Annotated in this window: 47 protein-coding genes, 2 tRNA genes, 2 rRNA genes and 2 riboswitches (2 of these 53 running past the window's edge); of the genes, 9 read left to right on the top strand and 42 right to left on the bottom strand. The window is 41.4% G+C overall.

Features of this window, described 5'->3' with window-relative positions; translation table 11 throughout:
• Both ACO1D1_RS27130 and ACO1D1_RS27125 read right to left on the bottom strand, forming a co-directional pair.
• On the bottom strand, window positions 1-186 hold the 5' portion of the coding sequence (locus ACO1D1_RS27130) for a KGG domain-containing protein (protein ID WP_149868283.1). Its footprint begins 120 nt before the window's first position; 186 of the gene's 306 nt are visible here — the first part of the coding sequence; it begins with the start codon at window positions 184-186; the stop codon falls past the left edge of the window.
• Between the two features lie 175 nt (window positions 187-361).
• On the bottom strand, window positions 362-778 hold the full coding sequence (locus ACO1D1_RS27125; protein ID WP_149868282.1) for a hypothetical protein: 417 nt from the start codon (window positions 776-778) through the stop codon (window positions 362-364).
• Between the two features lie 235 nt (window positions 779-1,013).
• On the opposite strand from ACO1D1_RS27125, the gene ACO1D1_RS27120 reads away from it, so the two are divergent.
• Window positions 1,014-2,474 carry an alpha-amylase gene (locus ACO1D1_RS27120; protein ID WP_423337699.1) on the top strand — a complete coding sequence of 487 codons (1,461 nt, stop codon included), beginning with the start codon at window positions 1,014-1,016 and terminating at the stop codon, window positions 2,472-2,474.
• Between the two features lie 143 nt (window positions 2,475-2,617).
• Here the strand turns inward: ACO1D1_RS27120 and ACO1D1_RS27115 are convergent, their stop codons facing one another.
• The 4 genes from ACO1D1_RS27115 to ACO1D1_RS27100 form a co-directional block, all read right to left on the bottom strand.
• Window positions 2,618-3,403 (bottom strand): SDR family oxidoreductase, encoded by a 786-nt coding sequence (locus tag ACO1D1_RS27115; protein WP_149868280.1) that lies wholly within the window; start codon window positions 3,401-3,403, stop codon window positions 2,618-2,620.
• 132 nt (window positions 3,404-3,535) lie between these two features.
• Window positions 3,536-5,827 carry a 5-methyltetrahydropteroyltriglutamate--homocysteine S-methyltransferase gene (metE, locus tag ACO1D1_RS27110; RefSeq protein ID WP_423337698.1) on the bottom strand — a complete coding sequence of 764 codons (2,292 nt, stop codon included), beginning with the start codon at window positions 5,825-5,827 and terminating at the stop codon, window positions 3,536-3,538.
• A 155-nt stretch (window positions 5,828-5,982) separates the two neighbouring features.
• A riboswitch (cobalamin riboswitch) is annotated at window positions 5,983-6,175 on the bottom strand.
• 96 nt (window positions 6,176-6,271) lie between these two features.
• Window positions 6,272-6,381: riboswitch (SAM riboswitch) on the bottom strand.
• 104 nt (window positions 6,382-6,485) lie between these two features.
• Complete coding sequence (locus ACO1D1_RS27105) at window positions 6,486-7,172, bottom strand: response regulator transcription factor (protein ID WP_423337697.1); 687 nt, start codon at window positions 7,170-7,172, stop codon at window positions 6,486-6,488.
• A 117-nt stretch (window positions 7,173-7,289) separates the two neighbouring features.
• Window positions 7,290-8,234 carry a c-type cytochrome gene (locus ACO1D1_RS27100; RefSeq protein ID WP_423337696.1) on the bottom strand — a complete coding sequence of 315 codons (945 nt, stop codon included), beginning with the start codon at window positions 8,232-8,234 and terminating at the stop codon, window positions 7,290-7,292.
• Window positions 8,235-8,540: 306 nt separating this feature from the next.
• Between ACO1D1_RS27100 and ACO1D1_RS27095 the strand changes: the two genes are divergently transcribed.
• Together ACO1D1_RS27095 and ACO1D1_RS27090 are read left to right on the top strand one after the other, a co-directional pair.
• Window positions 8,541-9,302, top strand: a complete 762-nt coding sequence (locus ACO1D1_RS27095) for a DeoR/GlpR family DNA-binding transcription regulator (RefSeq protein ID WP_149868276.1) — start codon at window positions 8,541-8,543, stop codon at window positions 9,300-9,302.
• A gap of 21 nt (window positions 9,303-9,323) precedes the next feature.
• Entirely contained in the window at window positions 9,324-10,718 is a 1,395-nt protein-coding gene (locus tag ACO1D1_RS27090) for a M24 family metallopeptidase (protein WP_149868275.1), read from the top strand.
• Between the two features lie 55 nt (window positions 10,719-10,773).
• Here ACO1D1_RS27090 and ACO1D1_RS27085 read toward each other — a convergent pair whose 3' ends face one another.
• The 17 genes from ACO1D1_RS27085 to ACO1D1_RS27005 form a co-directional block, all read right to left on the bottom strand.
• Window positions 10,774-11,790, bottom strand: a complete 1,017-nt coding sequence (locus ACO1D1_RS27085) for an oxidoreductase (protein ID WP_149868274.1) — start codon at window positions 11,788-11,790, stop codon at window positions 10,774-10,776.
• A 77-nt stretch (window positions 11,791-11,867) separates the two neighbouring features.
• Complete coding sequence (locus tag ACO1D1_RS27080) at window positions 11,868-12,779, bottom strand: PTS system mannose/fructose/sorbose family transporter subunit IID (RefSeq protein WP_149868273.1); 912 nt, start codon at window positions 12,777-12,779, stop codon at window positions 11,868-11,870.
• A gap of 19 nt (window positions 12,780-12,798) precedes the next feature.
• Window positions 12,799-13,605, bottom strand: coding sequence for a PTS mannose/fructose/sorbose transporter subunit IIC (locus tag ACO1D1_RS27075; RefSeq protein ID WP_149868272.1), 807 nt, complete (start codon window positions 13,603-13,605; stop codon window positions 12,799-12,801).
• Between the two features lie 27 nt (window positions 13,606-13,632).
• Entirely contained in the window at window positions 13,633-14,607 is a 975-nt protein-coding gene (locus ACO1D1_RS27070) for a mannose/fructose/sorbose PTS transporter subunit IIA (RefSeq protein WP_423337695.1), read from the bottom strand.
• Between the two features lie 422 nt (window positions 14,608-15,029).
• Window positions 15,030-15,401 (bottom strand): DUF956 family protein, encoded by a 372-nt coding sequence (locus ACO1D1_RS27065; protein ID WP_423337694.1) that lies wholly within the window; start codon window positions 15,399-15,401, stop codon window positions 15,030-15,032.
• A 241-nt stretch (window positions 15,402-15,642) separates the two neighbouring features.
• Window positions 15,643-16,887 (bottom strand): anaerobic sulfatase maturase, encoded by a 1,245-nt coding sequence (locus ACO1D1_RS27060; protein WP_149868269.1) that lies wholly within the window; start codon window positions 16,885-16,887, stop codon window positions 15,643-15,645.
• 67 nt (window positions 16,888-16,954) lie between these two features.
• Window positions 16,955-18,334, bottom strand: a complete 1,380-nt coding sequence (locus ACO1D1_RS27055; RefSeq protein WP_423337693.1) for a sulfatase — start codon at window positions 18,332-18,334, stop codon at window positions 16,955-16,957.
• A gap of 107 nt (window positions 18,335-18,441) precedes the next feature.
• Window positions 18,442-19,266 carry a carbohydrate ABC transporter permease gene (locus ACO1D1_RS27050; RefSeq protein WP_149868267.1) on the bottom strand — a complete coding sequence of 275 codons (825 nt, stop codon included), beginning with the start codon at window positions 19,264-19,266 and terminating at the stop codon, window positions 18,442-18,444.
• A complete protein-coding gene (locus tag ACO1D1_RS27045) occupies window positions 19,263-20,231 on the bottom strand; it encodes a carbohydrate ABC transporter permease (protein WP_423337692.1) in 969 nt (322 codons plus the stop codon). The genes ACO1D1_RS27050 and ACO1D1_RS27045 overlap by 4 nt, the downstream gene beginning before the upstream one ends.
• Window positions 20,232-20,242: 11 nt before the next feature.
• The gene (locus ACO1D1_RS27040) at window positions 20,243-21,733 is read right to left on the bottom strand and encodes an ABC transporter substrate-binding protein (RefSeq protein WP_149868265.1); all 1,491 of its coding nucleotides are present in this window, start codon (window positions 21,731-21,733) and stop codon (window positions 20,243-20,245) included.
• A gap of 266 nt (window positions 21,734-21,999) precedes the next feature.
• Window positions 22,000-23,889: a family 20 glycosylhydrolase gene (locus tag ACO1D1_RS27035; RefSeq protein ID WP_149868264.1), complete on the bottom strand. Its 1,890-nt coding sequence runs from the start codon at window positions 23,887-23,889 to the stop codon at window positions 22,000-22,002.
• 69 nt (window positions 23,890-23,958) lie between these two features.
• Complete coding sequence (locus tag ACO1D1_RS27030; RefSeq protein ID WP_423337691.1) at window positions 23,959-27,297, bottom strand: OmpL47-type beta-barrel domain-containing protein; 3,339 nt, start codon at window positions 27,295-27,297, stop codon at window positions 23,959-23,961.
• Window positions 27,298-27,613: 316 nt separating this feature from the next.
• The gene (locus ACO1D1_RS27025; protein ID WP_423337690.1) at window positions 27,614-28,459 is read right to left on the bottom strand and encodes a helix-turn-helix domain-containing protein; all 846 of its coding nucleotides are present in this window, start codon (window positions 28,457-28,459) and stop codon (window positions 27,614-27,616) included.
• A gap of 209 nt (window positions 28,460-28,668) precedes the next feature.
• A complete protein-coding gene (locus ACO1D1_RS27020) occupies window positions 28,669-29,496 on the bottom strand; it encodes an alpha/beta fold hydrolase (protein ID WP_423337689.1) in 828 nt (275 codons plus the stop codon).
• A gap of 52 nt (window positions 29,497-29,548) precedes the next feature.
• A complete protein-coding gene (locus ACO1D1_RS27015) occupies window positions 29,549-30,517 on the bottom strand; it encodes an ABC transporter permease (RefSeq protein WP_149868260.1) in 969 nt (322 codons plus the stop codon).
• Window positions 30,514-31,371, bottom strand: coding sequence for an ABC transporter permease subunit (locus ACO1D1_RS27010; protein WP_190284785.1), 858 nt, complete (start codon window positions 31,369-31,371; stop codon window positions 30,514-30,516). Before ACO1D1_RS27010 ends, ACO1D1_RS27015 begins: the two co-directional genes overlap by 4 nt.
• A gap of 120 nt (window positions 31,372-31,491) precedes the next feature.
• Window positions 31,492-32,016: a hypothetical protein gene (locus ACO1D1_RS27005; RefSeq protein ID WP_149868258.1), complete on the bottom strand. Its 525-nt coding sequence runs from the start codon at window positions 32,014-32,016 to the stop codon at window positions 31,492-31,494.
• A 375-nt stretch (window positions 32,017-32,391) separates the two neighbouring features.
• On the opposite strand from ACO1D1_RS27005, the gene ACO1D1_RS27000 reads away from it, so the two are divergent.
• From ACO1D1_RS27000 to ACO1D1_RS26990, 3 genes are all read left to right on the top strand, one after another.
• On the top strand, window positions 32,392-33,786 hold the full coding sequence (locus tag ACO1D1_RS27000) for a DUF4910 domain-containing protein (RefSeq protein ID WP_223820863.1): 1,395 nt from the start codon (window positions 32,392-32,394) through the stop codon (window positions 33,784-33,786).
• A 551-nt stretch (window positions 33,787-34,337) separates the two neighbouring features.
• Window positions 34,338-35,387, top strand: coding sequence for an ATP-grasp domain-containing protein (locus tag ACO1D1_RS26995; protein WP_149868257.1), 1,050 nt, complete (start codon window positions 34,338-34,340; stop codon window positions 35,385-35,387).
• A gap of 51 nt (window positions 35,388-35,438) precedes the next feature.
• A complete protein-coding gene (locus tag ACO1D1_RS26990; RefSeq protein WP_423337688.1) occupies window positions 35,439-36,524 on the top strand; it encodes a M20 family metallopeptidase in 1,086 nt (361 codons plus the stop codon).
• Between the two features lie 282 nt (window positions 36,525-36,806).
• Here the strand turns inward: ACO1D1_RS26990 and ACO1D1_RS26985 are convergent, their stop codons facing one another.
• From ACO1D1_RS26985 to groES, 6 genes are all read right to left on the bottom strand, one after another.
• The gene (locus tag ACO1D1_RS26985; RefSeq protein WP_423337687.1) at window positions 36,807-38,357 is read right to left on the bottom strand and encodes a hydantoinase/oxoprolinase N-terminal domain-containing protein; all 1,551 of its coding nucleotides are present in this window, start codon (window positions 38,355-38,357) and stop codon (window positions 36,807-36,809) included.
• The gene (locus ACO1D1_RS26980) at window positions 38,350-39,453 is read right to left on the bottom strand and encodes a DUF917 domain-containing protein (RefSeq protein WP_423337686.1); all 1,104 of its coding nucleotides are present in this window, start codon (window positions 39,451-39,453) and stop codon (window positions 38,350-38,352) included. Before ACO1D1_RS26980 ends, ACO1D1_RS26985 begins: the two co-directional genes overlap by 8 nt.
• Window positions 39,450-40,718, bottom strand: a complete 1,269-nt coding sequence (locus ACO1D1_RS26975) for a cytosine permease (protein WP_423337685.1) — start codon at window positions 40,716-40,718, stop codon at window positions 39,450-39,452. Before ACO1D1_RS26975 ends, ACO1D1_RS26980 begins: the two co-directional genes overlap by 4 nt.
• Before the next feature lie 124 nt (window positions 40,719-40,842).
• The gene (locus tag ACO1D1_RS26970) at window positions 40,843-42,444 is read right to left on the bottom strand and encodes a PucR family transcriptional regulator (RefSeq protein WP_423337684.1); all 1,602 of its coding nucleotides are present in this window, start codon (window positions 42,442-42,444) and stop codon (window positions 40,843-40,845) included.
• A gap of 187 nt (window positions 42,445-42,631) precedes the next feature.
• Window positions 42,632-44,266 carry a chaperonin GroEL gene (groL, locus tag ACO1D1_RS26965; RefSeq protein ID WP_423337683.1) on the bottom strand — a complete coding sequence of 545 codons (1,635 nt, stop codon included), beginning with the start codon at window positions 44,264-44,266 and terminating at the stop codon, window positions 42,632-42,634.
• A 212-nt stretch (window positions 44,267-44,478) separates the two neighbouring features.
• The gene (groES, locus tag ACO1D1_RS26960; protein ID WP_149868251.1) at window positions 44,479-44,763 is read right to left on the bottom strand and encodes a co-chaperone GroES; all 285 of its coding nucleotides are present in this window, start codon (window positions 44,761-44,763) and stop codon (window positions 44,479-44,481) included.
• Between the two features lie 315 nt (window positions 44,764-45,078).
• Here groES and ACO1D1_RS26955 point away from each other — a divergent pair, with 315 nt between their 5' ends.
• Both ACO1D1_RS26955 and ACO1D1_RS26950 read left to right on the top strand, forming a co-directional pair.
• On the top strand, window positions 45,079-45,804 hold the full coding sequence (locus tag ACO1D1_RS26955; protein ID WP_423337682.1) for a lysostaphin resistance A-like protein: 726 nt from the start codon (window positions 45,079-45,081) through the stop codon (window positions 45,802-45,804).
• Window positions 45,801-46,001 carry a YdiK family protein gene (locus ACO1D1_RS26950; protein WP_423337681.1) on the top strand — a complete coding sequence of 67 codons (201 nt, stop codon included), beginning with the start codon at window positions 45,801-45,803 and terminating at the stop codon, window positions 45,999-46,001. The genes ACO1D1_RS26955 and ACO1D1_RS26950 overlap by 4 nt, the downstream gene beginning before the upstream one ends.
• Window positions 46,002-46,257: 256 nt before the next feature.
• On the opposite strand, the gene ACO1D1_RS26945 is transcribed toward ACO1D1_RS26950, so the two are convergent.
• The 5 genes from ACO1D1_RS26945 to moaC all read right to left on the bottom strand — a co-directional run bounded on the left by ACO1D1_RS26945 (window position 46,258) and on the right by moaC (window position 49,620).
• Window positions 46,258-46,965 (bottom strand): cytoplasmic protein, encoded by a 708-nt coding sequence (locus ACO1D1_RS26945; RefSeq protein WP_423337680.1) that lies wholly within the window; start codon window positions 46,963-46,965, stop codon window positions 46,258-46,260.
• A gap of 14 nt (window positions 46,966-46,979) precedes the next feature.
• On the bottom strand, window positions 46,980-47,696 hold the full coding sequence (locus ACO1D1_RS26940; protein WP_423337679.1) for a polymer-forming cytoskeletal protein: 717 nt from the start codon (window positions 47,694-47,696) through the stop codon (window positions 46,980-46,982).
• A 12-nt stretch (window positions 47,697-47,708) separates the two neighbouring features.
• Complete coding sequence (locus ACO1D1_RS26935) at window positions 47,709-48,332, bottom strand: YhbD family protein (RefSeq protein WP_423337678.1); 624 nt, start codon at window positions 48,330-48,332, stop codon at window positions 47,709-47,711.
• 105 nt (window positions 48,333-48,437) lie between these two features.
• Window positions 48,438-49,091, bottom strand: a complete 654-nt coding sequence (locus tag ACO1D1_RS26930) for a redox-sensing transcriptional repressor Rex (protein ID WP_149868245.1) — start codon at window positions 49,089-49,091, stop codon at window positions 48,438-48,440.
• Window positions 49,092-49,122: 31 nt separating this feature from the next.
• Window positions 49,123-49,620: a cyclic pyranopterin monophosphate synthase MoaC gene (moaC, locus tag ACO1D1_RS26925; RefSeq protein WP_423337677.1), complete on the bottom strand. Its 498-nt coding sequence runs from the start codon at window positions 49,618-49,620 to the stop codon at window positions 49,123-49,125.
• 145 nt (window positions 49,621-49,765) lie between these two features.
• On the opposite strand from moaC, the gene ACO1D1_RS26920 reads away from it, so the two are divergent.
• Complete coding sequence (locus ACO1D1_RS26920) at window positions 49,766-51,685, top strand: ABC-F family ATP-binding cassette domain-containing protein (RefSeq protein WP_423337676.1); 1,920 nt, start codon at window positions 49,766-49,768, stop codon at window positions 51,683-51,685.
• Window positions 51,686-52,323: 638 nt separating this feature from the next.
• On the opposite strand, the gene tsaD is transcribed toward ACO1D1_RS26920, so the two are convergent.
• The 8 genes from tsaD to ACO1D1_RS26880 all read right to left on the bottom strand — a co-directional run.
• The gene (gene tsaD / locus ACO1D1_RS26915; RefSeq protein ID WP_423337675.1) at window positions 52,324-53,349 is read right to left on the bottom strand and encodes a tRNA (adenosine(37)-N6)-threonylcarbamoyltransferase complex transferase subunit TsaD; all 1,026 of its coding nucleotides are present in this window, start codon (window positions 53,347-53,349) and stop codon (window positions 52,324-52,326) included.
• Window positions 53,346-53,795: a ribosomal protein S18-alanine N-acetyltransferase gene (rimI, locus tag ACO1D1_RS26910; protein WP_149868241.1), complete on the bottom strand. Its 450-nt coding sequence runs from the start codon at window positions 53,793-53,795 to the stop codon at window positions 53,346-53,348. Before rimI ends, tsaD begins: the two co-directional genes overlap by 4 nt.
• An 11-nt stretch (window positions 53,796-53,806) precedes the next feature.
• Complete coding sequence (gene tsaB / locus ACO1D1_RS26905; RefSeq protein ID WP_423337674.1) at window positions 53,807-54,514, bottom strand: tRNA (adenosine(37)-N6)-threonylcarbamoyltransferase complex dimerization subunit type 1 TsaB; 708 nt, start codon at window positions 54,512-54,514, stop codon at window positions 53,807-53,809.
• Complete coding sequence (tsaE, locus tag ACO1D1_RS26900) at window positions 54,511-54,966, bottom strand: tRNA (adenosine(37)-N6)-threonylcarbamoyltransferase complex ATPase subunit type 1 TsaE (RefSeq protein ID WP_423337709.1); 456 nt, start codon at window positions 54,964-54,966, stop codon at window positions 54,511-54,513. Before tsaE ends, tsaB begins: the two co-directional genes overlap by 4 nt.
• A 355-nt stretch (window positions 54,967-55,321) precedes the next feature.
• Window positions 55,322-55,398, bottom strand: a tRNA-Asp gene (locus ACO1D1_RS26895).
• 3 nt (window positions 55,399-55,401) lie between these two features.
• Window positions 55,402-55,475, bottom strand: a tRNA-Met gene (locus ACO1D1_RS26890).
• Between the two features lie 20 nt (window positions 55,476-55,495).
• Window positions 55,496-55,612 (bottom strand): 5S ribosomal RNA (gene rrf / locus ACO1D1_RS26885).
• A gap of 81 nt (window positions 55,613-55,693) precedes the next feature.
• Window positions 55,694-57,671, bottom strand: a 23S ribosomal RNA gene (locus ACO1D1_RS26880); it runs 960 nt beyond the window's last position.

Here is a 57,671-nt window from a genome sequence, read left to right as displayed (position 1 = left end):
CTTTTGGCCAATTTCCTCATAAAATTCTCTGTCATGATTTTTAGATGTTGCTTCGCCGCCTTTACGGCCGATTTCTTCATAGAACTCTCTATCATGGGTTTTAGCTGTTGCTTCGCCGCCTTTGCGGCCTGCTTCTTCTACCGTCATCTGTCCGTTATCATTGTTATTGCGATTTTTGTCAGCCATTAAAAATTCCTCCCATTTTTTTGAATTCCCTTACACTCTTTATGTTCCCGCTTTCTACTAAATTAAACATATTTCTATTAATCTAAATATGTCTTTCCACGTAAATTAGAAATGAAAAACGAGGCATCCCGTAAGTTTGCATAACACTTGGAATAACCTCATCTTTTATATTTCTTTACTTTTCTTTGGAAATGGCATTATAATTTTTAAACTTTGAAAACGGCTTTTTCTTTTTTACATACTTTTCATTAAGGACAACTACTTTCCTGTTCTCGGTGGGTATGTATTTTCGATAAACTGATTTATATTTCTCAAATGCAAAGTGCCCTAAAGTATAAACTGGTAAGATCATGCACAGAAGGATTAAAACTGGTAGTATCACATCGAATTCATTCCCAATGATATACCTAGTCATTACAGCATAAGCCCCAAAAGAAACCATTAAGGTAATAACTACATTACATATATGAAAAGGGAACACACTTTTATTTTCTCCAAACATCCGCTCTAGTTCATTCTTGAAAACAAGTGTAATAAATACTGAAATCACAATGACAATAAGGGAAACAAAATATGTCAGAACTATATTCATCTTTTTACACCCCCGCACAACATTTATATGCCCATTATATCCAATTATAGTGGCGAGGCAAATGTTTCTTCCTATTGGAATGATTATATGTAAAACACCTATGCCTGAAATACCCCCTAAAACGACGATTCTGAGAAAATCATACCTTTGTCTATTTGTTTTTCACAGGATTCCTTTGATGTAAAAACGGGTAAATATTCATATACCTTTAGATTGATATACTGGGAGGATAAACATGGATAGAAATACCACGATCATGCAATTTTTCGAATGGCATCTGGAGCCGGATGGAAGCCATTGGGGACAGCTGAAGAAGATGGCACCAGAATTAATAGAAAAAGGAATTACCTCCGTCTGGATACCACCAGTCACAAAAGCAATCTCGCCTGAGGATAATGGCTATGCCACATATGATGTATATGATCTGGGTGAATTTCATCAAAAAGGAGCTAGCCGGACAAAGTACGGAACTAAACAAGAACTAATAGAGGCAATAGCTGCATGTCAAAATGCCGGCATGAAAGTCTATGTAGATGTAGTAATGAACCATAAAGGAGGGGCTGACGAGACGGAATTAATTAACGTTATTGAAGTGAATCAGGAGGACAGGACAGAAGAAATAGCTGAACCCTTTGAAATAAAAGCTTGGACAAAGTTTACATTTCCAGGGCGTGAGGGAAAGTATTCTTCTTTTGAATGGAGGCAGGAGCATTTTACCGGAACGGATTATGATGAAAAGACGGGAAAATCGGGAATCTTTAAAATCCTTGGAGATGACAAGGATTGGAGTAAACATGTGGATGATGAAAACGGAAATTATGACTATCTCATGCTTGCCGATATTGACTATGAACATCCTGAAGTAAAAAAAGAAATGATCGAATGGGGAAAATGGCTTAGCGATACCCTTAATTGCGATGGATACCGCCTTGATGCAATTAAGCATATTAATCACTATTTCATCAGTGAGTTTGTAGAGAAGCTGCGTAAACACCGAGGTGATGATTTTTATTTTGTTGGAGAAGTTTGGAAGCCCCATCTTCCTGCCTGCCAGAAATACCTTGATTATGTCGATTATCAGATCGATTTGTTTGATGTCCCCTTGCATTATAAACTGCATCAAGCCTCCCATGATGGCAGTAAGTTTGATTTAACCAGCATTTTCGAGGATACCCTTGTAAACGCCCACCCAAATAATGCTGTTACCTTCGTTGATAATCACGATACTCAGCCTCAAGAGTCCCTTGAATCGTGGGTTCAAGACTGGTTTAAGCCAAGTGCATATGCCCTGATTCTCCTTAGAAGGGATGGAAATCCATGCCTTTTTTATGGGGATTACTACGGAATAGGAGGCCCTGAGCCGGCAGAAGGAAAAAAGGAAATCCTAGATCGCCTCCTCTTTGCCAGATATGAGAAAGCATACGGTGAACAGCATGATTACTTCGACCATCCAAATACCATTGGATGGGTTCGGTTGGGTGTTAAAGAACTTCAGCACTCAGGCTGTGCAGTCGTCATTTCCAACGGAGAAGACGGTGTGAAACGAATGTACGTAGGTGAACGGAAGGCTGGAGAAACATGGGTAGACCTAACCAACTCAAGGGATGACCAAATTACAATCGAAGAAGATGGATATGCCACTTTCCCCGTTAACGGCGGCAGTGTATCCGTTTGGGCTTACCATCCTAAAGAATAAAATTAATATGTATCGGCCAGTTTAGCAATTTTGCTATCACACACCAAAATGTCCACTGGAGGTGGACATTTTGGCTGTAGTGTCTTTTTGTGGTGTCAGGCACCATTTATAGTATTGTGGTATTGTTTAATTCAATTGTTTATTTATAATAGGGATTCCGCCCCGTCAATGTAGATTTCGCTTCCGGTTATGTGGTTGGATTGGCTGGAAGCAAGGAAGAGTACTAGGTCGGCGACTTGGTCGGCTTTTCCGGGTTTGTGTTCCAATGGTTGGTTTCCTTCTGGGTATTCAATAGGAATTTCTACTTTTTTTAGATTTTTATTTTCTTTCCATGTGTTTTCATTGATATTTGTTTCAATTGCACCTGGACAGATCATGTTGACTCTAATACCGTAGTTGGCAAGCTCTAGAGCGGCCATTTTCCCAAATCCCATCTGGCCAATTTTCGATGTACTATAGGCAGACATTCCAATATTTTTATAGATCCTGTTCCCGTTTATTGAACTTGTAATAATGATACTCCCCCCATTTGTCTTCAAATGCGGAATCGCATATTTAACCGTCAAAAAGGTACTCGTTAAGTTATTGGAGATGGTTAGGTCCCAATCCTTCGGCTCCAAGTCTTCTATCGGCGCAACTTCCCCATTAATCCCGGCGTTAGCAAAGACAACATCTAGTCTTCCCCACTTGTCGATGGTGCTTTTGTAACAGTCCTCTACTTCCTTCGGTTGAGAAACGTTGGCTTCTAAGACAAGTGCTTCACTCCCTATTTCTTCGATTTGATTTTTCACCTCTTCCACGTTTTCTTTATGCAAATCTACTAAAGCAATCTTTCCGCCATTTTGAGCAAGCTTTAGCGCAGCAGCCCTTCCAATCCCTGAGCCAGCCCCTGTAACAAAAGCAATCTGATTTTGAAGTACATTCCCCACGTTAAAAAACCCCCTTTATTATGATGATAGTACTATATCCAACATAGAGATTTTAAAACATAAAGATTTTATCGAAATGCTAAGGAGATACTATTCTTTATCATTCATCCTTTATCAGACTTACTTTGCTCCCTATTTGACGAGCAGCTCTTCTCTCGTTTGTTCTGCAGCTATCACCATCACCTGAAGTGCCGCAACAGTTTCCTCCATACCCCTAGTTTTTAAGCCACAATCGGGATTAATCCAGAACAGCTTGGGATCAAGGACTTGAAGCGCACGATGAATGTTTCTGATCAATTCTTCAAGCAATGGTACTCGCGGGCTATGGATGTCATATACGCCAAGACCGATTCCCATATCATACGTATTTTCTTCAAAGGCATGAATTAATTCACCATGGCTTTTTGATGTTTCAATAGAAATAACATCCGCATCGAGTGCTTTAATTGCATGAATAATATTCTTAAAGTCCGAATAACACATATGGGTATGAATTTGCGTCTCATTTTGAACAGAGGATGTCGCCAACTTAAACGAATAAACGGCAGCATCTAGATAACCTGCCCATTTTTCACGTTTTAACGGCAGGCCTTCCCGAAGGGCAGGCTCATCCACTTGAATCATGCGGATTCCATTTTCCTCTAGTGCTTCCACCTCTTTACGAAGGGCAAGCGCAATTTGATTTGCCACCTCGTAGCGTGAAATATCATTACGGACAAATGACCAATTTAAAATCGTAATCGGACCTGTCAGCATTCCTTTTACCGGTTTGTTTGTTAACGATTGGGCATATACAGTTTCTGCAACTGTCATTGGCTCCTTAAAGGCGACATCCCCATAAATGAGCGGGGGCTTCACACATCTGGAACCATATGACTGAACCCAGCCGTATTTTGTAAATTGAAATCCGGCTAATTTTTCGCCAAAGTATTCAACCATATCTGTCCGTTCAAATTCCCCATGTACGAACACATCCAGACCAAGATTTTCTTGGATTTCAATCCACTTTTTTATTTCTGCCTTAATATAGGCTCCATACTCACTGTCAGTTAATTCGCCTTTCCGCCATTTTAAACGCTGTTTTCTTACTTCTTTCGTTTGCGGGAAGCTGCCAATAGTTGTCGTCGGCAGAAGTGGTAATTGAAACGCCTTTTCTTGAAGCCCTCTGCGTACTGTAAATGGCGCTTTCCGCTCTGCTTGATCCTTCTGTAAACTGCGAATGGCTTCTCGAACTTGAGTATTATTTCGAATTGACGACTGATTTAATCCTTGAATTGCTTTTGTGCTTTCATCGATCTCTTTTTTTATCACTTGCTTTCCATTATTCAAGCCATTTGTAAGAGCGCTAATTTCAACTAATTTTTCATCCGCAAATGCCAGTGCATTTCTTAATATCTCATCGAGCAATTCTTCATTTTTTACTGTCACAGGAACATGCAATAGGCTTGATGATGGCTGAACAATTAGTCTTGTTTTTAAAACAACCGCTTCAATCTCGGTCAGAAGTGAAAATGTCCCTTCGAGATCCGCCCGCCAAATATTTCGTCCGTCAATGACTCCAGCTGCAAGTACTTTATTCTTAGGAAAGCCATACTTCTTCAAAGCAGCAAGATTCTGACCGTTATCATGGACAAAATCAAGTCCAATTCCCTGAACAGGAAGTGAAATGACCTCTTCATAATGCTCGATACTTTCAAAATATGTTTGCAATATCACCTTAAGGTTTGGTGCTGCATCCTGTAATGCCTGATAGACTTCGCTAAATATAGCAATCTCTTCTTTTGAAATACTAGCAGCTAAAATCGGTTCATCTATTTGAACCCATTCTGCCCCCTCCGCCTCTAGTTCGCGTAATATTTCCGCATAAAGAGGGATAAATTGTTCAACAACTGCTTTGAACGCACTTTCGGTATAACCTTTTGATAGCTTTACAAATGTAATCGGTCCTAAAATAACTGGTTTACCATGTATACCAAGTTTTTGCTTCGCCTCTTGAAAAAATTGAAGCGGGCGGTTTTCAACAAGAGCAGGAGCTGTTTCTTCAAGCTCTGGAACGATATAGTGGTAGTTTGTATTAAACCATTTTGTCATTTCAGAAGCAACTGCCTCTTTCGTTCCTCGCGCCATAGCAAAATAGGTTTCAAGCGGCACCTTCCCGCCGCTGTAGTTAAATCGTTTCGGTACTAAACCGAACATAACAGCCGTATCCAGGACATGATCATACAAGCTAAAGTCCCCGACAGGGATTAAATCAATTCCGTGCTCCTTTTGCTTCTTAAGATGCTCCAGGCGAATCACTTCTATTTTCTTTAAGAATGCCTCTTTTTCTAACTTACCTGCCCAAAACTGTTCCAAGGCTTGTTTCCATTCACGTTTTTCCCCAATTCTTGGGTATCCTAGATTCGAGCTTATCACTTTTACCATAATGGGTTACCTCTCCTTTTACATCTTAGTGTGTCAAACATAAAAAAATCTCCCTTTTCAAAAATGGAAAAGAGAGATTGATACGTTTAATTAACTTGAGTCCGAACCTTTTCGTTTACTCAACACGTTCTCACCTCCTCTATCTCCTCGTAGAGTACTAGCGCATACAACAGGCAGGTTTCCTGACTAAGGTTCATCGCTCCTTATCCCTTCCCATTTCCCTATGAAACAGTGGCTATTCGATAAGTTGCTCCCCAATACAGTGGCGGGACCGTGCCGGCATTTCACCGGTCTTCCCTTTTAAGCCGTGCAGATTATCTACACAGCACCTGAAGCTTTTGATATGAAGTTTTTAAAAACCGATTTGGATCTGCATTTTTTCTCTTATAAACAAAAACAGCCTCTCTAGTCAACATAGAGAGGCTGGCGGATCCTTTTTCATCCCTCTCATTTGCCAAAGCAATATGCCTTGCTGGAATTAGCACCTTTTTAACAAGTTGTTAAATGGTTGCTGGGCTTCATAGGGCCAGTCCCTCCGCCTCTCTTCATAAGAGTATTAAAATTTTTAATGTTTTGAATTTAATTGCAATGATAGCATTTTGGACAGAGGTTGTCAAAGATTATTAAATTATTGCAAAGTTCACTTAAATATTCTCTCTCAACCTTCCGTTGTAAACTTATATCCAATCCCTCTTAACGTCACGATAAAAGGATAATCTGTATACTTTGCAATCTTTTCTCTTAGATTTTTGATATGGACATCTACTGTTCGTTCGTTGATTACTTTTTCATTCTTTTTATAAATGGTATTGATGATTTGTTCTCTTGAAAGAAGTTGATCTGGATGGGTCATAAATAGATAGAGCAATCTGTACTCGAAATGAGTTAAATCAAGTACTTCATCTTGGAATTTTACGATTCCTTTTAATGGTTTAATCGTTAACCCTTTATAGCTTAGTTTACTGCATCGATTGGCGGTTCGTCGTAAGACCGTTTCAATTCTAACCGACAATTCTTCTAAATTATATGGTTTACCGATATAGTCATCGGCTCCTCGTTTCAGCCCTTCAATTCGATCCTGTTCCGAATTATTTGAAGATACAATGATTATTGGTACGTTACTGTCTAGTTCGTAACGCATCCAGAAGCATACCTCAAGTCCATCCATATCAGGAAGAGCTGTTTCTAGAAGCACAAAACAAGGATCGTGTTTTAAGTACATTTCACGAGCAGTTTGTCCATCAGCAGCCTCTAATATTTCGAAACCTTTCCTCGTCAGATGAAATCTTAACACAGCTCTGTTTTCACTATTACTATCTATAATTAAAATGGTTTTACCTCTCAATTTTTTATCTTCCAACTTCTTCAACCCCCTGCCACTATTATAGTGATAAAAAGAGTTTCACAAAAGGTTGTGTTATATATATAGAAAAACGACCCGCTGTTAACGGGTCATTGCCTATTATTTATTTTCCGTAACCTTTTTCCCTGCAAGTGTTTCATAGGCTGCATCATCCGGTGCATCGCCTTTCGGCCAGTCATTCATTTTATCAGGAAAATCAGGTCTAGCCATAGAGTTAATATATGCTGCGATATTCATCGCCTCTTCATCGGTGAAGGAACCTGCTTCATATCCACCCATCGGTGATTTAGGCATATATTTTTTGATAAAGCCTCCTGCCGTTCTTACACGAGCCATACCCGCTCCAATATTGTAGGATTGGTCTCCCCAAAGCGGAAGTCCTGTGGCACCGCCGTCTCCGCCTTCTCCATGGCAGGCAATGCAAGCTTTATTGTAAAGTTCTTTTCCGGCATCCACATTTATCTTAGTTAGTTCACCCTCAGCTTTTGGCATTTTTGCCCACGGTCTTTCTTTCGTCCCATCAGGAACATTGGTTGAAATATAATTATAATAAGCTACCATTGCTTTCATTTCCTTGCTGTCTAACGAAAGCGGTTTTCCATTCATACTTCTTTTAAAACAGCCATTAATACGTTCTTCAATCGTAACCTCTTTTCCTGCACGTGGATTGTATTGTGGATAGGTTTTTGAAATACCTGCCAGGTCAAGGGAAGAACCTACACCACCATCCGCATGACAGCTGGCACAACTCAGTTTGTTTCCAACATACCCATCCAAAACCGTGCTTGTTTCATTATGTTCTTTTAACCCTAATTTGATTAATTCCCCTTCTTCCCCTTCTGGAATATCGTCCATACTTGGAGGTAAATAAGGATGTTCTGGTTTGGCTTCTGTTTGTTCTCCAGTCGTTGATGATGGTGCGGATGCTGCAGAACTTACCGCCGGCTGCCCCTTTGAATCTAGTACAAATAAGTAAAATACAGTAAACCCAAGCGCGATCGTGGCAACAATTGCTGCAACGGATGAAACAAATAATTTATTCATGTTTAAGCTCCTCTCCATATCAGGGGACTTCTCATAAAAGAAGATTTTCCGAATCGTTTTTACAAGCTCATTATCTAAAACCATTGTTAAGATTCGGTTAAGTAAAATTGAGGGTTTCGTGAACATGGTGTATATGAGAGGAGAGTTCACCAAATGTACAAAAGTAAAAGAATTTGGTAACAAAATCTACACTAAACATACATCACATTGCAATATTTTGCGGTATACTTTGTAAATATAAAGAAACATTGCAAATGATTGCATTTTATTGCAAAGTAGATTAATCTATACACAAGGAGATGTTTTATGCTAATTGAAGAAAGACTTGAAAAAGTACGGAAAATCATTGAAGAAAATAAGAGTGTGACAATAGAAAATCTTGCTGAATCGTTAGAAGTTTCAAAAGATACGATAAGAAGAGACTTAATTAAACTGGAAAAAAAGAATCTAATAAGAAGAATCCATGGGGGAGCAGCGTTAGCTAGTAAAGAGGCTCTTATTTTAAATTACTCAGAACGAGCAAATCAGGAAAACACGATTAAGGAAAAAATTGCAGAGAAGACTGCTGAATTAGTCAATGATCATTCATCCGTTATTTTTGATTCGTCTACAACGGTGGAAGCTGTTATTCCTAAATTAAACGGGAAGTGTTTGAAAGGGATTACCAACTCTCTTACTCATGCCATTCTTCTTTCTAAGAATGAAAGGACAAGTGTTTCCGTTCTTCCTGGCAAGCTTAATAGTGAACAGTTGTTTTTATATGGGGCAGATACAGTGGATAAAATTAGACAATATAATGTTGACTATACATTGTTAGGGGTTTTTGCCATTTCTGAAATGGGCTTGTTTATTCATACGGAGGAGGAAGGGCTGGTTAAACGGGCAATGGTTCAGAAAGGGAACAAGATCATCGCTTTAGCCGATCATACAAAAATTAATACAAGTGGGTATTTCAAAATATGTTCTCTTGATGAAATTGATATATTGGTAACTGATAAGATGCCTGACCTAAAGTTTGTGGAGTGTTTAGCTCAAAATAATGTAGATCTAGTCGTTACTGAAGAATGAAAAGAAGAGGAGAATTCGTTTATGAACATTCAGAAACAAGTACTATTAAAGGAAATAGAGCAGCCTGAGATTTATGAACATGTTGCTCCAGTTTACTTAACTGATGAAACGATCAACGAAAGAAAAGAAAAACTTCTTCAATTGATGGAAAAAGAAGAGTATGATGCTTTGGTCATATACGCAGATAAAGAACATGGAAGTAATTTTGAATATTTGACGGGTTTTATTCCAAGATTTGAAGAAGCTCTTTTTGTAATGAAAAACAATGGAGAATGTTCCTATATTTTGGGGAATGAAAATCTAAAAATGGCAAAACATGCTCGTTTAGCGGGTACTGTCTATCCTTTTTCACTTTTTTCTTTGCCTAATCAACCGATGAACGATGATCAGCCCTTAGAAATGATATTAGATCAAATTAATTTCTCAACGAGTAAAAAGATTGGTCTTGTTGGCTGGAAAATGTTCACAACAAAAACACAAGATAATGATACGTTATTTGATATTCCTTATTTTATTGTTGAGGCATTTAGAAAGGCAAAGCATGATCATGCAAAGATTGTCAATGCAGCTTACTTATTGATAGGGGCAGACATGGGGGCTAGGACAACAAATAACGCTAATGAACTTGCTCATTATGAATATGGGTCAAACCTTGCTTCATCTTGTATGCTAAAAGCTTTGAATGCGATTGATATAGATGTGAAAGAATCCTTTTTAGGCAGCATTCTGAATGCCGATGGGCAAACAAATACTGTGGTTACCATTGCGGCTACTGGCAAGCGTTTTGAATATGCAAACGTTTATCCTACTAATAAACGGACCCAATTAGGCGATCCTCTATCATTAACCACGGGCTATAAGGGAGGGCTGACCAGTAGAACTGGGTTTATTGTTGAAAATAGGGAACAACTCCCTTCTACTCAAAAGGATTATTTAGATAAAGTCGCCATTCCTTATTATCAGACTGTTGTATATTGGTTAGAGAACATTAAAATAGGGATGTCTGGTGGAACCTTTTACGAGTTAATAGAAGGGATCTATCCGAAAGAAACGTACAATTGGCATTTAAATCCCGGTCATCTTGTTTCCGATGAAGAATGGATGTCTTCACCGATTTACCCGGATTCAATTGAAGAAATTAAAAGCGGAATGATTTTTCAAATTGACATTATCCCTTCCATTGAAGGCTATGCCGGTGTTAGTGCAGAAGATACCATTGCTCTTGCAAATGAAGAATTAAGAAATAAACTTAAGAACGAATACCCACAATTATGGGCGAGAATTCAAAAAAGAAGAAATTACATTCAAGAACAGCTAAATATCAATCTATCTGAAGAAGTACTTCCCCTATCAAACACCGTTGGTTATTATAGACCATATTTACTAACGAAAGATAAGGCATTAACCTGTAAATAAGCAATAGACTAAAAAAGGTCTTCATCCATTCAGGATGAAAGACCTTTGTTTCATTTTACTTTAATTTTTTCACTCCAGTTTCTAATATTTCCATTTGCAGCAGTGTCTGTTCGTCTGTAATGGTTTTATCTTTCCCATTGATAATGGCTTCATATAAATCATCATATACTCTTCCATAATCACCATTTACGGACTTCACTGTTTCTTCGTGGAATGTCCCATCTTCATCAATATATGTAAGTACACCATAATGTTTTATTGTATCTATCCCAAAGTCTTTGTTATCAGGCATATAAAATAACTTTAAATGTTCCTCCTGACGATCTTTCGTTTCTTTCACAAAGCATCCCTTTTTTCCATAAACGACGAAGCTTGGTCTTTCTTTTATTCTAAAATAACTGGATTTAACAGATACTTTTATCTTGCCATAATATAAATCTAAATCGAAATAATCATTCATTCTTCCTTGGCCTAATAATTGTCTGACATCATAATGTATTTGATCCGGCTGGCCAAAATAGCTAATCACCTGATCCATTGTATGGCAGCCATGTTCATACAAAAATGACCGAACAGGATGAAAAGAATGAACAGACTCAGGTACTTCGGGACGATAATAGTCATAATGCATTTCCACTTCGAGCAAGTCCCCTAGTTTCCCCTCTTCAATGACCTTTTGAACGGTTAAAAAGTCACTATCAAAACGTCTGTTTTGATACGTTTGAACAATCAATCCTTTCTCTCTTGCCAGTGCAAATATTTCTTTTGCCTGTTCCGAGGTTTCCATAAAAGGCTTTTCAACCAAACAGTTTTTATTTTTGTTTAACACTAATTTTGCGTATTCATAATGACTGTCCAGTCTTGTACAAATTACAATAAGTTGAATGTCCTTGTCATTTAATAGTTCATCTAAATCAGAAGTATAATTTACTCCTGCAATCCTTTCCCAACTTTCATGCTTAGGATTTCTTTGATAAATCGTTTTTACCTTTATATTCTCTCTTTGCAAGACGAACGGCAGATGATACCTGTTTGTGCTTTTTCCATTTCCAATATAACCAATAGTAAGCATAATGGCCCCCCTAAGTTCTATTTATATGAAAAGCACCTCCGATTATTATTACAGAGGTGCTGCTCTTTTTTCATTTATTACATTAAGTGGATTAAGTGGAAAACGATACCCACTACGAACAACCCAAGAATCATAACGATTGGAGAAACTTTCTTCTTAAGCAGCCACATGCAAAGGAATGTGATCAACAATCCAGCTAAACCAGGAATTAAGCTATCCAAGTTGGCTTGTAAAGTAGTTACTTTAACAGGTTCTAATGAAAGACCAGCAGCTTGCTGTTGTAATGCGGTTTTAATCCCTTCCGCTCCAGCAGGTAAATTACTCCAGTCAATATACGCACCTTCGGAAAGTTTCACTTCGGATACAACTGGCGCAAATTTCACAGATACCCAACGGTTAACTAATGCACCAAGGATGAACATACCCAGAATTGATGCACCTTTCGTAATATCTTGAAGGATTCCGCCAGATAAGTCGTCAGTAATTTTAGAACCAGCTTTGTAACCAAATTCTTGCGTATACCACGTGAATCCCATACGAATAAGATTCCATAAAACGAAGAAAATAATCGGCCCAAGAATGTTACCGGTCAAAGCAAGAGAAGCGCCTAAAGCACCAAGTATTGGTCTAACCGTGAACCAGAAAACCGGATCCCCGATACCTGCTAAAGGACCCATCATACCGACTTTAACCCCTTGAATGGCCGCATCGTCAACCGGCGCACCATTTGCACGTTCTTCTTCCAGCGCTAAAGTTACACCAATAATAGGTGAAGCTACATATGGGTGAGTATTAAAGAATTCTAAATGACGTTTTAGTGCAGCAGAACGATCTTCTTTCGTTTTATATAATCGTTTGATTGCGGGAATCATCGTATATGCCCAACCACCGTTTTGCATACGTTCATAGTTCCAAGAACCTTGAATGAAAGTGGAACGCCACCAAACAGAAATACGATCTTTTTTTGATAATCTCAATTCATTTGCCATTTTTGTGTCCTCCTCCTTCTTAGTAATTATCAATAATATCGCCTAGTGGATCACCAAATTTACCGTTGCCGCCATTACCTGAACCGCCTTGTTTAGAAAGCGCTAAGTAGATAAGTGCAAGAGCCACACCGATCGCTCCTAAACCGATAAGTGTAATTTGTGAAACAGTCGCTAATACAAAACCAATTGCGAAGAATGGCCATACTTCTTTTGTAGCCATCATGTTAATAACCATTGCATAACCAACGGCTACGACCATTCCCCCACCAATTGCTAAACCGTCTGTCAACCAAATTGGCATAGATGTGAGTAATTCTCTAACCGGACCTGCACCAATTGCTACAATTAATGCCGCTGGGATGGCAATACGCAAACCCTGCATGCAGATAGCAACGATTTGCCAAAATTCAACTTTTCTGATGTTTCCTTCTTGAGCTGCAGCATCCATAAAGTGTACGATGGCTGTTGCAAGTGTACGAACGATGATTGTTAATAAAAGGCCAGCAACTGCAAGCGGAACAGCAATCGCAATTGCAGAAGCCACACCAGCTTTACCTTGTCCACTTAAAACTAAAATAATAGCAGATGCAACTGAGGCTAACGCAGCATCCGGTGCTACGGCAGCTCCGATGTTAGCCCAACCTAAAGCGATCAGTTGAAGAGTACCACCTAAAATTAGACACGGTACTAAGTTTCCTGTAACTAAGCCAATTAACGTACAAGCAACGAGTGGCTGGTGGAATTGGAATTCATCCAAAATTCCTTCCATACCAGCTAAAAATGCTACGATACAGACTAATATTATTTGAATCACATTCAAATCCATGATTATTAATCCTCCGTTTTCTCTGGATTATTTTTGTTTGTTTAACTCTTCTTGAGCCTTCTTGATAATTTCATTCATGTCGCCTTTTGAATCGTTCGGCACTTTACGTACATCGAAATTCAAACCAGCTTCTTTTAACTTATTGAAAGTATTAATATCATCTTGGCTAAAGGCCAATACCTTATTCGGTTGAACTTTACCAGGTGAGTGTGCCATAGAACCAACGTTGATGGTCTTCAATGGAACGCCGCCTTCTACTGCTCTAAGCGCATCTTGCGGGTTTTCGAAAAGAAGTAACGCGCGCTGCCCGCCGAAATGTTGATCATCTTTTGCAAGATCAATCATTTTATTAACAGGAACAACGTGTGCCTTTACACCCGGAGGAGCAGCCTGTTGGATCAATTTCTTACGAAGGTCATCCTTAGCTACTGCATCAGATACTACGATAATACGTGTAGGCTGTGTCGTTTTTGTCCAAGCAGTTGCTACTTGTCCATGAAGAAGTCGTGAGTCAATGCGTGCTAACACGTATTCAAATTTGCCAGGAGCTCCCGCATTTGATGGGCCGGCTGCTGCTGTAGCAGCAGATGCTTCTGCTGGTTCTAATTGTTCAGGTTTTACTTTAACTCCTTCTTTAGCTGTACCCAAAATATGGGCGGCAATTTCATGCGCTGTGTTCATTGAGAAGCGCGATGCAAATGCTTCGATCAGCATTGGTAAGTTCATGCCAGCAACGATTGCCCATTTGTCATTGTGTTCTTCAAACAAGCTGTTGGCTTGATTGAAAGGAGTTCCACCCCAAAGATCGACTAAGAATAATACTTCGTCTTGGTTGTCGAAAGAAGCGATTGCTTCTTTTATTTTAGCCTTTACATCATCAGGTCCTTCGCTCGGCATTAATGTAACAGCTTTTACATTTTCTTGTTTTCCAAAGATCATCTCTCCGGATTGCAAGATACCGTTGGAAAATTCACCGTGACTTGCAATGATAATTCCTACCATCTTTTTCCCTCCTATTATTATTTTTTCAGCTCATCTAAAGCGGTTACAGTTTCAACAAAACAACAAAAAAGGCATGAGCAAAAAGTAGATTGAATGAAGATTCAGGTATAGAATACCCCTTAACTCTTCATATCAATCACTACTTTTCACTCATGCCTGATCGAATCAGTAACACGTAAAAAATAATAGCGATTTAAATTTATTTTGTAAACGCTGTAAATAGAGTGTTAAATAAATAGCATCTGCATCAAATACATTCTTTTCAATATTTGCTGCATCACTTCAATGAGCTTCCACAAGAATTATATCACACTAATTATTCCTCTTACAAGAGGAGAAAAATTTATTTGTCCGTTAACAACTTTTTGATTTTTCTCTATAAAAAAATACAAGCTCAACCATGTCTTGTATTGTAAAACTATTTACTTTTTAAATTTACTCTTCAAGCATCGTTTGATAACATCAAAGAAACTTAATGACTGGACCATCTGATTCGGATCAACGTATTCACGAATGGTTCGCAAAACTTTTTTCTGCTCTTTTGAAGAAAATGTATACTTCCCATTCCGCTTAGTTTGGATAGTATACCGTGGGATCCATTTCCCTTTGAACATGACGGAAGCGATCACGTACTCAACTTCTACCCATGGAATTTGAATAAACTTACGAGCATCACGATTATTGAAGAATTCAAATCCTTTGTCTCCAATCATTATTTTTCCATAGTCTGAAATTCCCATATGTGAGGTTGCATCAATAACTAAATCGACTTTTGTATTGATTGATTGGACCATTTGATGTACTCCATTTCTTTCTTATAATAAAAATTATTATACGCCTTTTTTCACTTCAAGCAAAAAATACGCGGGACAAGTTCGAGCAGTATCCTCAAAATTATAACAGACCGATTAAGGATCCGACAATATCGACCAAGAATAGACATAAGATAATAATAATTCTGAGTAGAAAGCAGTATACTGTATTTGAAGGAATCGATCCGCGAAAAAAAAAAGAGAAGCAACGAGAAAGCTTGCTTCATCCACAGCATTGTTTTAATTTTTTTCCGCTGCCACATGGGCATGGAGCGTTGCGACTTGGTGTCTTTCCGTTGTAAAAGCGTGTAAGATTCTGTTCATACAATGTGGCTCTAACACCGTCGCCCAGCTGTTTCATGCGTTCGTCGGCGTAGCTGTATATTTGTTTGTAGCTGGAGCAGAAATAATCAACCTCTGATGTTGCAAGGTCAGGGCCCCACTTCCTGTTCCGCGGGCAGCCGCCATGGCAAAGCTTCTTCCATTCGCAGGTTTTACAAGGTTCAGGCAGATTCGGCTTCATACTCAAAAATTTATCGTATAAAGGGTGCGCCAAAATCTCATCAATCGAATGTATACCAACATTACCAATCTTCCAATCTGGATGAATGAAAAAATCACAGGGAAAAGCATCGCCATTTTGTTCTAATATAATCGTCTGCGGACAGGCCGCGCGATGGATACATAATCCTGGCTCCCGGTTCACATATACATTCAGCATTTCATCGAAAAAGCGGATGGATGACCGTGTCTCTCCATTATTGTACCAATAGTCAAACGCCTCACAGAGAAAATCTCCGTATTCCTTCGGTGTGATGTCATACACACCAGGCTTGTTAATTTCCTGCGAGCGAAAGTCCATACAAGGGATAAACTGGACAAAGTGAAACCCCTCATCCTCATAAAAGCGCAACATCTCAGTGGCTTTGGTCACATTCCCCTTATGAACAACTGTAAGAATGTTGAAATCAACTTGATGCTTGCGAAGAGAATCAATTCCCCGCATTACCCTGTCAAAACTGCCTTGCCCGCGGGAGTCCACCCTTTTAGCATCATGAACCTCTCTCGGCCCATCAAGGCTTACCCCGATTAAGAAGTTATATTTCTTAAAAAAACTTGCCCATTTATCAGTAATAAGGGTACCATTCGTCTGCAGCGAGTTGCTGATCATCGTGTTTTTTGGTGCATATTTTGCCTGAAGCATCACGACTTCCTCGAAAAAATCAAGGCCGGCTAAAAGCGGTTCGCCTCCCTGCCAGGCAAAGGTGGCAGCCCCTTTCGAGCGCTCCATGTATTCTTTGATGAATTTTTCCAAAACAATAGAGTCAATGCGATTAATTTTCTTCCCAGGCTTTCCACCGCAAGTACTGTAATAACAATACTCGCATGCTAAATTACAATCTTCTGAAACCGTCTTCCACATCACACTAATATTGCGGTTCGCTGTTGTCAGGCAGCCAGTACTCATAGCTCATCCCCCTAAGATGCTGTTGAACTTTGAAGGCCCTGACGACCAAACATCAGGGCAGAAAATATTATCTTTTGAATTCTTTAGCGTGCAATGGCCCGCCTTCTTTCATAACTGTCCATAACGGATCGACGTCAAAGTCCATTGTCGACATCATTTCATCATGCCACTCATTAAGGAAATAAACGGCCGTTTTGCAGATATCACGGCGTTCTTCAGCCAAGTTCTGCTGTTCATACGGATCATCCTTCAAGTTAAACAGCATTTCCTTCGGGAACCCGTTCTGTCCATCATGATAAGTGCGGATATAGAGCCAATCCTCAAACCTGACACTACGCTGGCAAACATGGGCACATTGTGACATAACCAAATATTCCCGACCTGTATCTTCACCTTTTATAATACTGTTAGCATAGCTTCTTCCATCCCATGACGGAGCATTTCGGGCTCCTAGCAAACTAGCAAAGGTTGGGGCAAGATCGATATGATAATGCAGGCCCTCATCAACCTTCCCTTTTAATCCAGTAGGCCAGCGAATAATCATCGGAATTCTGCATGTCCCTTGATCGGCCGTACCATGCTCAGAGTAAATCCCTAATTCACCCATATTTTCGCCATGATCGGCAGTAATCAGAATGGCTGTGTCTTCCATAACACCCAGCTCCTCTAACTTTCGCAGCACATGACCAATATGGTTATCCATATAGCGAATGGCACAATCGTAGTTATCGAGTATCAATCGTAAATCATCGTAGTTTTCAATTTGCTTCCCATGGCGCGGCCATTTGAAGTAATGGGTTTTAGCAAGTTCATTCATATGATCGATGCTGTGCTGACACACCTTTTGCTTGTGCTGTTGAAATACCTCTTCCGTCAACCATTCAGGCAGCGGTTCATTCGCAAACGGTTGTCCGAACTCTTCGGGTGTCCGATAAGGAGTATGCGGATCCCAGAAATTCAAATGTAAAAACCAGTTATCTGAACTGCCGTTGTCATCCAGCCATTTAAGAGCTACCGGCAGCACCTGCTCCGCTGATTCGTGGCCCTTCGCTCCAACATTAAACACCTCATTGAATCCGGCATTGAACGTCCAGGCGGAATGTCTTTCAGCAAAAGTACTGATGGTTGTTGTTTTATAGCCAATCTGCCGTAGTGAACCCGGCAGACTCTCATAAACTAGCTTATCATTGAAGTCACGGCTAGGTCCTTCACGTCTCATATCCGCCGCTGTTCCACCATGGCCGACGACACCATTATGGATTCCGAATCTGCCTGACATTAAGGCCGAACGTGACGGCAGGCAAGGTGCATCTGTGCAATAATAATTCGTGAATATGACGCCCTCTTCTGCGATCTTGTCAATATTTGGTGTTGTATCCCGATGATATCCATAAGCACCAATATGGTCGGGGCGGAGCGAGTCTAAATCTAAATAAAGTATTCTCATTAGGTCTTCAACCTACCTTTGATGTTGTTGTAAAAAAGGCCCAAGCGTACTATAAAGCGGCTTGGGCACTGGAGCTGTTCCATTCCTAAAAGACAAGGATGCTAAAATCACCCCTTCACCGACCCTGCAATCCCATCGACAAAGTAGCGCTGCAAACAGAGGAAAATGACAACAATTGGCACGATCGCAATCGTTCCTCCTGCAGCAATCCCTGTCCAGTCGACGATGTTCTCACCGCGAAGGGCGTATAAACCAACCGACAGCGGCCTAGCGTCCGGAGCGTTGAGCGTCAAAATCAGCGGCATTAAAAACGAGTTCCAGGACCAGATAAATTGCATAATCACTACACTGCCGATAACAGGCTTCGCAAGTGGCAGCATAACGGTAAAAAAGGTTTGGAAAAAGCCGCTTCCGTCCATAAGGGCTGCTTCTTCAAGTTCTTTTGGAATTTTTGCAAAAAAGGTTGCAAATAACAAAATAAAAATAATATGATTGCCGCCGGACTCTGCGAGGATGACGCCAAATCTTGTATTCATCAGACCCATTGATTTGATTAAATCGTAGATTGGAATAATCGCAAACTCCGTTGGAACGAACATACTAGCAATTAATAGCGCATAAACGATTTTCTTGCCCCTAAACGAATAACGCCCGAGTACATACCCGCAAGTAGCAGTTGAGAGCAGCACGATGATAATCGTACCAACCGTAATAACGACACTGTTTAAAAAGTACTGTTCGAAATTCGCTTCATTCCATGCCCGGATGATATTTTCAAAAGTAAAGTGTTCTGGAATTAACGAAAGGCCATTTTTAAAAAATTCACCCTGCGTCTTAAATGACGCTGAGACCATCCATAAGAATGGATAGATCCAGATCAAGCAAAAAGCGGTCATCCCGATGTAAAATGTTGATCTTCTCACACTTCTCATAAATTCTTACCACCTTTGATACGCTTTTGCACGATGGATTGGATAATGGCGAGCAAACAAATTGTAACAGCAAAGAAGAGACCCGCTGCGGACGCATACCCTAATTGAGGGAGCCCCATTTCGCTGGTAAATGCATAGCGATAAATATAAGTCGATACCACATCGGTGGCAAAGAACGGCCCGCCGTTCGTCATCGTCTTTATTAAATCAAATGCTTTCAATGAATTGACGACATTCAATAAGAGAATGATCGTTCCGATTGGAATCAAAAGGGGAACCGTAATATAGAAGAATTTCTTTACCCCTGATGCCCCATCTACCTCTGCCGCTTCGTATAGATCCTTTGAAATCGACTGCAGGCCTGCAAGCCAGTAGATTAAGTTAACCCCAAGGTTTTTCCAAACTGAAATTAAAATGACCGTAAACATCGACCAATCAGCATCGCCTAACCAGTTAATTGGCCGCTCTAACAGGCCGAGCTTCAATAATGTATCATTGACCGCCCCATCACTTCCCCAAATAAATACCATGATAATCCCGACAATGGAAGTAGTCGTGACGACTGGGAGGAAGATGAAGGTACGGAATAGATTGGCCGCCTTAAGTCCTGGACGATGCAAAATAACGGCGAGCACCAAAGCAACTAACAAATGAAATGGTACTGTGCCCAGCATGAATTTAAAGCTATTCTTAAATGCATTCCAGAAATATGGATCCTGGGCGACATTAATGAAATTCCGCAGCCCGATAAATTTAGCATCCGGTGTCAGACCTGACCAATCAAGAGTAGCATAGTACCAGCTGGCCAAAATTGGCCAGCCTTGGAACATTGCAAATAATGCTAACGTAGGGAATAAAAACACCCAGTACCAAGCTACATTACTCGATTTTGATTTTGTTTTCGTCTTCGTCTTTTTCTTTACTGTCAAACCGTCTGTGCTTAATGTACGAATGTTCTCCTTCATATAGTAGCTCCCTATTTCTTAATTGCCTCGTAATCTTGGGCCGTATAATCTTTATCAGGACTCCAATTAGAGAATTTGAAATCATCTTTACTTACCTTTGCACCTTCCGCTTTTGCTGCATCAATTGCTTGGTCAAGTGAAGTGTTTACATTTTTCGATAACATCTTAAGCTGATCTTTTGGATCCTTTAACGCACCGGCAATCACACCTTGAAGAATATCACCTAATCCTGGCTGCGGGTCTTTATATTTCCCAAAAATCTTAGCTGTTTCAGGGTTTCTAATTTCAACGCTTGGTGCTAAACGAGAATTTTCCATCGCGATATTGTAATATTGTTTAAATTGCTCGATTTCAGCAGCACTCTCGTTGACATCTTTTAAGATCGAGAAACGGTCTCCTGCTTTTACTAATACAGACTGATAATCTTTGCTGTAGTATTCTTTTAAATATTGGGCAGCAGCTTCAGGATGTTTACTTGTTTTCGCAATTCCAAGCCATGGCTGCAAGTTTGGTCTTGGCAAGTATCCTTCTTGACCGTTATCAGGAACTGGCGGCGCCATCACGCCAAAGTCCAAATCTGGATTGTCCTTTTTCCAAACACCGATGCACCATTCACCTTGAATAATGAATCCTGCTTGTCCTTGGCCAAATAATGCGCGTGCTTCAGGTGCAGCAATGCTCATTGTTTTTGGATGATAGCTTCCGTCATCATTCATCCCTTTAAATAGATTCATAACATCAACAACAGCCTTTGAGTCATAGTTTGCATCGTTGGTTACTAATGAAAGCGGAGAATGTGGATTCAAACCACTTCCACCTTGTGCAGACCAGTCAATCACTGGATTCTTCCAGCGGACAATGGTTTTTCCCCCTTCGATGATGCCATAGGCTTTTCCATCTTCCGCCTTTGTAATCGCTTTGGCTGCGGCACGGAATTCACTATATGTCTTTGGCGGATTCTCTGGATCTAACCCTGCATCTTTAAATAACTGTTTATTGTAAAAAACAAGTGTGTTTGGCAAATCCAATTTCGCTGGGATCGTATAGATTTTCCCATCCTGCATGGTAATGCCTTCAACGAAGACGCCATCCATGAAACGGCTCTTAAATTCATCGTCTAAATATTTGTCTAACGGCTGAAACCAATCGCCGGCAACCGCTGTGCTAAGTTTCATGCCCGGTGGAATTGGGAACAAATCCGGCGCATCACCTGATTTAATGGCGGTTGTAATCGTATTTTGGAATTGATCGCTTGTTAGCAGCGTGTATTCAATCTTAATATTTGGGTGTCTTGCTTCAAAATCTTTGATAAATTGATCACGGTACGGTTTCTCACTGTCCGCCCAGTCCATAACTCGTAAGGTGATCTGCTCATCCGTCTTTTTTTCCTCGGACTTTTCCTTTTTGCCACTATCAGCGGTAGATTTTGCACATCCAGCAAATATTTGTAAAATAAGTACTAACATGAGCAAAATTCCAATTGCTTTAAATTTCCTTTTCATATAAAAGCCCCCTTTTAAATTGTCATTTTTTTAGTTGTTAAACCATTCAAATTCCCATAATCATTGATTTTGAACGCGTTTTCAAAATCAATGATTTATGATCTATCCTTATAATATTTAATTTCAGATAATTCGGCAATGTAGCGATGATTCTTATTTTTGTATTTTTGATACTTTTTCGTTTTAGATTTTTATTTTTTTGAAGAGAAAAAAAACTCACCGAATATTGGTGAGTGAAAGGGAATGGATAAGAGCGAAGCAATGCTTTAAATCCCGGCGATGACAGATGGTGTGGCAATCGTGTGCCATAAATTTGCGCTGATCGCTTTCGTTTCTCCATCCTGTTCTTGCCCGTTATAGTAGAGAATTTCTTGCTCCAATTCTTCTAGCTCGACTACTCTACCCGTCAGGTACTCATCAAGCCGGTTGATGGCAGTTTGTATTCGCTGCAGCAGGCCGCCCATTCGAATGTCAAATACATCGAGCCCAAATATCTTATTTTCCGTCAGCCACTGGGTACGGTATGCAGCCATGAAATCCTCCGCTCGCCTTTTCATCTCAGGTAAAAGGGAATAACAATAGGCTCCTAGAATATCGCGATGTTTGCTGTGATAGGCGTTACGAATGTTAATTCCCGCCTCACACTTTAATTCTAGTAATCTGCTTAAGGCAAATTGCGTGCGGAACACTGCCTCCCAATTTGGGTTTCTACCCATACATTGTTCAAAGGTTTTTGTACAGCTGTGAAAATGGGAGGCGTACTCATTTGGCTTCACGTGCCGATCAAATAGCCCATACAGGATATCCTGGTATAATATATATTTCGGTGGGTTCATCGAGTGAATATCAAGTGAAGTGTTATCAGGCACAAGCATCGTCATATCTAAACTCATGAAATCAGCATAATGGCCATCAACACAGGTGGCGAATCGTTCCTCAAGACGGCTTGTATCTGCCTGGTCCGTATAACAAAGCTCCGCCCAAAGCTGCAACGTAGGAAGGATTGAATAAATGGAAGCTTCCGCACCGTTATCACCCCACGCCGTGATTAGCACATCCTTAATACCGTTACGCACACAGCTGTGATGTGCCATCTCCCCGGCATGCCGGCTAAATTGATTATTCGGTGAAAAACCCATCCATTTCCAAGCACCGCCTGCAAAAATAATCTTGTCACAAAGCTGTTTATGCTTCTTCAACATACCGTCATATTTTTCCGGTTCAACAGAATAGTAATCCCAATAAACGAGGGAAATATCATCAGGAATCATCTCCATCACATCCTGGCGAATGGGGCTGTCGATGTCATAATACTCACCTGCACTGGCCAGCCGGAAAAACATATCGCTCCACATCATCGGCTTGTAGCCGTACTTTCGAGCGATTTCCATGACACGATTAAAATGCTTCAGCATCAGGGTTGAACGGTCTTGATAGCCATGCTGATCAAGATATTTACCGAGCCCCATCATATGTGCTTCATCCATGCCGATATTGATGTTCCGGCTCGCGATATTTTCAGACATCGTCCGGAACATCGCTTCAATCAGTTGATACGTTTTTTCTTCATCAATTAGTAAAATATCATTACAATCGACGATATCGGAAAAAGAGTTCCACTTAAGAGCTGTTCCGAGATGTGCTAGTGTTTGGATGCAAGGAACAAGCTCAATCCCAAACCTATTTGCATACTGATCCATGGTCTTCAATTGTTCCCCAGTATACCTTCCGCGCATGTAACCAAAATACGGGTAATCCTTTATTTCATAAGTATCCTCTGTATATAATTGCACCGTAGAATAGCCCATCAAGGCCAGATGCTTGATGATTGTTTGAAAGGTTTCCACCTTTAAAACGGCATTTCTTGAGCAGTCAATCATGACACCGAGGCTGTTATAGATAGGCTTTTCCGTTATTTCGAATGGCTCGCCTTTTCTGATACCCTCTATTAATAGTCCAAGGGCACGGAAGAATTGATGTGCTTCTTGATAGGCGAGCTTCCCTTCATGACCATTAAATTGAACATAAATTCCGGATTCTATCTTTTCAACATGGATCGGGATTCCGCCATGCGATTGTTGGATGTTTAACAGATTTAGAATTTCATTGACAGGAAGGTCCTGTTGTTCCTCCAGCCCTACTAATTTTATGTCCATTCTATCAGCCTCCTAAAGCTGAGAAAAAAGGCTGCCCCTCACTTCGTGAAAATGAGCAGCCTCCTTTTCTTAATTTTTCAAAAAATTTATATCATCCAATAGCAGTTGAGCAAAGGATGAATCGATGTGTTTGCCCGATTGGGCTTGCAGCTCATTTTCTAACGAAACCAAGACGTTTGGTTCACCCTGCTTCTTGGCAGCCTGCTTCACCTTTGCGAGCAGACTATCATAAATACCCTGATTATGAATCTGGGATTTGCCTGCTTCCAAAACATCTGGCAGATGGGCCACATCGATTAGTATATTCAATGCGAATTCCTTCGTCGCTTCATTTCCAGCGTAATCCGCTGCGGTGATCTTGATCGTGTGCTTGCCTGCCTGCAGGGTTAACGGTGCAAGCTCGGATGGGTTTTGTACAGGTATTCCATCTAAGCTAACCTCATAATCGGTGATTCCGCTTACTTCATCCACCATACCGAAATCAATCGTCACTGTTTCGAACTGATACACATCTAATGATCCTTTTGGCGTAATTTTGGGTGCTGTCCGATCGATTTTCACAAACGCTGTTTTGACGTCTTCCATATTTCCTTCATGGTCGACACTGTAGTATTTCAGTGTATGGACACCGTCATCCATGATTCTGACGGAGGTCCCCTCGACAAATGAGCTGTCATCTAAACTGTAGAAGGTTTTCGCTACCCCGCTGCCTTCATCTGCGGCTGATAGGTTTACTATTTGTTCATCACGGTGCCATCCTTCCGTGGCATCGTCCAGTGTAACTGGTGGTGTTCTATCAAAGTCAGCTGCGATCCCGTAAACCTCCGCTTCGACATAATGATTCCAAACATTTCCGATGCTGCCGTTGGACCAAAAGCGAACGTATCTTGCATTCACCGGTGTGAATGTGATTTCCTTGCCGTCTGCCGATTCCTTATACTCTTTGTCCGCACCAATACCTTGGCCGGCACTATTATCGGCATCATTATTAAACACAGTTGTCACATGACTTGAAAAATCAGGTGTAGTTGACAGCTGGATAATGACATCCTTATAGGTTCGGGCATCCGCAAAATAATGCCACAGCTTCACACTGCTTAGATTGTAAACGGCCCCTAGATCAAGCTGCATCCACTGCAGCCCCTTTGCAAGCCCCGCATACTGATTGGAATCGTTTGTCAGGCCATCCGTAATCCGCTCGGAATCATTCACAAAGCTGCCTGATGTTGGCGCTTTACCAAGAGCGACATTCGTCGGTGTCAAACTTGTTCCATATACCTTTGCCTCGACCATATGGTTCCACGCATTGGTCTTGCTGCCATTCGACCAGAATCGAACATATCTTGCCTCAACAGGGGCAAAGGTGATTTCCTTTCCATCTGCTGTTTCCTTGTATTCTTGATCCGTGCCGGCACCTTGGCCTGCACTATTGTCAGTATCATTATTAAATACCGTCGTGACTCCGCTTGAGAAATCGGGCGTATTGGAAAGCTGGACAATCACATCATTATAGGTTCGGCCACCGCTGAAATAATGCCACAGCTTCACACGGTTGACTTTATACTCACCGCCGAGGTCGAGCTGCATCCACTGCACACCTTTGTCAAGCCCAGTATATTGGTTCGTATCGTTCGCCAAGCCATCAGTTGCAAGCGCCGGATTTTGAAGGAAGCTCCCTGAGGTCGTAGCGATTTTCCCTAAGGCAACATTATTTAAGTCATCGTTTGAAACGGGCGGGTCTTCCGGCTCTGTTGGCGGCGCTGCTTCTTTATCGGCCTGCTGCTCGTAAGCACCGCGATCCGGCTGCTGGTAATAAAGCGGGTTGCCCCAGAAATCTGTACCGCCATTATTCGTGATTACCGCGCCGCTATTGATTGCCGGCGAATAATTTTTCAATTGGTATCCGTCCAAGTCATTTATGCTTGCAGCTTTCCCTGGATTGATAAACACAGGATTAGCAGTAAGCATATTGGCATCAGGAATGGCTGCCTTGGTTGGGACATTGTTACCGTAGAATAGGTTGCCGTCATATTTCCAGGTAGACTTGGCTGTATAACCGCCTGTACCAAGATTATAGAATATATTATTGTTAAAAATGGCTTCGCCATTCCCTGCCGGTGCATTTCCGTTTTGGTCAATCAAGAGATTATTCTTGATTCCCGGTCCGACATAAAACACATTGTTATAGAATTGCATATTGCTATAGTTGCTGCCGCTGCACACGGTAATCATTTGATAATGGTCATTTTGGCTGATATTATAGCGGAAAATGCCGTCAGAAACGGAACCGTTCTTTTCATTTTGACAAATCAGCACCGTGCCGCCTTCGTTGTCATGGCTGTAGTTATATTGAAAAATAAGCCCCTTCGTTCCATTATCATAGTCAAATGACATGCCGTCTTTAATGGTTTTTCCACCGGAAACCTCGTTAAATTGGTAAACGGTGTAATCTCCGTTATAGGTCCACATCCCGGCGTTATAATCTTTCTCGGCTTCGTTGTATCCATGCACCCGATTATGCTCCACCAGCGCACCGGTTGTAATATGCGGTACAATCCCATCGCCGCTAACATGAAGGACCTCATTACCTCGAATCACAACATTCGTAGCCGGTGTCCATGGGATGGTCGGGTCAACAACAGGTCCACCTTGCTGCTCGCGGTGAGTCCAAGCGGAATTAACCATAATTCCTGTCCGGGTTACATTTTCCACCTTATTATTTTCAATCAGAACCTGATCAAATTTGGTTACCCGATGCGGCAGTCCTTCCTGGTTCCGTCTTACTAACACATTGATTCCGGCACTGCCATAGACCCCTTTTTTATGAAGGCCGTTCACATCGTGAATGTAGAGGTCATGCAGATGAATATTATGTAATACAGCTACATTCTCAATATCATCCGTGTCCCCTGCTTGATAATCTTCTCCAATGATTTCCACACCAGTCCGCGGCTCCGTTCCCGGCACCGGTGTATAATTAGTCACTTCAATATTTCCGATACGCCAATGCTCCTGATTATACAATCCAATAACATATGGCACTCCTTGCCCTTCGATTAATGGCTTAGAGCCTTCCCCATACTTGTCCAAGATGATTGGTTTTTCAGCGGTCCCCGATCCTAACGGATGAAGCGATCCTGTCCATTTCTCTCCTGACTTCAACAGGATTTTATCACCTGGCTGAAACGTTGTTGAGCTTACTTTTTCAAGAGACTTCCATGGGCTTTGTTGGGATAAACCGTCATTTGCATCATCGCCATTTGTTGCGTCAACATAATAGATGAACGACTCTTGACCTGCTCCCGATAGGGTGGCACCCGCTGCATTTACACTTGCATCTGAAAAAATCGAAAAGCCAAACACCAGTAAGACCAAAACTAATACCCATTTTTTCAATTTCACTTGCATCTTTCCCTTCCCTCCTGTCACTAGCGTATCTACTTTGGATCATAGATGAATAGGTCCTTCACCTAAACTGTTGGTTTATAAAAACAGCCTCCTAACTATTCGATTGTAGTCAGGAAGCTGTTTAAACTTTTTTTAGGAAAATAGGCCTAATACACTTGTAAAATAAGCACCAGTGATCAATGAATCCCTTCGTCTGCGAAACCCCTTTGACGAAGACTCACCCTGCTTTTTTTCAAGCACGATTCATCTACTACCCCTTATCAATACAGAGCTTGAACGCGTTTGCAAAACTCTTAATCCTAATAGTAGTAGACATCTACTTATCTAACAATGTAGGGATGAATCCTTTTTTTGTATTTTTGATACTTTTTCGAAATTCACTTGGAGAGATTTTAAAGGCACTCCGGAATGTATGAGTGAAATGAGGAGAATCACAAAATCCGCATTTTTGAGCAATTACTTCCATCGTATCATCGGTTGTTTCGAGCAGTCGTTTGGCATGCAGCAGCCTAAGTTTTTTCACCATTTTCATTGGTGTCAGACCATAAATTTCTTTAAAGGCACGGCTGAAATAAACAGGATTCATATGATAGATTTGTGCCAATTCATCACGCGTTATATTCTCTCCCAATCTTTTCTCAATATAATGAAGCACATTGTTGAACCGGTCCGTGATATAAGCCTCATTCGGCGAACGTTTTCCTCCAAACTTCGAGCTTTCGATCACTTCATGGAGTAACGAGAAGGCGAGAAAGCTGGACTGAACGGTTCGGTACTCGTTTGTTTCCTGGAGCCAAATGCTTCTCAGTTCATCAAACTTCTTCTCGTAAAGGATTGGATCACGAATTTTCACCACTTTCCCAAGTGGATACATACTAAAGAAATCCACTTCCTCCATTACCTTTAAGTCAATATTGAAAAGATAGTGGATCCCATCCGTTTTGGAAATAACATTAAACGGCTTATCGGGCCGATGAATCATCACATCCCCTTGCTCGGCCACATACTCCTTTCCTTCAAAAGTTGTCGTGACTTCCCCTTTTTTAATATAGGCAATAGTACAACAAGACTGCACATAATCAAAAATTACCCGCGACTTGTATTGGATCTTCTTCACATCAAACAACGTCACCTTCAGCTGATCACTAACACTAAACGACAATGTGTACCCTCCTTTGCCAGGGAAGCACAGAAACTTCTTCTGCTTCCTTCTAAGACAATCTTCCGCATCTTAGTCTTTTTATATAAAAATATAGCATACTTAGAAATGCTAGTAGCGATATTACCTTTAAAAACATTTGGTATTTTCGGAAAATTGCTATTGGTGATTAAATAAATATTTTAATAGTATGAAAGTATCGGTAACACCGACTACCTAAAAAACCCCCGTACAATCTCGATAAATTCCCCCGGCTTTTCGACCACTGTCCAATGGCCGCACTCCTTGATTACGGTTAATTTTGCATTCGGTAAATACTGTATCAGCAATTCGTTTATTTTTTCAGGAGTAATCATGTCGCTTTCTCCCTGAACAATGAGAACCGGAATGTCCGCAAGTCTGTGAAGATCCGACTTCACATTGTAATGTTCCATGATGTCCTTACCCGTAATCGTGTTTACTTCGGCATTGCTCTTGGTTTTGGTTTTACGCGCTAAAGCATCTACCGAATGGACATAGTAGGGGTCAAGAATCCGGAAAAGTTCCTTTGTACCCGCCTCGTCCGTTTCCATTTTTTCCATGATCAGATCCAACATATCTCTATCTTCGCCTGAGAGCCTTGCAAGCAGCTCCTTTTCAAATTCCTCGAACCCCTCAGCTGTGGCGCCCACAGCCGCAGTCAACAGAAGTTTTTCTACATGATCTGGGTACTTAACAGCATATAAAAGGGCTAGCATCGAACCCCATGATTCCCCAATCAGTTTAAGTTTATCCATTCCTAATTGTTGCCGGAGTTCTTCCAGAGTTTCCACCTCTTCAGCCATCGTATAGTCTGCAGAAGGTGCAGGCTCAGACTGGCCGCAGCCTCTTTGATCATAAAAAACCAACTGAAAATCCTGTGCCAGCGGTTCTAGGTGCGGCAGAAAGAATCGGTGTTCACCCCCTGGTCCACCGTGAAGGCAAATCACGGGATCCCCTGCCCCGATTTTTTTGACAAAAATCTTCAGTCCCCTGAGTTTTAGAAATTGCTCCACTTCCATTTGATTACCCCCTAATTAGTAACGACCCCAATTAACACCATAAAACGGGATGTTAACCCCGCCGTTTTTGAATATCTCCCTGTTTGGAGCGCTTCCTTTTTGAAAAAGAAGCAATCTGAAAATCTTGAAAACTAGCAGTTAATTCCCGTTTCATGACATTCATGATAATAATCAGAAAGAAAAATCCAAATACCGGAAATAATTCGACCCATGGGTAATGAAGTAAGAACCGAAAATTTTGCCCGATGAGGCCAGACCATTCATTCGATAATGAGGCCAATGGCGGATAATCCGACCCGTCGTTGATGCCGCCAATTTGCGGGCCGCCAATAAAAACAGAAAATATCCCCAAGTGCATCATGAGGACCAGCGTATTCATGTACTGTTGGACCCCCATTAACAGACCGTATGACCTTACATATGGAAACAAGTGCTTTCTGACGATATGCAAGTGAGTTGCCCCCATTAGATAGGAACTCTTGATAAATGTTTGTTTTTTCAACTCATCTACCATATCTGCCGTGGTTAATACGACAGCCGGGAAGGCAACAATCCCTAAAATAAATATTTGGTAGGTGATAATACTCCAGATTCCAATGCCGGTATACTGCACCGTTACCGGTGTCATCAGCAGCAGCGCGATAATGATACTCGGTATATACCTAAAGCCAATAAAAAGATCTTTAAAATAAGTTTTTATGTTAGGGTGGGAAAAGGAAAGGAGGATCCCTATCACCACCCCGAGCAGCAGCCGGAGAAAAGTGACGATAAATGCCGTTATGATCGTGTACTTAGCGCCATCCAAAACAATAAGGAACATATCCTCTCCATTTGGGTTGGTGCCAAAAATATGGTGTAAAGAAGGCGGAAACGGGGCCCTGCCGATCAGTCCACCCTTCCCGTCATATTTAAATATCTCTTTCTCATAATCTGCCGGCCCATAAAAGGGATAAAGGCAGCTGGAGATTAAGATTCCTAGAATAATCATAGAACCTGCAATAGTCATTTTATATTTTCTCATAAACGAACCTCTTCATGTCCCCTTGCTTTATAGGCGACATATCTTATTAATATATCAATGAGAATAATCGGCACGGCAAAAAGGAAAAAGTTGAACATCACTTGTGGGGCGGGTTGAAACAATATCCTTCCCAGGTCAATTGTAAATCCCTTGATTTTAAACATATATTCAATTAATACAATGTTAGACAGGACAAACCAAACGATTGTCCGCAGTTGGATAATGTACAAGGGTAATGTATTCCTAAGCATGTGGAACACATAAATTCGGAAGAGACTCATTCCTTTCGCTTTTGCATAGATCACATACTCCTTTTGCACTTCTTCCTCCAATACCTTTGCTAAAAATTGCGCCAAATATAATGTAGGCAAAAACGAGGTGACGACGATGGGAATAAAATACGGATAAGCGTTAAATCCATACAATTGGAGCAGCTTCAGGCCTGTGCTCTTATAGATTGATATGACGATAATCTGAAACAGAAAAATGACAAGAAGATCAGGAATTGCTTCGACCATATCCAATACCCGTTTAAAAAATTGTCTGAACTTATATGGCCCGATGAGCGTGATTGCTGCCAATATCAATCCTTGCACCGTTATCAATGCTAATGACAGAATCAGTACCTCCATGGTGTATGCATACCGCTCCGTTATATTCTTATCCAGCCACGTTTCGATTGGGTAATTTTTAAAAAACTGTACTAACGTATCCCACAGTTTTTCTTTGAAATTCTCAAAACTAGCATCAATTGACCCAGTACGAATATTAAAAAGTCTTGGGATAGACAAAAAGAGCGTAAAGCCGGTAATCAAACAACTAAATCGAATTAATAAATGCACCATTGTTTTCATTTTATCCCCTTCATCCAAAACCATTTTTTATTGGGATGTTCACAAACTTTAACCAGATGAAAGCCCGCTTTTCTTAAAAAAATTGTACCATATCCTTCTATAGGTGATCGATTCAATCGTTTAACTTACATGCATTGTTAGTTGCCGCTTCAAAAGAATATAAGATTCCGCATTTTCTTCGGTCATGAAGGTATCCTTCTCCACTAACCCGGCCCGTAATAGTTCCGCTTTTATTGTTTTAATTAACAGGTTTTTGAATAAAACAGAACGGTTGTGTGCGATTTTTCCAGCAATATCACATAACCACTTTTCCAAATGAATCCCCATTATTTTGCTTCTTAACTCGTCTTGGGCAGTCACTCTTATTTTACTCCGCACCGGCAGCCTCTCGGCAACGGCAGCTTTTAATTTGCTCTTATATATGTTTATGCTAAGATAAACTTCCCCTAAAAGCTCCGTTACCTCACCGTTCTCTGCCATTACTTTTTGGGAAACCAGTTCTTCTCTCATTTCATCCAGTAACAACTCACGAAAGAATTTCGAACGATTATCCGCTACCTGATCCACCACATTCCATAACCATCCTTCCATATGCAGGCTGACGGTAATCTTTTTACTCGAAGGACATGTACGGCCTCTCTTCAACCTTTTCACCTCCAAAACTAAAAACGACCAGTCGGTTTATTAAATAATACCAATAAATGACTAATCCGTCTATTATGAAATCACATTTTTACCCAATAAACGAACTAATAAAATGAGCAAAGAGCAAAAATCGGTTTCTTCACCAATTCGAGTACCCCATGTGTCAGGCTTTCGAAATGCCTAGGACGGTATACAAAAAGCACCTCATAAAGAGATGCTATGTCTAACTGATTGCCTTTGACTATAAATTTGAAGAATATTCCTTCTCACAATCATTCAGCAGTACTAGTCATAATACGACAAAACCTCCCATTGAAGACGTTTACACTATGACTATATAATTAACTAGATTATTAAATAGGGAGGAGAAAGATTTTGAAAAAGGGTTCGAAGATTGTAGGTACAACAATTCTTATTGGAAGTTTATTAGCAGCTTCACACTCTGCTTTTGCAGAGACAAAGGACAATCCATCCCAACAAGCCTTTGACAACAAGGTTGTAAAACGTATTGATGTCGATCGTATTTATGAAAATGTTTCTTATCTGGCGGAGACGATCGGCTCGCGTGTAGCAGGCACGGCAAAGGAAGACCAAACTGTGGAGTACATAGCAAATCAATTTAAGCAATATGGCTTCAATAATGTGGAGATCCAGCCATTTAAATTTGTATCCAGCTACAACAGACCAACGACAGCCTCTTTTTCTGTAAATGGAACGAGTTATCAGGTAACGGCTTTTGGTTACTCGCAAAATACACCATCCGGTGGAATGAGCAGTAAGTTGGTATATGTTGGCCTTGGAAGTGAAGCTGAAGTGGCTGGAAAAGATGTATCCGGAAACATTGCTTTGGTTCATCGAGGCGGAGGAATTCCATTTGCAACAAAAATGTCAAATGCGAAAAATGCCGGGGCAAGTGGAGTTGTTATTATCAACGATGTAGCAGGATTACCCACTTCTAACCTTGCAGCTGATGAATCGAATCTTCCAACCTTATACATGACCAAAGCAGAGGGGGACGCATTAGTTTCTACTTTGGGACAAACAACTCTTACAGGCACAATGCGAATTGAAGGTGCGAAGTTTATCATGGCAACCTCCCATAATGTCATTGCCACAAAAAAACCGCAAGCCAATAAAGATACGAAGCAAATTATCATGATTGGGGCCCACCATGATTCCGTTGCAGTTGGTACTGGAGCAAGTGATAACGCATCAGGAACGTCTGTTTTATTGGAGTTAGCTAGAGTACTGGCAAACACCCCTACTGATACCGAAATTCGTTTTATTACGTTTGGTGCAGAAGAAAGAGGTTTGCTAGGATCCTATCATTATACTAAGCAGCTTTCCAAGGATGAAATTAACCGTACAGTTGCAATGTTTAATATGGACATGGTAGGAAGCAAAAATGCCGGGAAATTTGCAATGTTTACAGTAGATGGCAAACCAAATACCGTCACCACTTTAGGAAATTCAGCAGGAACTAGGTTATATGAGGCGATTTCGTATAACCAGGTCGGAAGGAGTGACCACCAGCCATTTACTGAGGTTGGAATTCCTGCAGCCGTCTTTTCGTATGCTCCTTTAGAACCGGAATACCATTCTCCAAATGATAAAATTGAATTAATAAGCAAAGAAAAACTATTAAAAACAGCTCAAGTACTAGGCGCGGCCATCTATCAGGCAGCACGTCCCGATACACCGGCTTTAGAACGTTCGAAGGTAGCCCCTATACCTATAGAAGCTGTGCTTGACAGGGATCTACACCTTTAATATCTAACTGGAAGCTGTTGCGAGCATTGGTAGCAACAGCTTCATTCATTTTCAATTGCATATTTTGTTTTAAGTAACGCCGACTCTTCCCTTCTTCTCTACCAAAAAAGAGCCATCGCCCTCGTACTAATCCTACCTTTTCTTTTTAACTTTATAGCCAAATAGCTGGGACTTTCATCAGGAAAACCTGAGTAAAATGAAATTTTTCAGCATATTATTTTGCCCTAGAAGTGCCCATTATCAAAAAAGCGAGCAGCCTGGAATCCATCCATGCTGCTCTCCTTATCAAAATAATCCTAAAACGACGCCGTTTCTTTTGTTCTCTAGGCACGAAGGCATCTCCGATCACGGAACGTTTAGGTCATACAAGTGATGAAACAACTATAAATGTATATCTCCATGTTAAACATTTACTCGTGACCAAACTCCTGTTTTTTGTAATTCTATTAATCCAGAGAAAACTATTATGGAGGGTTAAATTTTAACATGGCGGGTAAATAGTAATAAATTATTTTCTAGCAACTGATTTAAACTGCGAGGAGTGGAATAAATTGAATATCTTATTGACATCAACTGCAAGAAGAATAGACTTTGTAGGATTTTTTCAGGATGCTTTAAAAAATGCTGGTATCAACGGGAAAGTAATTACTGCTGATCCTGAATATAATGCCCCATCGCTCCAAGCAGGAGACGAAAACTATGTAATTCCACAGCAAACGGATTCAAATTATATGGAAACAATAGTGGAGATTTGTAAGAAACATCATGTGAACTGTCTTGTTCCATTGAATGATTGGGAAGTACCCCAAATAGCTGCAAACAAAAAAGAACTGGAGAAATTAGGTGTATCCGTATTTGCGCCGGATTTAGCTATTGTCGAAAAGGTACGGGACAAGGGAAAGTACCGGGGGCTGCTGGATCCGTTTGGCGTTAAGACTCCGCTTTCCTACCTCAATGTTGATGATGCGAAGAAGGCATTGGAAAAACAAGAAGTATCCTTTCCGTTAATCGTGAAGCCCCGTAACGGTTCGGCCTCAATAGGTGTAGAAACTATCGATAATGTAGAGGATTTAGAATTTGCCTATCAGCTTGTCGTCCGAAAGATTAAGGAAAGTCCATTGGATGGCGACACATCCAGAGAACCGGAGGAAAATGTCATTATTCAGGAAGTGATTGAAGGTGATAAGTTTAGTTTGGATATGTTTAACGATTTAAATGGCCGCTTTCTTACTTCATTCGCCCGAAAGCAATTAGGTATGAGGGGCGGAGATATCGATCGGTGCATTACGGTCAATAGCCCGGAATTAACAGAAATCGCACAGCGATTAGGTAAAGGCTTTGGCCATGCAGGCTATATGAACACGGATGTCTATTTCAATGGTACTGATTATTACGTTATTGATATCAACCCCCGCTTTGGCGGCGGTTATGCTTTTACCCATTCAGCAGGAGCTGATATTCCAGCGGCAATCATTGCGCTAACCGCCGGTAAACAGGTGCAAGAGGAATGGCTGCGTCAAACACATGATATCGAGCTAGCACGACATGACACTGTTGTTTCGATAAATAAACAAAAGGTGGTGCAAGCACTTCAAGAGTAACATTGAAAGTAAAACGTTTGATCAAACTTGAAAAAATGGAGGATCGATAAAATGGGCGATCCAATCCCCTTATTAGAAGAACTAATTAAAATAGACAGCTCTACAAAAGCAGGTGCAAATGAAGCGATTGCCTATTGTGAACAATGGTTAACAGACCATGGCCTCCCCGTAAAAAAGTTAGTGAATAATGGGTTTCACATGCTGGTTTGTGAAATAGGCCAAGGTGATCATACGGTTGTACTAAACGGACATATCGATGTCATTGAAGCGGAGGAAAGACAGTTCCAACCCTATTTCGAAGATGGAAAAATGTATGGCCGCGGTACAGTGGATATGAAGGCAGGAGTCGCTTCCTTCATGGTGGCAGCAGCATATTTGAAAGACAGGGACTTAACTTCCAGGGTCATGCTTCAAATCGTTCCAGACGAGGAGACCGGCGGCATCAACGGGACTAAATATTTAACAGAAAGTGGCTATTTAGGAGATTTTATTATTTGTGGTGAACCAACAAATATGGGGATTGCCATCCAATCCAAAGGCGTACTTCAGCTCGATATTACCATCCAGGGGAAATCAGCCCATGGGAGTCGTCCATGGGAAGGTACGAATGCAATAACCAAAGCGATTAATCTCTTTGAAGAAATTTTAGAGCTTCCTTTTGCACAAGAAAGCTCCCCTATGTTTACTAAGCCATCTATCAATCTCGCAAAGATCCAAGGAGGTACCGTCTATAATAAGGTACCGGATCTATGTGAAATGTTCCTGGATATCAGATATCTGCCAGACCAGTCTCCGGAGGATATTGTTCATCAGATTCAGGAAATAACAGACGGTACGGTAACAATCCATAATTGCAATAATCCGGTCAAAACCAAAGCAGACAATCCTTATGTAGAAGCATTGGGCGAATCAATTAAACGAATCACCCAGCTCGAAAAAGTAACCATATTCGGTCAGCATGGTTCCAACGATGGACAGTTTTTCAACAAGTACGGAGGTTCAGCCGTTGAATTTGGTCCCGTTGGCAGCGACTGGCATGGAGAGAACGAAATGGTTTTTGTCGATTCGGTGAGAGAATATCAGGATGTGCTGGTGGATTTTATTTTGACCTTGGATGATTTTCCAAAAAATCATTGATGATTATTAGGAAATACCTGATTACCCGATTTATATAAAAAATTAGATAATCGTATGAGACGCTTATTGAAAATAGCAGAGCTAAATCCTGAACGAACAAAAGAGATGAATAAAGAGGCTTCTCTAAAGTTCGGTGAACTTTAGAGAAGCCTTAATCAAAAAATACTTCAAGTTACATTCACCCCTTAAAATATAAAGAGATTAAGGGGCAGATTACATCATGCCGCCCCTATAATGAGATTGTGTTAGCAAAATGACAGCATCTCGTTTTTAAGTATGCCTTTATTCCATTTTCCCAACAACTTTTACTCTTAATCTTGTTGCGTTTTCCGGATGATAAGCAAGTGGGGTTTCTTCCACTTCAACTAATTCAATCGTATTAGAAACGGCTCCAGCTAGAACCGCTTGTCGCACTGCCTTTTCTTGTGCATCTTTCAATGATTCCTCACGTGTTTCTTTAGAATAGATATAGATCTGTTCATACTGCCCGCTTATTTGAGCAATCGATGCACCAATCGCATTTGCGACACCCCCATGCTCAGCTTTAAGAATATGGGATACCCCGCGAATCGTATCTGGAACAATAATACTGCCTCCACCTACGATAACGAGTTGAACATCTTCTGACGAAGTTTTCATTTTATCAATAGCTTGTTCAATTAGAATGGAAATTTCCAATTGAACTTCCTTAGCAAACTCTTCATCAATATGTACTACTAAACTCTTATCACCAACATCAGCTAATCCAAGACGAACAGCAATATCCGTTGCAGTAAGCGTATTCCCGCCAAAGACAAGTGCTTCTTGACCAATCTTGTATCCTACACTATCAGGCCCCACAGTAATCTTACCGTTATCCACTCGAACAATACTTCCTCCGCCCAGTCCAACAGAAATAATATCTGGCATTCTAAAATTTGTCCGGATATCCCCTACTTCAACGGCTACAGAAGACTCTCTTGGAAATCCGTCTTGTAAGACCCCGATATCAGAAGTCGTCCCGCCCACATCAAGAACCATCGTGTCTTTGATCTCTGCTAAATAAGAAGCACCTCGTATACTATTGGTTGGTCCGCATGCTATCGTTAGTATAGGGAAATGTTTGGCATATTCAATCGACATTAACGTTCCGTCATTCTGACATAAATACACTTCCACACCCGAGATCCCTTCCTCTTCCAAGGCATGAACAAACCCTTCTGTCGTCGTTTCAATTACTTTACATAATGCCGCATTTAAAATCGTCGCATTTTCGCGTTCGATTAAACCGATGGAGCCAATCAAGGAAGAGCATGAAACAGGAAATTCTGCACCATATACTTCTTGGATAAGATCTCGAACCCTGAGTTCTTGATCATTTTTGATAGAGGAAAAAACGCCAACCACGGCAATTGACTCTACTTTATCTTGCCATTCTTCTAATAGTGTTTTAATTTCATCTTCATCAAGTTCTCCCAATACTTGACCATCATATTCATAGCCGCCGTGAACAAGCGCATAGTTCCCTGATAGTTTTTCAACGATATCTTCCGGCCAGGCAGTGTAAGGGAGGACGGAGGCAGTAGCAGGGTATCCTAAACGAATAACACCAACGCGGGCTAATTTTTTCCGCTCAACAATCGCATTTGTACACTGGGTTGTCCCTAACATCGCATGAGTGATTTTCGTCCGGTCAATACCGCTTTCTTTTATTAAATCTCGCAACGCACTTTCAATCCCGGTCTTAATATCTAAACTTGTTGGAGATTTTACACTATGAATGAGGTTGCGATTTTCATCTAAAATGATCGCATCTGTATTTGTTCCACCAACATCAATTCCAATTCTATACATGTTCAACAACCGCCTTTTTAACCAATTCCTCTATTGGAACATAATCGTAATCATATCCAAAATACTTAGGACCTGCTGTTTCGATTCCCTTTTCAGTCCTCCATTTCGGATGAGCTGGCAATCCAATCACGCGTACACGTTTTCCATATTTTAAACTTTCAGTTGTAACTGGCAGTAATGTTTCATAATCCACTAGACAAAGTAAATCCGGGGTCATAGCGACAACTTGATCATTTTTTTCAGCAAGTAAATTTTCATTTTGAAAATGGACCTTCATCTTTTCGTCTTTATTCACGTTAATTCCTTCAAGAATTATTTTTCCAAGGTTAAATCCTCCCTTCGTTTCACGAATAACGTCGACAATTTTACCTTGGAATAATTCATAACCAGATACTAGTTTTAACAATTCTTGAAGTTTTTCTTTCGCTTCCTTGCCTTTTGAAGAAATAATTTCGCCAATCTGTTCAGAGAGGGTAACGATATGATGGACTCCACTCTTCTTGATCTGAGCACCAGTCGTTGGATACAAACTAACTAAGGAACTTGCTCCCATCTCCACAGTCGCTGTCCGAGCTAAGCGCTCTGTCCATTTATTATCAGTGGTTTCAAAAATCCCAATATTCCCTTTTTCATCCGTTATAGCCATCGGAGTCGCCGAAATGCCATCTAGGTTAAATGTCACCATTTGCAATTCAGGGAAGGCACGCCCCATACCATCACAGTCAATCAACGGTAAATTCAGCTGTGCTGCCACAACAATCGGGACCATTGAATTCACTCCGCCTGCCTCCATTGGATAGGTTCCTGCAATTTTTTCTTTCCCTAAATATCGCGCCAGTTTTTGGAAGACCTTAACAAACTCATCTCCTTTTGGAAACTTCTCTACTAAAACAGAGGGTGCCCCCATCATTGCAGCAGGAATAAAAAAGTCGTCATCCCCAATTTCATCTACTGAATATAATCTGACCGGTCCATTTTTTTCAATGGCGGAAAGAGCCATCAATTTCCCAATATAAGGATCTCCCCCGCCGCCTGTTCCTAAAAAAGCAGCTCCAATCGCAATATTTTCAATGGATTCTTTATCTAAATATCTCATCTATTTTCCTCCAATATGACAGTCTTTTGGGCAAATATACGGTGCCCGGCAAAATAAATAACAAATGAAATGATAATCCCGATCAATGGCTGATTAGAGACATGGGGTAAACTTGGGAATAAAGATAAAACAACAGGAATACTTGCAATGACAGCCCCTACCAGCCATGAAAAAACACCTAACCAATTTACGCCTTCCATTTCCCTCCAGCTATATTTGTCACCTTTATTCATCACCCAATAAGACGCGATCATGACACCTGCTACCGGCGGAATCATGGCTGATAAAATCGACATAATCGGTGTAAAGAAATTTAGTATCCCAGCCACTGCCAACAATGTCCCTATTGTTCCAGCAATACCGACGGCCAGTTTTTCCTTTTCCTTAGAAACGTTAAAAACATTAATCAAAGCTATTCCACCCGAAATGGCATTTACTAGATTTGTTTTCCATGTAGCTAAAATCAAAGCAACACCACCAATAAAGGGAGTGGCTATTTTTAGAAAGATGCCCGTGATATCACTTGTTTGATAAGCAATGGTTAATACAGCCCCTACACCAATCATTAACACTCCCGCGGGGATGATTCCAAAGGTTGCAGCTTTCAAAACATCTGAACGTTTTTTCGAAAATTCAGAATAATCACCAGCTATTACGGCACCCAATGCAAACGAACCAATCGTTACCGCAAGTCCGTCCATAAAACTCATATTGCCTTTAGGTGTGTAGTTCTGAATAGCCTGCAAATTTCCTCCAGTCAGCGTGTGAATTAAACCATATACACAAATGACAACCAATAAAGGGACGGCAATATAACTTAATATCCGAAGCACTTTGATTCCGTAAATGGCAGAAACCACCATTACTAAACCACAAATTAAAGAAGCAAATGGGACAGGAACACTAATATCATACACAGCTAACAAACTAGCTAACGCTGCCCCGCAAACATTGGCCTGGATCCCAAACCAGCCTAAGCAAGCAATGGCTAAAATAATCGATAATATCGTTCGAGATCCCTTTTTTCCAAACACATGTCCTGCGACTTGAACGGTCGGTCTTCCTAAATCACTGCTTTGAATCCCTTGCAAAATCATAAGGATTACTACAATGGAATATCCAACAAAAGTAACGAGCAATGTTTTAGGTAAGCTCATACCAGAAATAAGTGCATTCCCTACTAACAGACTTGGTATACAAATCATTGCACCTGCCCAGATAATTCCCAAACTATACCACGACTGATATTCTCCATCCCTTCTCATATTGCTTCCTCCCTTGTTCCTGATTAATTTTTCTTATTATAAAAGAAAGAATGGTGGTAAGTCTTTTTCAAAAGGAAAAAAAAAATCTGAATTTTTGTCTATTTTGACAAGAATTCAGATTTTTCTAGTGATTAACCACCCGGTAAATCATACAGGCTATATAGACATCATAAAATTCGGAATAGGCCGTTACATCGCATCCAATCAATTCGCTGATTTTTCTAATTCGATACTTCACTGTATTTTTGTGGATAAAAAGAAGTCTTCCACACTCATCAAAATTCCCCTTTGCATCTAAAAGAAAGGTCATCAATGTCCTCAAAGATTCCTCGTCATTTACAATGGGGGCAATGATTGACAACCATTCTTCTATCTTTTCTTCCCCTTGCTTACTGAAATCAATGGCTCTATCCATGGATCGGACTTCCGCTGTTGTATACAATTTACGCATTGGATAGATGGTATGGACTTTCTTACCCACTTTATTTACCAACTGATACATACGACGTACATCTTGAGTATTTCTCATTTTCGGTGAATAAACAATTTCTGATATTTGAGGGTAATAATTCGTCGTTTCGATAAACTCGGCTGCAATCTCAAATTCAGGGTGTTTATATAAATAATTCCCTAGGAGGACGATAATGCAATGATCAATCGTTTGAATAACTGCCGTTTTATAATACTTCGAAAGCTCCTCTTCCAGCTCATCTCTAATACTCTTTTCATCAGACAAATCGTTAATATACACTAACCACATCATTTGAATAGCGGATACATCAATATGTAGGAGATTAGCCAGCCTTCGCATTTTATCGCTTTCATCATTAATAATCGCTTTTACCAATGCATACTCACTCACCTCATCATGTTTATCTCCCCAGAGATTAATGGCTACTTGTACAACTTCACTAATTTTATCAATCACCTTAGCAGGTAATTTAGTATTTTCTTTAATAACAAAAAGATAAAGAAGCTCTCCATTTTTTTGCTGAATACTTTTGTATTCCACGAAACATGATAAGGTATTAATATCTACCTCTTGTATTACCGTTCTTCCATCCGCTATATGTTGTGAACACTCCCTGATTACTTTCAATACATCTAAAGATGAATTACGAGGCCACATGATTTGATTCACAACTTCAAACTGTAAATTCGTCAGCAGGATATTCGCTTTTAGGCGATCAGATAACAATTTAAGGGTAATTTCCACGCTGCGCATATGTTCTGGCAACAAGGATACCTTTTCCAAAGCTTCCTTAACAAAATTATCATTAACCGTCTGATTGCTCACAATCGTTTCCATCACTTCATAGATTACTTCATTATAGCGAAGAGAATAATCATTTTTAGGCATACAAATGATGATAAAATCTTGTGAGTCGGCTAATTTCAGGACATCTTCCGGTATTTCCGGCATGATAATTCCCACATAATATAAAATTAAGCCTAACTCCCCCAGATCATGTAAGTGTTGAATCGTTTCACATTGTTTTTCCACACTATCTTTAATGGAATAAAAAGAGCTGATGACAAGCTCTTCAGCATACCACTCTTCCTGAACCGCTTGATTGGCCTTAGAGAAAAAGTCAAAATTAGAAACCTCTAATACAGATAAAGATGAGACAGTTCGATTTAAATTATTTTTCCCCGTTAATACCTCTGCTCCCCTTAAGGATGGCAATTGTAAGATGTCCTTTACCGTTACCCCAATTTGACTCACCCCTTCCTCCTAATTTCCCTTGATAACAAAACAACTCTATTTCTATATTATAACGTAGGAAATAAAAAAAGAAGCTTCCCAAAAGTTCAGTGAACTTATGAGAAGCCTCTATTAAAATCCTCTATGTTAGCAAATTACTATCATATTGCTACAAAACCCAATCATATCAAGGGTCTGAGGGGGCAGATTACATCATGCCGCCCATTCCACCCATACCGCCCATGTCAGGCATACCCATGCCTGCACCAGCTGGTTCTGGTTTGTCAGCTACAACTGCTTCAGTTGTTAAGAACATAGCTGCAACAGATGCTGCGTTTTGAAGTGCTGAACGTGTAACCTTAGTTGGGTCAACGATACCGGCTTCGATCATGTTTACCCACTCGCCAGTTGCTGCGTTGAAGCCTGTGCCGACAGTTTCGCGCTTTAAGCGGTCAACAATGACAGATCCTTCAAGTCCAGCGTTTTGAGCGATTGTGCGAACTGGCTCTTCCATCGCACGTAGGACGATGTTGATACCTGTAGCCACGTCACCTTCCGCTTGAACTTCAGACACTTTGCTGTATACGTTAAGAAGGGCTACACCACCACCGGATACAATACCTTCTTCAACAGCAGCACGAGTTGCGTTCAAAGCGTCTTCGATGCGAAGTTTGCGCTCTTTTAATTCTGTTTCAGTTGCAGCACCAACTTTGATAACTGCTACACCGCCAGCTAATTTAGCTAAGCGCTCTTGTAATTTTTCACGGTCGAATTCAGAAGTTGTTTCTTCTAATTGAACGCGAATTTGGTTTACACGAGCTTGAATTTCTTCAGTAGCCCCTGCACCTTCAACGATTGTTGTATTTTCTTTCGTTACAACAACTTTAGAAGCGCGTCCTAAAGATGTGATTGTAGTTGTTTTTAATTCACGGCCAAGCTCTTCAGTGATCACTTCACCGCCAGTTAAGGCAGCGATATCTTCAAGCATTGCTTTACGGCGGTCACCAAAGCCAGGTGCTTTAACTGCCACAGCATTGAAAGTTCCGCGAAGTTTGTTCAGTACTAAAGTAGAAAGTGCTTCCCCTTCAATATCTTCAGCGATCAATAGTAATGGCTTGCTTTGTTGTACTACTTGCTCAAGAACTGGAAGGATTTCTTGAATGCTGGAAATCTTCTTGTCAGTGATTAAGATATATGGATTTTCTAATACAGCTTCCATTTTATCTGTGTTTGTTACCATGTAAGCAGAAGTGTAACCGCGATCGAATTGCATACCTTCTACTACATCTAATTCAGTAGTGAAGCCTTTTGATTCTTCGATTGTGATAACGCCGTCGTTGCCCACGCGCTCCATTGCTTCCGCGATTAATTGGCCCACTTCTTTGTCATCTGAAGAAATCGCAGCAACTTGAGCGATTGACTCTTTGCCTTCGATTTGTTTTGAAATAGCTTTTAATTCTTGAACTGCTACACTAACAGCCTTTTCAATTCCTTTGCGGATACCCATTGGGTTCGCACCAGCTGTAACGTTCTTTAAGCCTTCGCGGATCATCGCTTGAGCAAGAACTGTTGCAGTTGTTGTACCGTCACCGGCAACATCGTTTGTTTTGCTTGCAACTTCAGCAACAAGCTTTGCACCCATGTTTTCGAATGCATCTTCTAATTCGATTTCTTTAGCGATGGTTACACCGTCATTTGTGATAAGCGGTGAACCAAATTTTTTCTCAAGAACCACGTTGCGTCCTTTAGGTCCGAGAGTAACTTTTACTGTATCTGCAAGTGTATCAACACCACGTAGCATTGCGCGGCGCGCGTCTTCACTAAACTTAATCTCTTTAGCCATTGTTCAAAAACCTCCTCGTATTTTCTAAACCATAATTTATTCTTAATATTCGATAACTGTCCAGCTCCAGCTCCCAGCAGCTAGTGTACTTCGCTCTTCTCCCTACGATAAGTTAACATCGGATCGCTAACGCTCTCCGTGTTTCCTTTATCTCAGTCGAAGTGCTCCAGTCCATACGCTGCTAAACGGTCGCTTGCGCCTTTCTATTCTAATTAGCTAATTACAGCAAGGATATCGTTTTCACGTAAAAGTAAGTATTCTACGCCTTCGTACTTCACTTCAGTACCAGCGTATTTTGAGAAGATAATGCGGTCGCCAACAGCAACTTCAAGTGCTACACGTTCTCCGCTTTCAAGTACGCGGCCAGTGCCAACGGCAACAACTTTTCCTTCTTGAGGCTTTTCCTTCGCTGAATCCGGTAATACGATCCCGCTTGCAGTTTTTTCTTCTGATTCAACAAGCTCAATGACAATGCGATCACCTAATGGTCTTAACAAATCAAACAACCTCCTCAAAATATATGTAATTCTGACTTATTAGCACTCTCTATGAATGAGTGCTAACACAATTATTATAATAATGAATCTGAAAATCTTTTGCAAGTATGAAGCATAAAATTTTACAAAAGAATTTTGCTTTTTTACAACCTTATCAAGTATGTGAAAAACTCGTCATTCTATACCTTCTTTTTGAAAAAGTTCTTCTAAATTGAAACCGTTCCAGTTTTAAGAGTAAAATGAATAATAATGATTGGAAAACTAGAATATGTATTCGTTAAACATACCTGAGTGGTTTATAAAGGAGATTAAAATTTGAAAAAGGAATATTGGATTGTCATCATTGTGTACCTTGCTATGCAGCTTTCTGGCATTATCGGCCTTCCATTGTTAACAATGGGTTTTCATGCCTTCGGAATCAGCCAAAGTTTGGCTGTCCCAGTTTGGCTGATTGCCAGTTTTTCAATTGCTCTATTCATCATTCTTTTTTTACTAAGGAAAGAAATGAAGGCAAACGATTTCGAAAAAAGAGGCGGTTCTTCCGCTGGCGCAGCGGTTATATGGGCGATTGCAGGCGTCTTCTTAGCTTATTTATCACAAGCCATAGCCATTATGATTGAAATACGCTTAGGTGTTGATATGGGTTCGGAGAATACGCAAAATATCCTTCGAATTATCGAAACCATGCCGGCTGCCATGCTTGTTTCCAGCGTCATTGGGCCGATCTTAGAAGAAATTGTGTTTCGAAAAATTATCTTTGGCGCTATGTACAAGCGTTTTAACTTTTTTATCTCGGCGTTGATTAGCTCGGTTATCTTTGCAGCGGCACATATGGAGTTTCAGCACATCCTGCTTTATTCGGCCATGGGCTTCACCTTCGCGTTCCTTTACGTTAAAACGAAGCGGATTCTCGTACCAATTTTTGCCCATGTCACGATGAATACCTTGGTTGTTTTGGTTCAAACTGTTTACAAAGATGATATTGAGAGATTGAGGCGTGAGGCTGAAGCGCTGCAAAACTTTATCGGAGGATTTCTATGAAACGTTCACCCTTGTTTTCCGGAATTATTTACTTTCTGCTTGGTGCAGTATTTACCTTCTTTGCCATCGACGACGTGCAAAAGAACGGCTGGGGCTTTTTCAGTTACCTGCTTGTCTTACTGGCAACATTTGACTTTGGCTCGGGTTTGAAAATGATGGCCTTTCATTTTAAATATAAAAACCAATTGAAAAAATAAGAAAAGGGATCCCTGCATTTCCATCGGAGTTGGGGTCCCTTTTTGCGTCTTTTTGTCAATAATTCGCTCCATCTATTAGCCGTGGTCTGATTCTGATACGTTTTTAGAAGCGATGCCCTTTATCAACAACCTTGAGCCTTTTATCGACAAATTTCACTGGTTTATCGACGTCTTTTGGACTTTATCAACGACTTTTAAACTTTTATCAACGACTTCGGGCCTTTTATCAACGACCATCCATTCCCGTAAATCTCCTCTAGATCTTTTCCGACATTTTAACCGTCGAATGCTTATCCTGAATAAAATCAGTCGAATATTCTACCCGGCCAATTTGACAGCCTGAACCGACTTTAACCAGTTTACCCCTGACGATATCTGCTGTCGTATTTTCAAGGAATACTTCATCGCCTTCAATTACCTTCACTACTAGTGACCCCTCATCCTTAACAAATGGAAGCAGTGATGTTTTTCTTTTAATTGTGATCTTTCCACCACCGATTTCCTCAGCCGAACTATTGCCAAAACGGAGAGCAATATTAATCGTATCCGCATTCAATAGACCTTTTATTTCAAATCCGCCGCTTAAATCAAATCTCTCATATTCGACGTCGCCGCCCACGGATATACTGCCCTTTATATTAGCTGTTTCACCTGAAAGCCGCTCACCCACTTCAAGAGTCCCAAGGATCTTGATTTTTTTCAAAGCTGATTCACCAGCAATGGACAACGTCCCCATTACCAACATGTCACCAGACTCCATTTTCCCCATCACTACCGTTTCACCGATCACTTTTACAGATCCGGCTTTCACATTCTCCAATGCCTCACTCGTGCCGTATATATGAAACGTAGAACATTCTACATTACTTTCAATCGTCCCTTCCCCGCGGATGCTCACCTTATCGTACCGGCCGCCAGGATAATTGCCTGAACCATTGATCGTCAGATTTTGACCTTTTTCCACTTCTTTCTCCCCCTTTATATCTTTCTCGACTCTTTCACAACTGCCTTTTTGTCAACTGAAAGCTTTCCGCTATATTCAACAAGACCAATCTCACATTTTGGCCCGATGGTAATCTCGTTGCCGCGGACAACAGCCGCCTTCGTATTTTCTAATTCGATTTTGTCCCCTTCGATACATTCCGTTTCCAGCTGGGTTTGAATAAACGACTTAAATAATCCCATTAATGCCGGTTTGTCTTTAATACGAATGGTTTGCCCGCCTATTTCTCTAACTTTGCACTCTCCAAAAATCTTAATATCCACTTCATCCGCATTTAAAAGCCCGCCAATGATAAACAGTGACTCCGCTTTAAACGATTCCGCTTCACAATCTCCCTCAACGGTCAGCCTGCCCTTAATGCTGATTTCCTCCGCTTTTAGCTTTCCTCCGACAGAGGTCTTCCCCGCCACGTTGAACTGTTCCGCGTAAAGGTTATGTTCAATTTTCGCCGTTCCATCGACTGATAATGATTTACAGTCAAGATTTCCTTTCACTTTTCCGTTTCCGTTAATCTTAGCTTTGTTCGTTACAACATTTCCATTTACCGTTCCCGATCCATTGCAATCGAATTCGACACAGTCGATATCACTGTTAACGGTTCCTTTGCCATTGATGGTTACATGGCGAAATTGCCCGCCGTTTGCCGAGCCAAAGCCGTTAATATTCAAGTCTCCCCTTTTTTGCGTATCCATGATCATTCTCCTTTATAATAACTTCGCCTTAATCTCTTCCATACAGTTCACGAGTGAAAGCTGAACCATCACTTTCGTCCCTTGGTCAAACTGAACAGCTTCCGCATTGATCAGTAATAAACAGGATGAAACCCCCAGTTTTCTCGTCAGCACTAACTCAGCATTTTTTTGTTTGATCGATCCCCTATGATCCTTTAAGACTTGAAGCAGCATTTTCCCTTCATCTAGATTAACTTCTCCGGACTGCAGCAGCTTCTCTAATACATAGACTTCAAGAATTCTTGAAAAATCAAAATGTGTTCCGCCCTTTTCAGTTTCCAAATATACGTCCATTACTGCACTCGAAACAATGTTACGCTCCAACAGTTCCTCTTTCGTGAAATGCAACTCTGTTACGTTAGGTGAAAACATGTCAGCCAGCTCATCCAATGATAGGTTTTCTTTCATCGTTTGAATCTTATCAATTCGCTCTAAAATCTTTTCTCTTGGAAAAAAGGTTTCCTGCCCCGTAAACGTTGATTTTCGAATAAACCAGTCCTCAGGAATTAGATCCTTTCTCTTCCAGCGATACAGCTGACCGTACGAGATTCCTGCCATATCTAATAAATCTTTTTTCGAAATTAACCCCTCGCTCATTTTTAATATCCCCTTTCTGGTTTTTAATGTAACATAACACTGTTACGTTGTAAAGAAGGCAATAAAAAAACTTTCCACAATTTCTGTGAAAAGTCTTAATCGACATTATTCTTCTATTTCCACTGTCGGATAATGCTTTAAAAAGTAGACCAGTGACTGGAGTTCTACTGCCAAGTCAATGTGATGTACCCTGATTGAGGATGTGACATTTAACCTTGCTGGGGTGAAATTTAAGATCCCCTTTACATTGGCATTCACAAGCCGGTCCGTGATCATCTGTGCTGCTTGGGCTGGAACGGTTAGAATGGCAACATGTATGTCTTCCTCCACTAACACTTTCTCCAACTCATCCATGTGAAAAACAGGTACTTCACGAATCATCGTGCCCATTTTTGCCGGATCGACATCAAAGGCACAGGCAATTTTTGTGTTATTATTTTTTAAAAAATTATAGTTTAAAAAGGCTGTACCAAGATTCCCCACCCCGATTAAGGCAACCTTAGTCAATTCATCCTGGTCAAGTGTTTTACGGAAGAATGTTAATAAGTAATTGACATTGTATCCATAGCCCTTTTTCCCTAATGCGCCGAAATAAGAAAAATCGCGTCGAATCGTTGCCGAATCCACTTTTACCGCTTCACTTAATTCTGCTGATGAAACCCTTTGCTTGCCTGAACTATGCAAATTTTTCAAAAATCGATAATAGAGGGGCAGCCGTTTGGCTGTCGCCTGTGGTATCTTCATCGTTTCATTACTCATATTCTCCCACACCCCTTTTGAATGTATGTTATTATTTCACTTGTTCCGTTCGCTTGAAGTCACCGTTTTTTCCGCCAGTTTTCTCGACTAAATAGGTTGGCCCAATGACCATCCCTTTATCAACTGCCTTACACATATCATAAACGGTTAATGCACAGGCCGAAGCAGCTGTTAGCGCTTCCATTTCCACACCTGTGTTCCCTTTTGTCTTAACAGCTGCAGCAATATGTAATTGAACCTGATCTTGCCCGCCCTCTTCCCATGTAAAAGAGATATTTACCCCTGTTAATGGAATCGGATGACACATCGGGATCAAATCCCACGTCTTTTTTGCAGCCATGACTGCTGCAACTTGAGCCACTGCTAGCACATCGCCTTTTTTCATTTCTTGGTTATTTATTTTTTCAAAAATTTCTTTACTGACCGTTATGCTGGAATGAGCAAGAGCGGTACGTGCCGTTTCTGGTTTATCACTGACATCGACCATCTTTGCTCTGCCCTCTTCATTAAAATGTGTAAATTCTGCCATAAAAATATTCCTCCTATCCAAAAATAATACACTATTTTTCCTAAAATGTGTGTGAAACTTTGAACTTTTTTGATAGCCATTGGCTTTATTGCCCGTAATCCGGTTATACGGTACACTATTAGTATGTATATAGAGGTGAAATTAGATGATTTTGTTACAGGTTAATCAATTACAAAAATATTATGGCGCTGACCTTATTTTATCGAATATAAAGCTGGAATTACAAACCCGTGACCGTGTCGCCCTCGTCGGCCGCAACGGCGCAGGAAAATCGACATTATTGAAAATTATTGCCGGTCATTTGTCACATGATGGCGGTGAGATTATAAAGCCGAAAGAAGTGACCATCGGCTATTTAGCGCAAAATACCGGACTTGAGTCCAAATTATCTATTTGGGAAGAAATGTTGACCGTGTTCGAACCCTTGCGTGCAATGGAAAAGTCACTGCGCAGGCTGGAAGAACAAATGGCCGACCCTGCTATTTTCGAGGACCCTGTTAAATACGAACGGATTTTAAAAGAATATGATCTGCTCCAAGTAAAATTTAAGGAGCAAGGGGGCTATCAATACGAAGCCGATATCCGCTCCGTTCTGCATGGCCTTAACTTTCACGACAGCACCCTGATGATTTCCAGTTTAAGCGGCGGACAGAAAACCCGTCTTGCCCTTGGAAAGCTGCTGTTAACGCGTCCCGACATTTTGATTCTGGACGAGCCTACCAACCATCTCGATATTGATACATTATCATGGCTCGAACAATATTTACAGAGCTATGATGGCGCGATTTTAATCGTATCTCATGACCGCTATTTTTTAGATAAGGTTGTGACGCAGGTCTATGAGGTATCCCGCAAGCAAATCGGGCGGTTTCCCGGGAACTACAGTGCCTACCTTGAGCAAAAAGCGGCCAATTATGAGCGCGATATGAAACTCTTTGAGAAGCAGCAGCAAGAAGTCGCTAATCTGCAGGACTTTATCCAACGAAATTTAGCGCGGGCTTCGACCACGAAGCGAGCGCAAAGCCGCCGGAAAAAGCTCGAAAAAATGGAGCTGATGGATCGTCCGCTTGGGGACGAAAAATCGGCAACCTTCTCGTTTGAAATTGAAAAACAAAGCGGGAATGACGTTTTAACGGTGGATTCACTTGCCGTCGGGTATGAGGGTGAGATGGTTTCAGAGGACATCACCTTCCGCGCCTATAAAGGAGAGAGTATTGCTCTTGTTGGTCCGAATGGAATCGGAAAATCGACACTGTTAAAAACCATCATAAAAAAATTGCCCGCACTTGCTGGATCAGTTTATTATGGAACAAACCTTTCAATTGGTTATTATGACCAGCAACAGGCCGAATTAACCTCCAATAAGCGTGTCTTAAATGAACTCTGGGATGATTATCCGTTAAAAAGTGAAAAGGAAATTCGGACGGTGTTAGGTAACTTCCTCTTTTCCGGCGACGATGTGTTAAAAATTGTCTCCACGTTAAGCGGCGGTGAAAAAGCCCGATTGGCGCTGGCTAAGCTGATGCTGGAGAAAGCAAATGTGCTGATCCTTGATGAGCCTACGAACCACCTTGATCTGGACAGTAAGGAAGTTCTCGAGAATGCCCTGATGGATTATCCTGGGACGATTCTGTTTGTTTCACACGACAGATATTTCATTAACCGGATTGCCACTAAAGTGTTGGAATTAAGCCGGCACGGCAGCACAGAGTATCTTGGGGACTATGATTATTATCTGGAAAAGAAATTAGAGCAGGAAGAACTTGCAGCCCTTGCACTAGCAGCCTCCACGAAAGCAATTGTGGAAAAGGATGCTTTTGAAAAAAATAGTTATCAACAGGATAAGGAAACTAAAAAGCTGGAACGGCAGCGAAAACGAAAGTTAGAGGAAATTGAGCTGCGAATAGAAGAACTAGAGGAACACATTCAACAGTACGAGCAGCAATTATGTGAGCCGGAGATTTTTCAGGACCATGAAAAGGTAATAGAAATCAACATGAAAAATGAACATGCAAAAGCAGAGCTCGAGCAATTGATGGAAGAATGGGCTGAGCTTGCTGAATAAAGAATGAAACCGGGCTGATTGGATCGCCCGGTTTTTAGCTTTACTTCTATCAACAAAATGTTTGGTGTATCGACATACTTTAAAAATTAATCGACAAAATCTGAGTACAATTCGACAAATTCATAAAAATTATCAACATGTTTTAACATGTATCCACTTTTCCACAACATTATACACATTTCAAACAGTTTATTTTTATGCATTTTTTATGCTTTTCCACATTATCCACATTAAACACCGTTTTTATCCACATTATCAACAGTATACACAGACTTATCCACAATTTGTTGATTGTTATCAGTTTTTTTGAAAAATTTTATCCACAATATTAGGGGATGTGCGGTCCTTTTTTGCATTTATGTCCATTGAGGAGTTGTTCATTTACTGTTTGAGCTTTTCCTTTTGCAATTCGGTCAATGTAACCGCGTTTCATTTACCGTTTAAGCTTTCCTTTTTGCAATTCGGTCAATGTAACCGCGTTTCATTTACCGTTTGGGCTTTTCTTTTTACATTTCGGTCAATGTAATGGCTTTTCATTTACCGCTCGGGCTATCCTTTTTGCATTTCGGTAAATGAACACTTACTACATTCCTCCCAAAGTTCCCTACCAAAAAAAAAACTCTTCTAATTCAGAAGAGTTAGGTGTTATATATTTCGATATCCAATCCCGGTATGGCATTTAATGAAGAATCAGCCCTGATTCCTTTTTCAAACATGACACTTCCGGCGGCGGCAATCATCGCCGCATTGTCGGTACATAACGATAAGGGAGGAATCACCAATTCAATCGCCGGATGATCCGCAAAGGTCTTCTCCAGTGCTTTTCTCAGTCCCTTGTTCGCAGCCACGCCGCCAGCAACTACAAGCTGGCCGACACCATACTCAGCTACAGCCCTCTCCGTCTTTTTCACTAGTACTTCAATCACACTTTCCTGGAAACTGGCTGCAAGATCCTCGGGCGCAATCCGTTCACCCCGCTGCTCCGCGTTATGAACCGTATTGATTACCGCAGACTTTAATCCGCTGAAACTAAAATCATACGAGCCTTCCTCAAGCCAGGCCCTCGGCAAATCAATTTTCGGACTTCCCTTCTGTGCCAACCGGTCAATATGCGGACCTCCGGGATAAGGCATGTTTAACGTCCTCGCTACTTTATCGTAGGCCTCACCTGCTGCGTCGTCTCTCGTTTCTCCAATCACCTCAAAGTGACCATGCTCTTTCATATACACAAGCTCGGTATGCCCGCCTGAAACGACAAGTGCTAAGAGCGGAAACTTTAATTCAGTAACCAGCCTGTTCGCATAAATATGCCCGGCAATATGATGGACAGGGACAAGCGGCTTATTATGAGCAAAGGCAAGTGCCTTCGCCGCATTTACTCCAATTAAGAGCGCCCCCACTAATCCCGGGCCTTCTGTTACTGCTATAGCATCAATATCTGAAAAGGTTAATTGGGCCAGATTTAATGCTTCTTCAATCACAAGCGTTATTTGTTCCACATGATGACGCGAGGCAATTTCCGGCACCACACCGCCAAAGCGCTTATGACTTTCAATTTGCGAAGCCACTACATTTGCGACAATTTCACGGCCATCTTTAACAATGGCGACGGCTGTTTCATCACAGCTCGTTTCAATTCCTACTATCAATACGTCTTTTTTCATAAGCTCACCCACATTATTTGTGCATCTTCCTGATTATCGGAATAATAATTTTTCCTGATTCCGCCGTTTTGGAACCCAAACTTGCGGTAAAGGGATTGTGCGACATGATTTGTCACTCTCACTTCAAGGGTCATGGTTCTTGCCCCCATCTCCCTCGCTACGGCTATTAACTTCCTCATTAAGGCCTCACCCAGCTTTTTTCCTCTATACTCCGGCAAAATTGCCACATTCGTTACATGTGCTTCATCAATCACCACCCAAGTCCCGCAATATCCGATAATCTTCCCATCTTCCTCAAGAACAATATAAACAGCAAATTTGTTATTGTATAATTCATTATAAAAAGCTTCACGGCTCCATGGTGTTGTAAATGACGCATGCTCCACTTCTAATACCTGGTCAATATCCTCTTCCCTCATATAACGAAAAACATAAGAATCTATCATATTTCTAATTCCTATCTATTTGAAATTTTCCCTTTTGCCTCCAACCACTTCTGTTCCGCTTCTGCCAAACGAATATAATTTGGAACAAATGCGTGGACATCCTCATCCGGTTTATTCCGGCCTAACATTGCAAGTTCGGCGGGCCGAGGATTGTGTTCCGTCATATTGGCAAAAATGGCCTGTGAGCCCAGTACCTCTTTTATTTTGTCACGATGAATGGGCAGGTCATTTCCGACAAATAGAATGGGGTTGTCCATTTCTGATAATGTTGCTGCCCAATCGGCTAACATCACTAACTGATCCTCTACCACAGCAGTCAATTCTCCGTTCTGATACTGATAGAGTGCAGTGTAGACTTGTCCCCTTCTAGCGTCTACTATGGGTGATACATAGCCATTAAAATATCGGCCTGCACCCGCCGCTAAAACCTCCAGACTGGAAATGCCGACAAGCGGTATCTTTAAAGTCCAGGCTAATGTTTTGGCAATCGTGACACCGATTCTAACACCCGTATACGAACCAGGTCCCTTTGCCACAACGATTTTCGTTAAATCGGCAGGGGTTCGTTCACAATCCTTCATTAATGTCTCAATGGCCGGCATAATGCGAACAGAGTGGTTCTTTTTTAAATTGGTTATATATTCACCAAGTACTTGATTTTCATCTAAAAGCGCTACCCCTAATGGATTGTTAGAAGTATCGATCGCTAGTATGGTCATCTAAAAATCTCCTTACATAATTGCTCATATCGGTTTCCTTTTGGTTCAAGAACGATTTTACGCTGGTCTTGGCTTTCATGATATAAAAATATCGTTAATCGTTCCGCAGGCAGCTGCTCCTCGATTAAATGCGCCCATTCCACTACTGTAACTCCATCACCTTCAAAGTATTCATCAAAGCCAAGGTCTTCAAAGGCATCGGCTACGCGGTAAACGTCCATATGATATAATGGCAGCTTTCCTTTATATTCTTTAATGATGGTAAATGTCGGACTATTAACAGTTCTCTTTATCTCTAACCCTTTTGCCAAGCCTTTGGTGAAGGTTGTTTTCCCTGCGCCCAAATCGCCCTCAAGGGCAAGGACATCGCCTGGCTGTAAAAAGTGCGCCAGTTTTGCCGCGAATTGCGAAGTTTCGTCTGAATTCGCCGTATGTATTTCAAATTGATTCATATAATCACCTTTATACTTTAACATAATCATCTCTATTTCTATTTTACCCTTATTTATGTATAAAAAAAACCTTAGGACGTTCCTAAGGAATAGTTCTTTTCGATTTGTGTTGATAGGAATTTGACGTACTCGATCACTTATACGGCTTCTTAACGACCGTTCCGGTGGAAAATCTGTTTGTTCGGTCGCTTATACAGCTTCTTAACGACCGTTCCGATGGAAAATCAGTTTGTTCGGTCGCTTATAACCGTAACTTGACGAAAAGCCGATAAATTAATCCCGTTTATTTACAAAAAATTAAATGAGTACAAAAAAAAGACGAAACCTTGTTTCGACTTGAGTTTAAACCTATAAATGGCGGTCTGGACGGGACTCGAACCCGCGACCTCCTGCGTGACAGGCAGGCATTCTAACCAACTGAACTACCAGACCAAATTGCGGGGACAGGATTTGAACCTGCGACCTTCGGGTTATGAGCCCGACGAGCTACCAGACTGCTCCACCCCGCGATAATAATATTAATAAAACAGCCTGGCAACGTCCTACTCTCACAGGGGCGCATGCCCCAACTACCATCGGCGCTGAGAAGCTTAACTTCCGTGTTCGGTATGGGAACGGGTGTGACCTTCTCGCCATTGTTACCAGACTATTTATTTGAGGTTTCATTCCCTCAAAACTAGATAATGCAGAAGAAGTTTTTTGTAAAAACGAGTTCAACCACTTAAAAATGGTTAAGTCCTCGATCGATTAGTATCAGTCAGCTCCACATGTCGCCACGCTTCCACCTCTGACCTATCAACCTGATCATCTTTCAGGGATCTTACTAGCTTGACGCTATGGGAAATCTCATCTTGAGGGGGGCTTCATGCTTAGATGCTTTCAGCACTTATCCCGTCCGCACATAGCTACCCAGCGATGCCTTTGGCAAGACAACTGGTACACCAGCGGTGCGTCCATCCCGGTCCTCTCGTACTAAGGACAGCTCCTCTCAAATTTCCTGCGCCCACGACGGATAGGGACCGAACTGTCTCACGACGTTCTGAACCCAGCTCGCGTACCGCTTTAATGGGCGAACAGCCCAACCCTTGGGACCGACTACAGCCCCAGGATGCGATGAGCCGACATCGAGGTGCCAAACCTCCCCGTCGATGTGGACTCTTGGGGGAGATAAGCCTGTTATCCCCGGGGTAGCTTTTATCCGTTGAGCGATGGCCCTTCCATGCGGAACCACCGGATCACTAAGCCCGACTTTCGTCCCTGCTCGACTTGTAGGTCTCGCAGTCAAGCTCCCTTGTGCCTTTACACTCTACGAATGATTTCCAACCATTCTGAGGGAACCTTTGGGCGCCTCCGTTACTCTTTAGGAGGCGACCGCCCCAGTCAAACTGCCCACCTGACACTGTCTCCCACCCCGATCAGGGGTGCGGGTTAGAATTTCAATACAGCCAGGGTAGTATCCCACCGACGCCTCCACCGAAGCTAGCGCTCCGGCTTCTCAGGCTCCTACCTATCCTGTACAAGCTGTACCAAAATTCAATATCAGGCTACAGTAAAGCTCCACGGGGTCTTTCCGTCCTGTCGCGGGTAACCTGCATCTTCACAGGTACTATAATTTCACCGAGTCTCTCGTTGAGACAGTGCCCAGATCGTTACGCCTTTCGTGCGGGTCGGAACTTACCCGACAAGGAATTTCGCTACCTTAGGACCGTTATAGTTACGGCCGCCGTTTACTGGGGCTTCGATTCAGAGCTTCGCTTGCGCTAACCCCTCCTCTTAACCTTCCAGCACCGGGCAGGCGTCAGCCCCTATACTTCGCCTTGCGGCTTCGCAGAGACCTGTGTTTTTGCTAAACAGTCGCCTGGGCCTATTCACTGCGGCTCTTCAGGGCTATGAACCCTAAAGAGCACCCCTTCTCCCGAAGTTACGGGGTCATTTTGCCGAGTTCCTTAACGAGAGTTCTCTCGCTCACCTTAGGATTCTCTCCTCGCCTACCTGTGTCGGTTTGCGGTACGGGCACCTTGAATCTCGCTAGAGGCTTTTCTTGGCAGTGTGGAATCAGGAACTTCGGTACTAAATTTCCCTCGCTGTCACAGCTCAGCCTTCACGGTGAACGGATTTTCCTATTCACCAGCCTAACTGCTTAGACGCGCATATCCAACAGCGCGCTTACCCTATCCTCCTGCGTCCCCCCATCACTCAAACGATTCATAGGTGGTACAGGAATATCAACCTGTTGTCCATCGCCTACGCCTTTCGGCCTCGGCTTAGGTCCCGACTAACCCTGAGCGGACGAGCCTTCCTCAGGAAACCTTAGGCATACGGTGGATGAGATTCTCACTCATCTTTCGCTACTCATACCGGCATTCTCACTTCTAAGCGCTCCACCAGTCCTTACGGTCTAGCTTCAACGCCCTTAGAACGCTCTCCTACCACTGACACCTAATGGTGTCAATCCACAGCTTCGGTGATACGTTTAGCCCCGGTACATTTTCGGCGCAGAGTCACTCGACCAGTGAGCTATTACGCACTCTTTAAATGGTGGCTGCTTCTAAGCCAACATCCTGGTTGTCTAAGCAACTCCACATCCTTTTCCACTTAACGTATACTTTGGGACCTTAGCTGGTGGTCTGGGCTGTTTCCCTTTCGACTACGGATCTTATCACTCGCAGTCTGACTCCCACGGATAAGTCTTTGGCATTCGGAGT

Source organism: Neobacillus sp. 19, assembly GCF_049463095.1.
Taxonomy (GTDB): Bacteria; Bacillota; Bacilli; order Bacillales; family Cytobacillaceae; genus Neobacillus.
Note: the sequence above shows the minus strand (reverse complement) of the source record. Positions and strands in the feature narration are given on the sequence as shown.

Coding starts and splice junctions, on each gene's coding strand:
- ACO1D1_RS27125 (WP_149868282.1), bottom strand. CDS start 778: ATGAATATAGTTCTGACATATTTTGTTTCCCTTATTGTCATTGTGATT.
- ACO1D1_RS27120 (WP_423337699.1), top strand. CDS start 1,014: ATGGATAGAAATACCACGATCATGCAATTTTTCGAATGGCATCTGGAG.
- metE (WP_423337698.1), bottom strand. CDS start 5,827: ATGGTAAAAGTGATAAGCTCGAATCTAGGATACCCAAGAATTGGGGAA.
- ACO1D1_RS27100 (WP_423337696.1), bottom strand. CDS start 8,234: ATGAATAAATTATTTGTTTCATCCGTTGCAGCAATTGTTGCCACGATC.
- ACO1D1_RS27095 (WP_149868276.1), top strand. CDS start 8,541: ATGCTAATTGAAGAAAGACTTGAAAAAGTACGGAAAATCATTGAAGAA.
- ACO1D1_RS27090 (WP_149868275.1), top strand. CDS start 9,324: ATGAACATTCAGAAACAAGTACTATTAAAGGAAATAGAGCAGCCTGAG.
- ACO1D1_RS27085 (WP_149868274.1), bottom strand. CDS start 11,790: ATGCTTACTATTGGTTATATTGGAAATGGAAAAAGCACAAACAGGTAT.
- ACO1D1_RS27080 (WP_149868273.1), bottom strand. CDS start 12,779: ATGGCAAATGAATTGAGATTATCAAAAAAAGATCGTATTTCTGTTTGG.
- ACO1D1_RS27075 (WP_149868272.1), bottom strand. CDS start 13,605: ATGGATTTGAATGTGATTCAAATAATATTAGTCTGTATCGTAGCATTT.
- ACO1D1_RS27070 (WP_423337695.1), bottom strand. CDS start 14,607: ATGGTAGGAATTATCATTGCAAGTCACGGTGAATTTTCCAACGGTATC.
- ACO1D1_RS27065 (WP_423337694.1), bottom strand. CDS start 15,401: ATGGTCCAATCAATCAATACAAAAGTCGATTTAGTTATTGATGCAACC.
- ACO1D1_RS27060 (WP_149868269.1), bottom strand. CDS start 16,887: ATGAGTACTGGCTGCCTGACAACAGCGAACCGCAATATTAGTGTGATG.
- ACO1D1_RS27055 (WP_423337693.1), bottom strand. CDS start 18,334: ATGAGAATACTTTATTTAGATTTAGACTCGCTCCGCCCCGACCATATT.
- ACO1D1_RS27050 (WP_149868267.1), bottom strand. CDS start 19,266: ATGAGAAGTGTGAGAAGATCAACATTTTACATCGGGATGACCGCTTTT.
- ACO1D1_RS27045 (WP_423337692.1), bottom strand. CDS start 20,231: ATGAAGGAGAACATTCGTACATTAAGCACAGACGGTTTGACAGTAAAG.
- ACO1D1_RS27040 (WP_149868265.1), bottom strand. CDS start 21,733: ATGAAAAGGAAATTTAAAGCAATTGGAATTTTGCTCATGTTAGTACTT.
- ACO1D1_RS27035 (WP_149868264.1), bottom strand. CDS start 23,889: ATGGACATAAAATTAGTAGGGCTGGAGGAACAACAGGACCTTCCTGTC.
- ACO1D1_RS27030 (WP_423337691.1), bottom strand. CDS start 27,297: ATGCAAGTGAAATTGAAAAAATGGGTATTAGTTTTGGTCTTACTGGTG.
- ACO1D1_RS27020 (WP_423337689.1), bottom strand. CDS start 29,496: ATGGAAGTGGAGCAATTTCTAAAACTCAGGGGACTGAAGATTTTTGTC.
- ACO1D1_RS27015 (WP_149868260.1), bottom strand. CDS start 30,517: ATGAGAAAATATAAAATGACTATTGCAGGTTCTATGATTATTCTAGGA.
- ACO1D1_RS27010 (WP_190284785.1), bottom strand. CDS start 31,371: ATGAAAACAATGGTGCATTTATTAATTCGATTTAGTTGTTTGATTACC.
- ACO1D1_RS26990 (WP_423337688.1), top strand. CDS start 35,439: ATGGGCGATCCAATCCCCTTATTAGAAGAACTAATTAAAATAGACAGC.
- ACO1D1_RS26985 (WP_423337687.1), bottom strand. CDS start 38,357: ATGTATAGAATTGGAATTGATGTTGGTGGAACAAATACAGATGCGATC.
- ACO1D1_RS26980 (WP_423337686.1), bottom strand. CDS start 39,453: ATGAGATATTTAGATAAAGAATCCATTGAAAATATTGCGATTGGAGCT.
- ACO1D1_RS26975 (WP_423337685.1), bottom strand. CDS start 40,718: ATGAGAAGGGATGGAGAATATCAGTCGTGGTATAGTTTGGGAATTATC.
- groL (WP_423337683.1), bottom strand. CDS start 44,266: ATGGCTAAAGAGATTAAGTTTAGTGAAGACGCGCGCCGCGCAATGCTA.
- ACO1D1_RS26950 (WP_423337681.1), top strand. CDS start 45,801: ATGAAACGTTCACCCTTGTTTTCCGGAATTATTTACTTTCTGCTTGGT.
- ACO1D1_RS26940 (WP_423337679.1), bottom strand. CDS start 47,696: ATGGATACGCAAAAAAGGGGAGACTTGAATATTAACGGCTTTGGCTCG.
- ACO1D1_RS26935 (WP_423337678.1), bottom strand. CDS start 48,332: ATGAGCGAGGGGTTAATTTCGAAAAAAGATTTATTAGATATGGCAGGA.
- ACO1D1_RS26930 (WP_149868245.1), bottom strand. CDS start 49,091: ATGAGTAATGAAACGATGAAGATACCACAGGCGACAGCCAAACGGCTG.
- moaC (WP_423337677.1), bottom strand. CDS start 49,620: ATGGCAGAATTTACACATTTTAATGAAGAGGGCAGAGCAAAGATGGTC.
- ACO1D1_RS26920 (WP_423337676.1), top strand. CDS start 49,766: ATGATTTTGTTACAGGTTAATCAATTACAAAAATATTATGGCGCTGAC.
- tsaD (WP_423337675.1), bottom strand. CDS start 53,349: ATGAAAAAAGACGTATTGATAGTAGGAATTGAAACGAGCTGTGATGAA.
- rimI (WP_149868241.1), bottom strand. CDS start 53,795: ATGATAGATTCTTATGTTTTTCGTTATATGAGGGAAGAGGATATTGAC.
- tsaB (WP_423337674.1), bottom strand. CDS start 54,514: ATGACCATACTAGCGATCGATACTTCTAACAATCCATTAGGGGTAGCG.
- tsaE (WP_423337709.1), bottom strand. CDS start 54,966: ATGAATCAATTTGAAATACATACGGCGAATTCAGACGAAACTTCGCAA.